Below are 50794 nucleotides of genomic sequence, written 5' to 3'. Positions count from 1 at the left end.
GTTGGCAGTGTGGAGTTGCTGGTCAGGCATTGTCGGGTGGTGGTGGGGCATGAGACCGTCATCCGGGTCTGATGAACCGCGCACACACGCTGCGGGAACGGCGCCCGCGCACCGGTGCGGATCGATAACGACGTGGACCGGGACGCGTTCTCTCCCCGTCGCCGCCCGCCTGCCCGGCGCCGCCGTTTCCCAGATCCGGGCGCGGAAAGAACCGGCGTGCCACGGCAGGCCGCGCCCCGGCAGGCGCGACGATTCCGCGCGACGCATTGACGGGAGTCGCCGGCCGGTTGATGTGCCGGGGCGGACGATCCGGGGGCGCGGAATGGTCGACCTTCGCGCCGGGAGGCGAATGGCGGCCTCGTGGGGGCACGCACCGATCGGTCAGGTGCGAATGGTGCCACGCCCGACCGCGGGGCTCGACACCGCGGTCGGGGAATCCGGGCCGGTCGGGATGCGCGGCGCGGGACGGGGCCTGCGCGGGCGGATGCCGTCGCCGGTGGGCGACGTCCGCCGGGCGCGACCCGGACGTGCTGGTGGAGCTACCGCACGGACGCGGTGGTGCGGCTGCCGCGTTCCGCGCCGGTCACCACCGCGTCCCACGGTCCGTCGTCGACGAGCTGGTCCCGTGCGTACGGGCCAGCTCGTCGACTTCCGGTCGGGCCGTCAGTTGCCGCTGTCGAGCACGTTCCCGTCGTGCGGGCGCAGGGCCCGGGAGCGCCGGAAGTCGCGGTGCACGAAGATCCGCTGGAGCCACCGGTCGTAGCCGTCGTAGCGGGGCGTGAACTCGGTCCGGCCGTGCAGGGCCAGCCGGTTGTCGACGAACGCGAGGTCGCCGGGTTCCAGGATGAACGTCCGGCGGACGGTGCGCAGCGCGTCGCCGAGCATCGACAGCGCCTGCGTGGCCTCCGGGTCGAGGGGGAACGAACTCTCGAAGTCGACCTGGACGTCCGGGTCCTCGGGGCTGCCGCTGAGGATGCCGTGCGGTTCCGGCGCGCTGCGCAGGTCGCCGAACGACGCCGGCGGTTCGGTGACGAACCGTGGCTCGTGCAGCACCTTGCGGACCTGCTCGGACAGCAGGGGCAGCGCGTTGCGGATCGACGTCACCCGCAACCCGGCCACGTTGTCGTGGTCGTTGCGCAGGCAGTGCAGCCCGACGTAGTCCGGACGGTAGACGTGGAAGGCGTTCTCCACGTGCATGGACAGCGTCACCGAGCCCGCGTTGCCCTGGAACTTCTCCATGCCCGGCACCGGCACGACGTCCTGCACCAGCGCGCCGCTCTTCTCCTCCTTGAAGGCGATGAGCTCCCCGAGTTGCAGCCCGAGCAGCACCTGCGCGGCGGCGGGCACGGTGGACTCGCGCTGCGCCGAGCCGGCCACGGTGGGCGTGCACGGCAGCTCGTCGGCGTCCACGGGCAGGTTCCGCACCAGCAGCACGGCGTCGGGCCCGGGATCCCAGGCGAAGCGCCGCACCATCTGGCGCAGGCGTACGGGCAGGTTGCTGGAGAGTTCGCGGGCCGTTTCGAGCCAGGCGGCCGAGTCCACCAGGCGCGGCGGTCGGCCCGCCAGGTAGCGGGCGATCGTGTCGACCTCGATGTTCTCCTCGCGGGTCAGGACGATCGAACGGTCTGTACTACGTGTGGGCTGGACGTCGACGGTCACGCCGAGCCTCCTCTGCTGAGGTCCGAGACGGTGTGGGGGTTGAGCGATCGGTCAGTCGTCGTCCTCGTCGTCGTCCCAGAACGCGTCCTGCAGGTGCTCCGCGAGCTGCCGTGGCGTCGGGTTGGCGAACAGGTCGGCGAGCTGGACCGGCATCGACAGTTCGGTCCGCACCCGCTGCACGAGCTGGGCGCCCAGCAGCGAGTGGCCACCGCTGGCGAAGAAGTTCGAGTCCGCGTGCAGGCCCGGCCGGTCGAGCATCTCGGTCCAGATCCCGACCAGGGCGGCGGTCGTCTCGTCCGGCGGGTCGACCTCGGCCGCCGCCCGCGCCGCCGCGAGCGCGACGAGGGCCGCGCGGTCCACGGTGCCCGCCACGGTGACCGGCAACTGGTTCAGCACGACCAGGTCGGGCGTGAGCGGCAGGGCGGCACGGGCGTGCTCGCGCAGCCGCTCCGCCACGTCGGGCTTGCGGGACTCGACGAACGCGACGACCGTGCCGTCCTGCGCGTCGCCGGTGGACCCGACGGCGGCGACCGCCTCCACGTCCGGGTGGGCGGCGAGGACGGACTCGATGTCGCGGAGGTGAATCCGCTGGCCGGCGACGCGTACGTGGGCCGACAGGGGGCCGACGACGTCGATCCGGCCGTCCGGCAGCAGTCGCGCGAGGTCCCCGGTGCGGTGGAACCGCCCGTGCGTGGGGTGCTCGCCGAACCGGGCGGCGGTCAGCTCCGGCCGGCCGTGGTAGCCGGCGGCCAGCGTGTCGCCCGCGACGCACAGCTCCCCGCGTACGCCGATGCCCAGCTCGTGATCGGTGCCGGGCTCGGTGACGAACACGCGGGTCGCCGGGAGGACACCCGTGCCGTCCCGTCCGCCGTCGAGCGCGGCGTACCCGGCGACGCCGGGCGTGGTGTAGCCGTGGTACGGCGTGCAGCCGGTGGCACGCAGCTGCGCGGCGAGCGGGCGGGGGAGCGGTTCGTGCGCCACCAGGACGGTGCGGCCCGCGAGCCGGGCACCCGCGTGCTCGACCACCTGGCGCCACACCGCCGGCGACGCCTGCACCACGGTCACGTCGTGCCGCTGGACCAGCTCGCCGAGCGCGTGGCCGTCGGCGCGGGCCTGGTCGGGGGCGACGACGACCCGGCCGCCGGTGGTCAGCGCGACCAGCAGTTCCGTCAGCGCCGCGTCGGTGGCGGCGCTGCCCAGCCAGGCGGTGACGGCCGGCCCGGTGGCGGCGACCCGCTCGGCGAGCCGCGCGACCGCACAGGCCAGGGCCCGGTGGGTGACGGTCACCGCGAGCGGGGCGGGCGCGTCGAGGTCGTACTCCAGGTAGGCCACCGCGTCGAGGTCGACACCGGACGGCGCGTCGGTGCGGACCGCGTCGCTGGCGGCGGGGACGGCGGGGATGCGTACCGCGCCGGGCACGGGGAGGCCCTCGGCCGCCAGTATCGGGGCGGCACCCGAGTCGGCCAGCCGCGCGGCGAGGTCGGGGATCGGCTGGGTCGGGTCGAGCAGGACGCAGCGCCTGCCCGCCAGCCACACGCCGAGCCACGCGGCGGCCAGCTCCGCGCCGCGCGGCGCCAGCACGGCGACCGTGTCCCCGTCCGAGGCGGCGACCAGGTCCCGGGTGGCGAGCGCCGCCGACCACAGCCGGCCGTACGACACGTCGTGGGCGCCGTCCCGCACCGCCACGAGGTCCGGGCTCGCGGCGACCGTCGCGTGCACGGCGTCCAGCACGGACGCCGTGGTGGCCGTCTCCGGCGACGCCGGCAGGGCGAGGTCGTCCGCGCCCCGGCGGGACAGCTGCGCCACCGGCCGGTCCAGGTCGTCGCCCAGCCGCACGAGCAGCGCGTCGTACCGTTGCAGCAGCAGCCCGACGTCGGCGGCGTCGAAGGCGTCGACGCAGAACGCCGCGCGGACGGTGGTCGCGTCCTCGCCCGGCATGATGAAGAATTCCAGGTCGAAGCGGCTGTAGCCGTTCTCCACCATGACGTGGCGCACCGGCATCCCGGTGAGGGTGGCGGAGGCGTCGACGGTGCCGGGCACGTAGTTGAACAGGTGCCGGAAGAACGAGCTGCGCCACGACGACGGCGCGTCGCCGAGCACGGCGGGGGAGACGTGCTCCAGCGGTACGTCGGCGTGGCTGATGGCCTCGAGGAAGGTGCTGCGCGTCTGCTTCACGACGGCGCGGAAGTCGGCGTCCGGGTCGACCCGCACCCGCAGCGGCACCAGGTTCGCGTGGTAGCCGATGGCGTTCATGCTGCGCTGGTCGCGCACGTTCACCGGGGTGCCGATGACCACGTCGGAGCCCGCGCCGTGCTGGGCGAGCAGCACCGAGTACGCCGCGAGCAGCACGACGGCCTCGGAGGCGCGCAGTTCGCGCTGGAAGCGGCGCACCACGGCGCGGGCCGGCGCGGAGAGCTCGTGGTGGACGGTGCGGGCGCGCAGGGACGGCGCCCCGACGGGCGGCAGGGCGCACCACAGGCCCGCCTCGGCGGCCCGCAGCCCGTCGAGGTTCTTGCGCCAGTACGCGACGCTGCGCTCGTTCGGGGCGCGCTCCGCGAGCGCGGCCATCGGGGCGCCGTCGGGCCGGCCGCCCGCCGCGAGCGCCTCGTAGCCGGCGAGCAGTTCGCGGAGCAGGATCGTGGTCGACATGGCGTCGAAGTTCAGGTGGTGCACGACGACGCAGCACACGTCGGCGTCCGCGCCCGCGCGGATCCCCGCCCGCAGCAGGGGGCGGCCGTCGATCTCGAAGGGCTCGGCGGCGAACGCGGTCAGGTCGGCGTCCATCCCGTCGTCGCCGGCCGGGACGTCCACCACGGGCACGTCGAGCTGGTCGGCGGCGAGCACCTCCCGGGTCAGCGTCGCGTCGTCGGAGCGGAACACGGTGCGCAACACCTCGTGCCGGGCCAGCACCGCCCGCAGCGCCGCCGTGAACAGCCCGCGGTCGATCCGGCCAGCCACCTCGAAGGCGACCGCCACGTTGTTGACCCCGGTGTCCGGCACCAGCCGCTCGAGCAGCCACATGGCTGCTTCCTTCCTGCTGGCCGCGATGCTCATGCTCACTCGTCCCCTCGGTCGGTGTCGGCGCAGACCTCGGCGAGCCGCGCCACGGTCCGGTTTTCCAGCACGTCGCGCAGCGACAGGGTGAGCCCCCGCCGGCGTGCCTCATTGACCAGTTGGGCGGCGCCGAGGCTGGTGCCGCCCCGGACGAAGAAGTCGTCGTCGACGCCGATCGAGGAGACGGCCGTGTAGGTGGCGAAGAGTTCGCAGAGCAGCGCCTGCAACTCGTCGGCCGGCGCCCGCCCGCCCGGGGTCGCCGCGACCTCCGGCGCCGGCAGGGCGGCCGTGTCGAGCTTGCGGTTCACGGTCAGCGGCAGCGCCGGGAGGCTCACCACGGCGCTCGGCACCATGTACTCCGGCAGCGTCTCGGCGAGGTCCTTGCGCAGCTGCTGCGCGTCGATCCGCGCGCCCTCCCCGGGCACGACGTACGCGACGAGCTGCTTGACCTCCGGCCTGTCGGTACGGATCACCGCCGCCGCGTGCCGCACCTCCGGACGGCGCAGCAGTGCCGCCTCGATCTCGCCCAGCTCGATGCGGTAGCCGCGGATCTTGGCCTGGTTGTCGACCCGCCCGCAGAACTCGTACTCGCCGTCCTCGGTGGGCCGGACCCGGTCCCCGGAGCGGTACATGCGCGAGCCGGGCGGGCCGAACGGGTCGGGCAGGAACCGCTCGGCGGTCAGGCTTGGCCGGTGCAGGTAGCCCCGGGCCAGCTGGCCGCCCGCGATGTGCAGCTCGCCGATCTGGCCGGGCGGCACCGGGCGCAGCTCGTCGTCCAGCACGTGGTAGCGCACGTCGGGCATGGGCTGGCCGATGGGCAGCGGCCCCGGCGGCACCGGCTGGTCGGGCTCGATGACCACGGTGCTGCACCCGACGGTCGTCTCCGTCGGGCCGTACTCGTTGACCACCCGCGCGCCGGGGTGCCGGCGGCGCCAGGCGTCGACGGTCTCGCCGAGCAGCAGTTCGCCGCCGGCCATCAGCTCCCCGGTCGGGGACGCCTGGGCCGGCAGCGCGGTGAGCAGCGGGATGTGCGAGGGCGTCACCTTGACGAAGGTGGGCCGCTGCTGCCCGGCGGGTCCGGCGGCGGGCGTGCCCATCTCCTCCAGGGCACCGATGTGCACGCAGCCGCCCGTCATCAGCGGCGCGCAGAACGCGGTGACCGTCAGGTCGAACGCGAACGAGGAGTGCAGCAGCGCCCGGCCGCGTACGCCCGGGTAGGACCGCACGACGTGGCGCAGGTACGTGCCGAGCTGGCGGTGCTCGATCACCACGCCCTTCGGGCTGCCGGTGGAGCCGGAGGTGTAGATGACGTACGCGACGTTGGCGGGCCGCAGCGGGGCGAGCCGGTCGGCGTCGGTGACGTCGGTGTCCGGCTCGCCGGCGTACGCGTCCGGGTCGTCGAGCAGGACCCGCGGCAGGTCGGCCGCCGGCACCGCGTGCTGGTCGTCGCCGGTGGTCAGCAGCAGCATGGGCCGCGCGTCGGTGAGCATGTGCTCCAGCCGCTGCGGCGGGTGGCTGAGGTCCAGCGGCAGGTAGGCCGCCCCGGCCTTGAGGGTGGCGAGGGCGGCGACCACCAGGTGCGCCGAGCGGATCCCGATCGCGACGAGCCGCTCCGGGCCCGCGCCGAGCGACACCAGCCGGTGCGCGAGGCGGTTCGCCTCGGCGTCCAGTTCGGCGTACGTCCTGCGGTGCTCGCCCCACACGACGGCGGTGGCGTCCGGGGTGCGCCGCACCTGTTCCGCGAACAGGTCGGTGAAGAGCGCGGGCTCGCCGCCCGCCGGGCCCGGTGCCACCGCGCTACCCCGCGATCCGCTGACCGGCGTCCGCACCGGTCATCAGGCCGGAGACCGTCGCGGCGACGTCGGGGTGGCGCAGCATCTGGTCGTGGTCGACGGCGAGCGGGATGGTGCGCCCGAAGCCCTGCCCGCGCTGGGTCGAGTGCGCGGAGGTGATCGCCGTCGCCGTCGCCCACTGCGGGGCCGGGTCGATCTCCGTCGCCGCCCGCAGGTAGCCGACGAACGAGGCGAAGCTGCCGCCCAGTTCGGCCCGGACGTCGTCGTCCAGGCCGAGCCGGCGGCCCGCCACGTCGATCGCGTCGGAGAAGATCCCGGCGAGCGCGGGACCGATGAGGGTGAGGTCCTCGAGCCCGTGCTTCTCCTGCACCGCCTGGCCGTCGGCGTGGAACGCGGCGATCTCCTCGGGGGTGAGGATGGTCCGCAGCGCGTCCGCGGCGGCGTGGAAGTCCCGGTACAGCCCGACGATGTTCGGCAGCTCGGGGTCCAGGAGGACCAGCCTCGGCGCCTCGTCCTGCGACTCGGCCAGCCGGGACGCGAGGGGGGCGGCGAACACCGCGCCCACGCAGTAGCCGATCACGGTGTCGACGGTGCGTTCCCGCCGGCGTACGCCCTTCGCCCACCGCTCGACGTAGTCGGCGCCGGACATGGTGTCCTCGGCGCCGGAGGCGGGTGCCACGGTCTCCCAGATCTCGCCGGGCGCGCTCAACAGGGGCACCAGGTCGCGGAAGCACGCCTGGGTACGACCGGTGCTGGTGAAGTCGACGGTGAGCGTGAGGCCGCCCGGCCCGCCCTTGCGCAGTATCTGCCAGGAGTTCTTCTTCACGTTGGGATCCCTCGTCGTAGCGGTGCGTACGTTCGTCGTTCAGGGGGTGCGGCCCGTGCGCTCCCGGTCGCGGGCGCTCAGACGCGGGCGCTGTCCTTCAGGTACCGCAGGAGCACGGCGCCGCCGAGCACGACGGTCCAGCCCGCGAGCACCGCGGCGGCGAGCCCGAGCCGGGCGCTGTCCTCGAACGGGCTGTGCCCGACCTCGGCCAGCCAGTGGCTCGGCATGATCGCGGACGCCGTCTGCATCCACTCGGGGAACGCGAGCGACGGGACCAGCGCGCCGCCGAGCACGCCGAGCAGCATGTGCGAGACGGAGGTGAGGACCTGCACGCTCTCGGCCGTGGCGACCTGGCCGATGAAGACGCCCAGCAGCGCGAACGGCAGCGTGCCGAGCCATACCCCGAGCACCAGTTGGAGCCAGCCGCCCACCGGCAGCCGGACGCCCTGCAACAGCGCGCCGGTGAGCGCCACCGCCGTGATCGCCGGCAGCGCCACCACCATCGCCGCGGCCAGCTTCGCCGCCAGGTAGGAGGTCGGCGACAGGGGGGTGATGCGCAGTTGGCGCTGCCATCCGGTGGACCGCTCGATCGCCACCCGCGTGCCGACGTTCAGCGCGACGAAGATCGCCCCGAAGGCGGCGAGACCGCCGAGCAGGTGCTCGCTGAAGTTGATGCCGGCGCCTCCGCCGGCCCCACCGCGGGAGAGGTTGACCTGCATCATGTCGAACAGGTTGGCCTGCATCAGGTAGAGCAGCGTCGGGAACAGGAACGCGACGATCCAGAACTTGCGGGCCCGGATCACCCGTTTCACTTCGAGCTTGAGGAAACCGGCGCTCATCAGGCTGCCCCGCCCTTCGTCGCGGTGAGGGCCAGGAACGCCTGTTCCAGGCCGAGGGCGCCGATCTCGACGTCGTACGCCTGGGGAAAGCGCGCGAACAACTCCCGGGCGGTGGCGTCGGAGTCGGAACTGACGATCTCGACGCGCTGGCCCCGGGCCTCGGCGGTCATCACGCCGGGCAGCGTGCGCAGCTGCTCCACCGTCGCGTCCGGGACGGTGGCCGACAGCGAACGCCCCGCCACCACGGAGCGGATCTCCGTGACCGTGCCGTCGGCGATGATCTTCCCGGCCTGGACGAGCACCACCCGGTCGGCGAACTCCTCGGCCTCCTCCATGTAGTGGGAGGCGAACACCACGGTGCGCCCGGAGTCGGTGAACTCCCGCATGGCGGCCCAGAACACGTGGCGGGACTCGACGTCCATCGCCACCGTCGGCTCGTCCAGCACCAGCAGCTTCGGGTCGGACACGAGGGTCATGGCCAGCCGCAGCCGCTGGCGCTGACCGCCGGAGAGCCGGCTGCGGCGGTCGGCGACGTCGGTGAGGTCGGTACGGCGCAGCACCTCGGCGATCGGCAACGGGGCGGTGTGCAGCGACGCCACCATCGTGAGCAGCTCGCGGATCGACACGTCGTCGAGCAGCGCGCCGTCCTGGAGCGTCGCCCCGATGACGCCCCGGGTGATGGCCTCCCGGGGGGTGTGCCCGAAGACGCGGATCTCGCCACGGTCGGGGCGGGTGAGCCCCAGGATCATGTCGACGAGCGTGGACTTCCCCGCACCGTTGGGCCCGAGCAACGCGACCACCTCGCCGGGAGCGATCCGCAGGTCGATGCCGTTGACGGCGCGCACGTCGCCGTAGCTCTTGTGCACGTCCGCCACGTCGATCGCCTGTGGGTCCACCGCACCGAGCGTGGGTGTGGCCACGAGGTTCGCGATTGCGTTGCTCATTGATTTCCCCATTTAGATCGGTGCGGGTATGCGAATAGTATTTAGCAGCGGTAGGGAGCGGGGAGCCAGGAATTCCGGGGCCGCCGCCGCGAGAATCGGCGTCCGAGGCGCCTTATTCCGGGGTGGTGAGGGGTGACCGTAGGGGTTACCCCGCGATGGCCGTACCCGCCATCGTCGGACCTGTCGTGGTCCTGGGCTGCGCATTCCGTGGCCCGTGCGGGGAGGTGTTCGTGACACGTCAGAGCTGGAACGGTGACGGTCATTCGTCGACCGTCGACGCGGGAACGGATGTCATGGGTCGTGACGACGCCACGGCCGAGTTGTTCGCCTTTCCACACACCGACTTCTTTCGGGAAACCGTGACGGGCATCGAACGGGAATTGGCCGGTAATCGGCCCGTCAATTCCGCCGCCCCGCGAACCGTCGCGACCGGCCGGCCCGGTCACCAGGTGGTGGGCTGACATGGACCGCCTCGCCGCCGCAGCCGAGCGGGCCGACCGGCTCGGGCCGATGCTCGGCACCTTCCTGCACCGCTTCCCGGTCGACGAGTCCGGCACGGACGGGCCGCTGCGCGGCACGCTGATCGGCGTCAAGGACGTCGTGGCCGTCGCCGGCGCGCCGAGCACCTGCCAGAGCGTCGTGCACGACGCGAGCTGGTGGGCCGACCGCGACGCGACCGTGGTGGCACGGCTGCGCGCGGCGGGCGCGGTGATCGTGGGCAAGACCACGATGGCCGAGCACGCGCTGTCCCGGCCGGACCCGGACGCGTCCTTCCCGGTGCCGCGCAACCCGTGGGACCCCCACCGGTGGACCGGCGGGTCGAGCTGCGGCAGCGCCAACGGCATCCCCGCCGGGTTCTTCGACGCGGGTGTCGGCACCGACAGCAACGGCAGCATCCGGATCCCGGCGGCGCTGTGCGGCGTGACCGGGCTGAAGCCGACGCAGGGTCTCCTGCCGGCGGCGGGCGTCCGCCCGCTGGCGCGCTCGGTCGAGACGGCGGGTCCGCTGGCCCGTACGGCCCGGGAGTGCGCGCGGCTGCTCGCCGTGATGGCGGACCGGCCCGCGGAGCTGTCCCGGCCGGCGCTCGCCGACCTCGCGGGCGTCCGCGTCGGCGTCCCGGGCGACCTCGTGCGGTACGCCGCCGCGCTGACCGACGACACCGCCGCCGCCTTCGACGCCGCGCTCGACGAGCTGCGGGCCGCCGGGGCGGAGGTCGTGGACGTGCCCCTCGACGAGGCGTTCCCGCTCTTCGCCGCGCAGCTCGTGACGATGCTGGTGGAGGCGTTCGAGGTGCACGGGGCGCAGTTCCGGGCGCGCTGGAACGACTACGGCCGGCCGTTCCGGTGGAACGTCGCGCTCGGCGGCGTGCTCCCGGCGGAGACGTACCTGCGGGCCCAGCGGGTGCGTGGGTGGGGCGCCGAGGCCCTGCGGGCGCGGTTGCGGGACGTGGACGTCATCGCCACGCCCGCCTGGCCGTCCGCCGCCCCCCGCTACGACGACCAGGCCAGCCTCCAGACGATCTCCTTCCTGCCCAGCATCTGGAGCGCGGTCGGCTTCCCCGCGCTGGCGCTGCCGATGGGGGCCGACGGCGACGGGCTGCCGCTGTCGCTGCAACTGGCCGCCGCCCCCGGCCGCGACTTCGAGCTGGCCGCCGTCGCCGACGTCTACCAGCGGCGTACGGGCTGGCACGAGCGCGAGCCGAAGCTGGAGGTCGTGACGGACCTCGCGGCGGTCTGCGCCCCGGAGACGCCCGCCGACGGTGTCGACCCCGTCCGGCGGGAGCGGCTGGCCCAGGCGTTCGGCGAGCTGGGCGTCCCGCTGGGGGAGGGGGACCTCGACCAGGTGACCATGACGTGGTCGAAGGTCCAGGCTCTCGCGGGGGTGCTGCCGGAACTCCCGGTGGACGTGCCGCCGTTCGCCGCCAGGCTCGACTGAGCGCCGGGGGCAGGCGTCGCGCACGTGGCGGACGCACGGGTGAGGCATGCGTACGACACGGTCGGAACGTGACGCGGCGGGGGTTGGTTCTGTCGCCGGTCGACGGCAGCCTGTGAAGCATGGATGACGTCGTGATCGAAGTGGACGGGCTGCGGCGCAGCTACGGGGAGTTCGAGGCGGTGCGGGGGATCTCGCTGCGGATCCGCCGGGGCGAGCTGTTCGCCCTGCTGGGCACCAACGGTGCCGGCAAGACCACCACCATCGAGGTCCTGGAGGGACTGCAACCGGCCACCTCCGGCCGGGTCCGGGTGCTCGGGCTGGATCCGGTGCGGGAGCGGGCCGCGCTGCGCCCCCGGACGGGGGTGATGCTCCAGCACGGCGGGTTCACCGGTGCGCTGACCGTCCGGGAGACGGTGGAGATCTGGCGCTCCCTCACCGTCCGGCCGCAGACCACCGCGGAGGTGCTGGACCTGGTCGACCTCGGCGACCGGATGAACGTGGCGGTCGAGCAGCTCTCCGGCGGCGAGGGCCGGCGGCTGGAGCTGGCGCTGGCCGTGCTCGGCCGGCCGGAGGTGCTCTTCCTCGACGAGCCCACCACCGGCATGGACCCGGCCTCCCGGCGCCGCACCTGGGACGTCGTCCGCGAGCTCCAGAAGGGTGGGACCACCGTCCTGCTCACCACGCACTACCTGGAGGAGGCGGAGGTCCTCGCCGACCGGGTGGCCATCATGCGGGGCGGGAGCATCGTCGCCACGGGCGCCCCGGAGGACGTCGTACGCACCCTGCCCGCCCGGATCAGCTTCCGGCTGCCGGCGACGGACGCCCTTCCCGACCTGCCGCACGCCGCCCGCATGGTCGACGGCGACCGGGTCACGTACGAGTCCCGCCAGCTCCAGAGCGACCTCACCCGGCTGCTCGAATGGGCCAACGCGGCCGACATCCGGCTGGCGTCCCTGTCGGCCCGACCGGCCACCCTGGAGGATGTCTTCCTGGACATCGCCGCCGACCACGACCTGACCGACCAGCACGCGGAACCGGAGGCCGCCCGATGAGCGGGACGATGACGACGCCGAGCCCCACCACCGCCACCCCGCGCGACCGGGCGACCCGGCCGATCTGGCAGATGGCCGCGATGCTCAAGATGGAACTGCTGGCGCTGCGTCGCAACTGGACGGCCACGGCCATGTCCGTGGTGACCCCGCTGATGATCGCCATCCTGCTCGTCAGCGAGTACGGGGGCGAGGCGGTGCCCGGCGTCCGCCGGGTCGTCAGCATCACCACCCTGATCATGGTCTTCCTGGTGCACCACCACCTGACCACCGTGTACGCGTCGCGCCGCCAGGAGCTGGTGCTCAAGCGGCTGCGGGCGGGGCTCGCCTCGGACCGCACCATCCTGCTCGGCACGGCCAGCAGCACCGTGGCGATCTTCCTCGGCCAGTTCGTCGTGCTGGTCGGTTACGCCCTCCTGGTACTGGGCCTGCCGATGCCGAAGAACCCGCTGGTCATGGCTCTGGCGCTGCTGATCGCGTCCGCGATCATGGCGGCCTTCTCGGCGGCGCTCTCCGCGATCACCCGCAGCTCCGAGGCGGCCATGCTGACCACCCTGCCGACCCTGGTGATCTTCCTGGCCACGCCGGGTGCGCTGCTGCCGCTCGGCGCGCTGCCGGAGTCGCTGGAACGGATCCTCTGGTTCCTGCCCATGGGGCCGTTCACCGAGATCATGCGCGTCGGCTGGCTCGCCCGCACCGACGAGGGCCAGGCCCTGAGCTTCGCCGGGACGCTGGTCGAGACGCTGCCCTCCTTCGGGGTGCTGCTGGTCTGGCTGGCGGTGTCGCTGTTCACGGCCGCCCGGTACTTCCGATGGGAGCCCCGGCACGGATGATCGACGTCATCGCGCCACCTGGCATCGGGAGCGTGAGCATGGAGCGGGCGCAGGTCGAGCGTGACGTCGGCCTGCGCCGCGCCCGTGCCGTCACGTTGAGCACCGTCGGCAGCGGCGTCCTGGGCACGCTGCTGCTGGCCGCCGTCGGAGTGTCGCGGGAGGAGGATCCCCGCTGGGCGGCGGCCGGGGCGGTGGGCGTCGTCCTGTTCGTCGCCGCGCAGAGCGGAGCGCTGTACGGGGCGATCACCCCGTGGCTGGCCGAGCCGACGCGGCGCCGCCTGCTCGCCGGGTTCGTCTGCGCCGCCGTGCTCTCCGTACCGCTGGTCGGGCCCGTGGGCGGGCCGGAGTGGGCGACCTGGGGATTCCTGGGCGCGTCGGTGATCGGCTCGGTGTCCCTGCTGCGGCAGTGGTGGGCCGCCGGACCGGCCGTGCTGCTGTCCGTGGCGACGGCCGCCGGGGTGGCAGCCTGGAACGGGGCCCCGGTCCGCGGCCAGGTCACCATCGTGCTGGTCGCCGGCCTCTCCATGGCCGCGTGGAACGCCCTCCAGCTCTGGCTGTGGGGGCTACTCGTCCAGGCGCAGCGGGGGCGGGCCGCCCAGGGGCGGCTCGCCGCCACCGAGGAGCGGCTGCGCTTCGCCCGCGACGTGCACGACCTGCTCGGGCACAGCCTCTCGGTCATCGCGCTCAAGGCCGAGCTGGCGTCCCGGCTGGCGGCGACGGACGCCGGACGCGCCAGCCGGGAGGCCGCCGAGGTGCAGCGGCTGGCCGCCTCGGCGCTGGTCGAGCTGCGCGAGGTGGTGCACGGGTACCGTGCGGTGGACCTCGGGGACCAGATCGCCGCGGTGGAGCAGGTGCTGCGTTCCTCCGGCATCCGCTGCGCGGTCGCGCTGCCGCCGGACGACGTACCGTCGGAGATCGCCCGGCAGCTCGTCGCGGTGCTGCGGGAGGCCAGCACCAACGTGTTGCGGCACAGCCGGGCCACCTGGTGCACCATCGAGATCAGCCAGGACGAGGACGAGGTACGGATGACCATGACGAACGACGGCGCCGAGGGGGCGTCGCCGGACCGGCACAGCTTCGGGCTGCGCGGGCTGGCCGAGCGGCTGGCCGAGGCCGGGGGGACCCTGCGCCACGGGATCGACGCCGGGGTGTTCCGCCTCGACGTGACGGTACGGACCCGCCCGTGATCAGGGTGCTGCTCGCCGACGACGAGGACCTGATCCGGGCGGCGCTGGCCGCCCTGCTCGGTCTGGAGTCCGATCTGGAGGTGGTGACCGAGGCGCCGGACGGACGGGCCGCCGTGACCGCCGCGCTCGCCCACCGGCCGGACGTCGCCGTGGTGGACCTCCAGATGCCGGCCCTGGACGGGCTGGAGGTGACGGCGGAGCTGGCGCGCGTCCTGCCCGCCTGCAGGGTGGTGATCCTGACCGGGCACGGCCGGCCGCCGCACCTGCAACGCGCGCTGGCGGCCGGGGCCAAGGGGTTCCTGCCCAAGGGCGCACCGGGCGGGACGCTCGCCGACGTCATCCGCCGCGTGCACGCCGGCGGCCGGTACGTCGACCCGGCGCTGGCCGCCGACGCGCTCACCGCGCCCGAGTGCCCGCTCACGCCGCGCGAGCTGGACGTGCTGCGGCTGGCCGAGTACGACACGCCGGTGGCGGAGGTGGCCCGGCGTACCCACCTGTCGGCGGGCACGGTCCGCAACCACCTCTCCGCGGCGGTCAACAAGCTCGGGGTGGCCAACCGGGCGGAGGCGTTCCGCACCGCCCGGGACAACGGCTGGCTCTGACGGGGCCGCTCAGATGAGCACGCTCCAGGTCACCGGGCCGACGAGACCGTCGACGACGAGGCCGTTGCGGCTCTGGAAGCTGCGTACCGCGCTGGTGGTGACCGCACCGAAGCCGCCGTCGACGAGGAGGCTCGCCCCCCGGGCGTTGAGCGCGGTCTGGAGGCCGCGCACCAGGTCACCGGAGTTGCCCTCCCGCAGGGGGAGCACGAGCGCGGTCCAGGTGATCGGGCCGACCATGCCGTCGGCGTAGAGGCCCCGGCCGCTCTGGAACGACCTGACCGAGGCGGCGCAGCCCGGCCCGTAGACCCCGTCCACCACGACGGAGACGCCGCGCGCCCGCACCAGGTACTGGATCACCCGGGGCACCCAGCCCGAGGCGCCCTGGCCGACGCTCGGGTAGCCGGTGCTGCCCACCGGGGCCGTGGAGCCGAGGGTGATGCCGCGGTTGGCCAGGAAGACCCGGGGGTCCATCGAGGTCAGCCGGGGGTTGTGGATCTCGAAGTGCAGGTGCGGGCCGGTCGAGTTGCCGGTGGTGCCCATCAGGCCGACCAACTGGCCGCAGCTGACCTGCTGGCCGGCGCTGACCAGCACCCGGTACAGGTGGCCGTAGTAGGAGAAGTAGCCGTCGGCGTGGTTGAGGTGGACGCTGTTGCCGGTGCGGCCGCCCAGCGGGCCGCTCGTCGTGTCACCCGGGTACGAGTTGGTCTTGATGTCCCGGACGGTGCCGGCGGCGGTGGCGTAGACCGGGGTGCCCTGGCTGTTGGCCACGTCCCAGCCCAGGTGACCGGGCCGGCTGGGGCTCTTGTAGCCGGAGGTCAGCGTGCCGCGGGTCGGGTTGCTCCAGCCGGCGACGGCGGCCATCGCGGGGCTGGGCAGGCCGACGACCCCGATCCCCACGCCGACGCCGAGCGCCGTGAGGAGGGTGCGGCGTCGGGCCGGTACGTGGCTCAGGCCGGCTGTCTCCGGTGCGTCACACATGTTGCCTCCGATGTTCGTCCCGAGGGGGCGGTTGGACGATGGAGACCGGATCGTAAATCTTCTATATCGCCGGGAGCAATGGTGAAACTTTCCTACGATCCGTCACGCACCGTCATCCGCCGGGGTCGCGGGCCCGGGGGCGCCACGGTCGATCACCGTCAACTTCGGGTTGACGGTCGTCCATCGTCAACCTATGGTTGACGCATGACGGAACCAGTGCAGATGAACAACCCGGTACGTCTGGACGACCTGATCCAGGCGATCAAGAAGGCGCACACCGACGCGCTCGACCAGCTCACCGACGCGGTCATCGCGGCCGACCACCTCGGCGACGTCGCCGACCACCTGATCGGCCACTTCGTCGACCAGGCCCGCCGCTCGGGCGCGTCCTGGACCGACATCGGCCGCAGCATGGGCGTCAGCAAGCAGGCGGCACAGAAGCGCTTCGTGCCGAAGGCCGACGAGACGCCGCTGGACCCGCAACAGGGCTTCGCCCGGTTCACTCCCCGGGCCCGCAACGTGGTGATGGCCGCGCAGAACGAGGCCCGCGCCACCGGGCACGCCGAGACCCGCCCCGAGCACCTGGTGCTGGGGCTGCTCAGCGAGCCGGAGGCGCTGGCCGCGAAGGCGATCGTCGCCCAGGGAGTGTCGCTGGAGCGGGTGCGTGAGGCCGCGACGGCCGCGCTGCCGCCCTCGACCGGCGAGGTGCCCGACCTGATCCCGTACGACGCCCAGGGCAAGAAGGCGCTGGAGCTGACCTTCCGGGAGGCTTTGCGGCTGGGGCACAACTACATCGGCACCGAGCACATCCTGCTCGCGCTCCTGGAGCACGAGAACGGTGCCGGCGCCCTCAGCGGGCTCGGCGTGACCAAGGCCGCGGTCGAGGCCTCGGTGGCGGCGGCGTTGCGGGCCGTCCAGGAGCGGGACTGACCCGGCTCAGGACGCGGTGGGGAAGCCGTAGCGGGCGGCGTGCTCGGGATCCGTCGGGTCGACCTGACGGATCCCGGCGTCGGCGAGCCGCTTGTTGACCTCGTCGAGCCGCTCGCGCACCAAGCGGGACTCCTCCTCGGTGACCCGGCCCCGGTGCGGCCGGCCGGCGTGCTCGATCGTGCCGTAGTCGATCCGTTCCGCGCCCTTGCGGGCCTTCGGCGGGCGGACCCGCTCGGCCGTCTTCAACAGCTGCGCCATCGGCACGTCGGTCGCCATCGCGTCGAACTCGCTCGCGGTGAGCACCACCCGGCGCGGCTCGCCGTCGCCGTGCCGGTCGTGGATCTCGACCACCGCGACGTCCAGCGCGGCGTCGTCGATGCCCTCCACCTCGACCGGGGTGGCGTCCAGCCGCACGGGCCCCGCGACCAGGTCAGGGTGCTCCAGGACGACGACGCGGACCACCTCGTCGTCGGGCTGGATGACCGTGCCGCTGAAGTCGGAGACGTGGATCGTCTTCTTGCCCATGCGCGGAGCTTCTCCTGTCGTAGGCCGGGATGCCGGACCAGAAGAAATTACCCGACAGGTGTGCGAAAGCCGCCGGTGGACCGTCCGGGTGTGTCGCGGAGCCGCCCCCGCCACGCGGGACGGTCAGCGGGTGTTCAGGCCGCCGCGCGAGGCGGCGCCGGCGGGCTGCTTGTCCACCTCGCTCCACGGCAGCGTCTCGGTCCCGGCGCGGTGACCCCGGTACGCCGACTGGGCCGGGAACCGCCCGGTGGCCTCGGTGGCCCGCCAGAGTCGCTCGGGGGCCTGGTGGTACCGGTCGTTCGGCTGATTCGGCATGACCATACCGTCCCAAACAAAGTTGTCCATGTATGAAAATGAATATGACGGACGGTCGATGCGTCTGGTTCCCGTGATCGGCCGCCGTCCCACGAACCTGCGGTCATCGGCGTACCGGTACGTCTACCCGCCCACCGCGCCGCCCAACCCTCGACGCCGGCCCGCGTGCCACGGCACCGGGCCCGCCGGGTCACGGGACGCCCGGCGGTCCGCCCCGTGACGGGTTCCGTGACGCGGTGCCGCCGTGCCCGCGTACGGTGATCGTCGGCGAGGCGGGCCGGGCGTCGGCGGCCCGGACGCCGAATGACCACCGACGGCCGCGGGGGAGGTGGGCGGCGATGCTCGACCGGCGGCTGCACCTGCACCTGGCGAGCTGGCTCGGCCAGTGGCCGGCGGGGCCCGGGCTGCACGTGGTCGGCTCGCACCGACGGGCCCGACCGGCCTGGGACGGCCGGCTCCGGCCCGCCGTCGCGGTGACCGCCGGCGCGAGCACCGTGCTCTCCGTGGCTCCCGACCGGGTCGCGGCGGTGCGCGAGCTGGCCCGGCTGCCGGGCGGGCCGCCGCTTCCGGCGCTGCCCGCCGCGGTCGGACGACCCGGCTGGGCGGTGCACGACGACGTGTTCCGGTGGAGCGTGGCGCCGGCCCCGCTGCCGGACGTGGGGGAGTGGACACCCCCGAGCGCCGCCGGGCTGCCGTCCTGGCTGCGCCTGTTCGACCGGCCGGTGCTGGTGGTGCGCGACGCCCGGGGGCGGTACCAGGCCGGGGTCGGGATCAAGCGGTACGACGCGTACGGCCACGAACTCGCCGTCGGCACCGTGCCGGCGGCCCGGGGGCGGGGGCTGGCCCGGCGGCTGGTCGCCCAGGCGGCGCGCCGGGTGCTCGACGAGGGGGCCGTCCCGACGTACCTGCACGACCCCGCCAACATTGCCTCCGCGCGGGTGGCGACCGCCGCCGGCTTCCCCGACCGGGGCTGGCGCTCGTTCGGCGTCTACCCGCTCTGAGCGCGCCCGGCCGCACCCCTGCTCGCGTGCCCCTCGCGGTGGGGCGCGGACCGTGGATCCCGGGCCGGATCCACGGTCCGCAGTCTCCCCCAGGGTCCCGCAGGTGACGTGCGCACCGATCACGCTACGTAACTGTGAGGGTGAAGGCAAGATGCCGAAGGTGCGATCCGGGTGTCGAATAGCGGACTTGACCTGCTGCTACTCGGGGGGTGGCGTCAGGGGGGTCAGTGACGCAGCGTACGAATGAGGTCGAGCACCTGCCGGGTCACCGGGCGCAGCACGCGCAACCGGGACAGCCCCACCAGCCGGTCGACCAACGGCACCGCACCGTCGATCAGCTGCCGGGTGCGGGTCTGGCCGGGCGAGCGGTCGTAGACCCAGTAGAGCACCACCCCCATGTACGCCAACCAGAGCAGCTCCGGCAGGTGCGGGCGCAACTCCGGGTCGACCCGGGCGGTGGAGCCCTCCAGCGCCTCGGCGAAGAGACCGACCGCCGCCTCGCGCGGGCCGGACGACTCCGCCGAGAAGGGACTCAGCGGGGAGGTCGGCTCCGCCGCCGTCTTGAAGAAGCTGGCGGCGAAGGAGTGCGACGGGGTGAGCACGTCGATCCCGGCGTGCATCACCCCGGCCAGCCGGGCGGCGAGGTCGGGTTCCCGGGCGAGCACCGGCCCGGCCGCCGCCCGGTGCTCCACCTGGGAACGGGCGTAGAACTCCTGGATCAGGTGTTCCTTGGAGCCGAAGTAGTAGTAGGCGTTGCCCACCGCCACCCCGGCCTCCTGGGCGATGGCGCGCATGGTGGTCCGGGCGTACCCGCGCTCGCGGAACAGCCGCATCGCGGTGTCCAGGATGAGCTGCCGGGTCTGCTCGCCGCGCGCGGTCGCCGGCTCACCCGCAGCGGTCGTCGGCGCAGTCTGCTCGGTCATCGGGGTCACCGTATCCCGCCAGGTCGTCGCCCGGCTCCGCCCACGGGTCGCGAACGCGTTCGCGGACCGAGGCGGCGGCGGCGACCACCCGCCGGGCCAGGGGGAGCAGGTGCGGTCGGGCCAGCCGCTCGGCGGCGCCCCGGTGGTCGGCCAGGGCCCAGAGGCAGGCGAACCAGGCGCCGTCCCCCGCGTACACCTCGCCGGTGTCCGCGACCACGGTCAGGTCGCGCAGCGTGGCGTCGTGGTCCAGGCCGGGGAAGCGCCGCCGGGCCTCGGCCGAGCCGGCCGGCACGAACTCCAGGGGTACGAGCTGGGCGCGGGACGCCAGCCAGCGTCGGGCGGACCGGCAGAGTGGGCAGTGCGCGTCGTAGAGGACGGTGAACCCCCGGACGCCATCGCCCCCGTGTGCGGTGGCGTCCGGGAATCCGCCCGACCTGACGGACCCGGCGGTCATCGGACGGGCGGGCCGCCGGCCGCCCCGGTCTCCGCCCCCGGGCCGGCGGGGTGCGGACCGGCCGGGTGCGGGCCGGCCGGGTGCGGGCCGGCCGGGTGCGGGCCGGCCGGGTGCGGGCCGGCCGGGTGCGGGCCGGCCGGGTGCGGACCGCGGGGTGCGGGCGGCATCGGCAGCCGGCCGACCGGGGCGAGCGGCGGATGGGTGGCGAACTGGCGCAGCCGGCCACGGCGGTACCGGCCGAGCGCGAAGACGTTGAAGAAGTGCAGCGCGCCGAGCACCAGCAGCACCAGGCCGATCTTGAGGGACAGCTCCTCCATGGCCTGGGCGGTGGAACCGACCGGGTCGGGGTGCTTCATGGCCACCGTGACGTAGCCGAGGTTGAGCAGGTAGAAGCCGACGACGAGCAGGCTGTTGACGGCCTTCGCCAGCCGTTCGTCGGCGAAGACCTCCTCCAGGAAGACCAGCCCGTTGCGCGACAGCGCCCGGGCCACCCAGACGGTCAGCCCGATGCTGATCGCCAGGTAGACCAGGTACATCCAGACCTTCGTGTCCATCGCCGACGCCCCTCTTGAACGTGTTCAAATGTTGTCGCCTCAGCGTAGGCGACTTCTTGAACACGTTCAAGTCGTCCCTCGTGGCCGTCGGCGTGGTCCGGTCGGGCGGGGGTCGGTAAGGTCGAGTCGCGCCGGAGCCGGCGCGACCTTCGACGGTGAGGCGGCCATGGACCGGGGTGAGTGGAACGCGGAGCCGGGCCAGGTGGTCCTGCGCCCGGTCGGTGAGATCGATATGGCCACCGCCGACGAGTTCGAGGCGACGCTCACCGAGGCGCTGCGCCGGCCCGGCGTCCGGGAGGTCGTCGTCGACCTCGCCGACCTGCGGTTCCTGGACTCCAGCGGCGTGCGCGTCCTGGTGCACGGCGTCTCCGTGGGCCGCGAGCGCGACGTGACGATGCGGGTGACCGGCCCGCAGCCGGGCGTGGCGCGGGTCCTTCGGATCACCGGGGTCGGCACCCTGCTCGGGCTCGCCGACTCCGACGCCGACCAACCCGTCGCGCGGGGATGGCGCGGGCTGGACTGACTCAGGGCTCCGAGTTCGCCGCCGCGGCGGCGGACCACTCGACCAGTAGCAGGGTCGCGTCGTCCTGGTGTGTCCCGCCCTGGTGTTCCGTCACCGCGTGACTGAGGCGGCGCAGCGTCTCCGCCGCCGGCCGCCCGGAACCGATGTGCCGCTCGGCGAGGTCCGCCAGGCGGGAGAGCCCGAACATCTCGCCCGCCGCGTCGCGCGCCTCGGTCACTCCGTCGGTGTGCAGCAGCAGCCGGTCACCGCGCTCCAACCGGGTCCGCGCCACCTCGACGCGGCCGTCGGGCAGGCCGAGCGGGAGCCGGCGGCCCCCGGCCAGCTCCTGCACGGCCCGTCCCCGGCGCAGCAGCACCGGCGGCGGGTGCCCCGCGTTGACGTACCGCAGCGTTCCGGAGCCGGTGTCGAACTCGGCGAGCACGGCGGTGACGAACCGCGCGTCGTTCCACTGGCCGGCGATCGCGGCGTCCACCGCCCGGACCAGGCCGGGCAGGTCCGAGCCGGTACGCCGGGCCGCCCGCAGCGCCGCCAGCGCCACCGAGGTGGTGAGCACCGCCGGCAGGCCGTGCCCGACCCCGTCGAGGATCGCCAGCGTCAGGGTCCCGCCGTGCACCGCGTAGTCGAAGGCGTCGCCGCCGACCTCGTAGCAGGGCTCGAGCAGGGCACTGACCACCGCCTCCGAGGTGGCGAAGGTCAGCGGCGGGAGCAGGTTCCAGAGCAGCTCGGCGGAGACCCCCATCGGCCGGCTGCGCCGCACCCGGTGCAGGGCGTCCCCGTAGTCCCTCTTGCTGGTGACCAGGTGGCCGACGAGCCCGGAGACGAGCCGGCAGCCGTCCCGCAGCGCCCCGTCGGCGAGGTCGGCGTCGGCCGGCGGAAACACCTCCAGCAGTCCCAGCCGGTCGGTGCCGTTGACGATCGGCACCCACAGCCGGGGCGGTGGCCCCTGCCCCGCGTGCACCTCGACCTGGGTGAATGCGCGCCCCGCGAGGCTGGTGTCGATCGGCAGCACCTCCGGCGCCGCCCGCCTCGTCCCGGGCAGCGGGCGCAGGCCGTGCTGCTCGGCGTCGACCAGGTACACCGTCGCCGTCACGCCCAACGGCCGGAGCGCGGCGTCGAGCGTGGCCGCGAGCTCGTCCGGGGGCAGCCGGTGGGACCGGGACACCAGGTCGGCCAGGGCCCGGTGCCATGGGTCGGTGGCGGTCATGCTGTCGCGTACCCCGGCCGGGCCCGGTCGAAGCCGGCCGAGCCCGCCCGGGAGCGACCGCCACCTGTCGGCGCGTACCCCCGGTGTCGGCGTCAGCCGGCCAGGCCGAGCACCTCGGCGGCCGCGCGGCCGCAGGCGTGGCTCGCGCCGTACGTGGTGACGAACGCCCGTACGCCGGCCGGACGCCACCGGGAGGGCCAGCCCATCTCGACCACGGTCACCGGGTGCTCGGCGGCCAGCGCGGTCACCAGGTCCGCGCCGCCCGGCAACCGGTGCAGATGGCGCCCGACCAGCACGATCGGCCGGTCCCCGGCGAGCTGGCGCAGGGCGGCCGGCCCGGTCTCGGTGGCGACCACCCGCAGCTCCTCCGTGCCGTCCAGATGCGGGCCGAGGCCCCACGGCACCCGCCCCTCGGCGATGGTCGAGGCGGCGTGCAGCTGGACGACCAGCGGGCGGTCCAGGCCGGTCAGCTCGCCCTCCACCCGCACGGCGCGCCGCGCCGCGGCGTACCCGAGTCCGTCGGGGGCGGCCGGCGTCGCGCCGGTGGTCCGGGTCCAGGCGGCGAGCGCGGCGGCGCGGCCGGCCGCCTCCTCCACCCGCGAGCGGTCCAGGCGGCCGTCGCCGAGCGCGCCGACGATCTCCGCGACCACCCGCTCGACCAGCTCGGCGTCGACCTGGGCGCCGATGCACAGCAGGTCGGCGCCGGCGGCGAGAGCCCGGACGGCGGCCGGGCCGACCCCGCCGGCCGCCACCGCGGCGCCCTTCATCTCCAGCGCGTCGGTGATGACCGTGCCGGTGAAGCCGTACTCGTTGCGGAGCAGGTCGACCAGGACCGCCCGGCTGAACGTGGCGGGGCCGTCGCCGGTCAGCGCCGGCACCCGGATGTGCGCGGTCATCACGGCCCGCGCGCCGGCCTCGACGACAGCGGCGAACGGCGGCAGGTCGCGCCGGCGCAGCACGTCGAGCGGCACGTCCACGGTGGGCAGCTCGTGGTGGGAGTCGGCGACCGTCGCGCCGTGGCCCGGGAAGTGCTTGGCGCAGGCGGCGACCCCGGCGGCCTGGAGGCCGGCCACCGCGGCGGCGGAGTGCGCGGCGACCCGGGCCGGGTCGGCGCCGAACGAGCGGGTGCCGATCACCGGGTTCTCGTCGGCGGTGTTCACGTCCACGGTCGGCGCGAGGTTGACGGTGACGCCGAGGGCGGCCAGCTCCGCGCCGATGGCCTCGTAGACGCGGCGGGTCAGCGCCACCTCGTCGATCGCGCCGAGCGCCGCGTTGCCCGGGTACGGGCTGCCGGTGGCGTGCGCCAGCCGGGTGACGTCGCCGCCCTCCTCGTCGATCGCGATCAGCACGTCCGGGCGGCCGGCCCGCAGGGCGGCGGTGCTCGCCGCCACCTGCCCCGGGTCGTGGACGTTGGTGCCGAACAGGGTGTGCCCCGCGAGCCCCTCGGCGACCAGGTCGACCGCCCAGCCCGGGGGAACCGGCCCCGGGTACGCGGCGAGCAGCGTGCCGAGCGCGAGCCGGCGCAGTCCTGGATCCAGCCCCACGTGATCTTCCCCTTTCGTCCCCGCGGCACGGAAGTCGTACCGGCGGGGGTCGGTGACGTACCGGGTCGGCCGACCACCCCGCTCCCGGGCGGCCGATACGCTGTCGGCTACCCGCTCGCAGGTCGGTTTACAGTTAGCAAGGTTTACCAAAACTAGAGGACGTGGCATGAGTGCGACCCGGCTGCCCGGCACCCCCCGCCTGTTGCGGGCGCTGAACGACCGCGCGGCGTTGGAGCTGCTGCTGGAGCGGGGGCCGCTGACCCGGGCCCGGCTCGGCGAGCTGACCGGGCTGTCCAAGGTCACCGCCTCCCAGCTCGTCGAGCGGCTGGAGGAGCGGGGCCTCGTCACGCGGGTCGGCGAGCAGGCCGGCGGGCGGGGGCCCAACGCCCAGCTCTACGCCGTACGGCCCGGCAGCGCGCACGTGGTCGGGGTGGACGTGGGCGCCGACCGGGTGGTCGCCGCCTGCGCGGACATCACCGGGGCGGTGATCGGCCGCGTCGAACAGTCGACCCGCGACACCGACGACCCCGTCGGGGTCGTGCACAACGCGGTCGTCCAGGCCGCGAGCAGCGCCGGGGCGCAGCTGTCGAGCGTACGGCGGATCGTGCTGGGCACCCCGGGCCTGGTCGACCCGGGCACGGGCGACATCACGTTCGCCTTCAACCTGCCCCGCTGGCACAGCGGTCTGCTCGCCGCGCTCCGGGACGACCTGCACACCCCGGTGGTCTTCGAGAACGACGTGAACCTGGCCGCCGTCGCCGAGGCGCAGTCGGGCGCGGCCCAGGGGCTGACGGACTTCGTGCTGGTCTGGGTCGGCGCCGGCGTCGGCCTGGCGATCGTGCTGGGCGGCCGGCTGCACCACGGCAGCAGCGGCGCCGCCGGCGAGATCGGCTACCTGCCGGTGCCCGGGGCGCCCATCCCGCGTGACGTGTCCCGCCGGGCGAAGCCGGCGTTCCAGCAGCTGATCGGCGCGGACGCGGTCCGCGACCTGGCCCGCGCGCACGGCTACCCGGACGACAGCGGCGCCACGGCGGTACGGGCGGCGGTGGCCGACGGCACGGCGGGCGGTCCCATGCTCGACGAGGTGGCCCGCCGGCTGGCGCTGGGCGTGGCGAGCACCTGCGTGGTGCTGGACCCGCCGCTGGTGGTGCTCGCCGGCGAGGTCGGCCAGGCCGGCGGGGCGGCGCTGGCCGAGCGGGTGCAGCACGAGGTCGCGGCGATCACACTGGTGCGTCCCCGGGTCGTGCCGACGGGGCTGACCGAGGAGCCGATCCTGCGGGGTGCGCTGCGTATCGCGCTGGACGCCGTCCGCGACGAGGTCTTCGGCTCGACCGTCGGCTGACCGGGGCCGGCCGCCCGGCGGCGCGGACCGCGCGCCGGACCCCGCCGACCAGGGTCGGCGAGGTCGGCGGCGGCCCGGCGTCATGTGAAGGAATATTTCATCGCGGGCCGTGATGCTGCAAGGTCCTGCCGCGCCCGCGGCCGCACCGTCGACGGCGGACCGGCGTCACATCAGGTCGCGGCGGCGGAACGCCACGAAGGCGGCGGCGACCAACGCGCCGGTCAGCCCGAGCAGCAACACCAGCGCCGGCTGCCAGGTCACCACGTAGAGGCCGTTGCAGGAGTTGGAGACCCCGTTGTCGCACGCCCGGTAGTCCCAGAACTCGACCCGGCCGTTGAGCAGGGCGGCGGCGTAGCTGGAGAGCATGTACCGGTCCACCTTGACGACCTCCAGGATCTCCATCACCAGCCGGGCGCCCAGCTCCCACACCACCAGGTAGCCGGCGATCGCGCCGAGCGCCGCCGAGGTGTGCCGGCCCAGGGTGGCGACGGCGAACCCGACCACGGTGAGCAGCAGCACCAGCAGCATGCCGCGGCCCCAGGTCGCGCCCAGCGAGCCCCAGAACTCCCCGTCGAGCCGCCCCGGCCGCCCGGCGACCTGCGCGATCAGCCAGAACGTCCCGAGGTACGCCGCCGAGGCCAGCACGGACAGCAGCGCCGTCCCGCCGAACAGCGTGCCCAACTTGGTGCCGAGCACTGTCATCCGCCGGGGACGCCAGAGCAGCAGGTTGACCACGCCACCGGAGTTCAGGTCGGCGCCGATGTAGGAGGCGCCGACGAGGAACCCGAAGAGGGCCAGGAATGCGATGAGGAAGTAGAGCAGCGGCTTGGCCTCCTCGGCGAAGGTGAACACCCCGGCGAGGTAGTCGGACGCCACGGGCGCCCGCTCCATCAGGGCCGGGTCGACCTCGCTGCAGTCGACGGGGACGTACTCCTGCACGTCGTCCGCCTGCACGACGCCGCGCTGTCGGTCCAGGCAGAGCTGGTGGGTGCGCTCCAGTTCGCTGCGCGCCGCGGCGGCGGCCTGCTGGGCGTCGAAGACCTCCTGGGCGGTGGGCCGGTGGGAACTCGCCAGGGTGGTCGCCGCCGTGACGCCGAACGCGAGCACCAGCAGGACGAGCATGAGCTGCACGAAGCGCCGGGCGCCGAGACGCTCCAGTTCGGCACGGACCAGGTTCACGCGTCCACTCCCCGCTCGTCGAGGTCGATCACCGGTTCGGAGGTCCCGCCGTCGGGCAGCACCGAGTCGTCCACCTGCCGGGGCAGCGTCGGGTGCGTCGTCGTGCCGGTCAGTTCGAGGAAGGCACTCTCCAGGTCGGGCCGCAGCGGGGTCAGCTCGCGCACCCAGAGGCCCGCCTCGCCGAGGGTGCGGCTGACCTGGGTGGCGTCGTCCACGTCGCCCACCACCAGGTGGTCGTCGTGCCCGGTCGCCGCCAGCCCGGCCGCCGTCAGCAGCTCCACGGCCCGCTGCGGATCGTCCACCCGCACCAGCAGCTCGTGCCGGTCGAAGCCGGCCAGCACCTCGTCGACGCGCCCGGCGGCCACCCGCCGGCCCCGCGAGATGATCGTCACGTGGTCGCAGATCAGTTGGATCTCGGCCAGGATGTGGCTGGAGACCAGCACGGTCACGCCGGCCTCCGCCAGCGAGCGCATCAGGTCCCGCATCTCCCGGATGCCGGCCGGGTCCAGGCCGTTCGCCGGCTCGTCCAGGATCAGCAGCTCCGGGTCCTTGAGCAGGGCGGACGCCACCGCCAGCCGCTGCTTCATGCCCAGCGAGTAGCCCTTGACCCGCTCGTCGCCCCGGTCCCGCAGGCCCACCTGCTCCAGCACCTCGTCGACCCGGGCGACCGGCACCCCGCCGGCCCGGGCGAGCAGGCGCAGGGTGCGGTGGCCGGTGAAGTTGCCGAAGAACTGCGGGCTCTCCACGATCGCGCCGACCCGCCCGGCCACCAGAGGCAGCCCGTCCGGCGAGGGGGCGCCCAGCACCGTCATCCGACCCGCGTCGGCCCGCACCAGCCCGAGCAGGGCGCGCAGCGTGGTGGTCTTGCCCGACCCGTTGGGGCCGAGGAAACCGTGGATCTGGCCGGCCTCCACCAGCAGGTCGAAGCCGTCGACCGCCACCCGGCGGCCCTGCCGCACGCTGTGGAAGGTCTTACGCAGCCCCTCGATCTCGATGACCGCGCTCATCCGCGCGGCTCCCTGCTCCGACCGGGCATGGACCGTCCTCCGGTTGTGGTGACCAACGACACGGCGCCCCACCCTATGGCCGGGGCGCCGCCCGTGGGGGGCGCCCCGCATTGCGTGGTTGGATGGTCGGGTGACTGGGGACGAGGATCTGGTGGTCAGCCTCGACGGCGTCGGCGTACGCCGGGCTGGCACGGCACTGCTGCACGACGTCGACTGGCGGGTCGAGCTGGACGAGCGCTGGGTGGTGCTCGGGCCGAACGGCGCGGGAAAGACGACCCTGCTCAACCTCGCCGCCGGTCGGCTGCACCCGACCACCGGCACCGCCCACGTGCTTGGCGAGCGGATCGGCCGCACCGACGTCAACGAGCTGCGGACCCGCATCGGGCTCTCCACCGCCGCCCTCGCCGAGCGGGTGCCCGCCGACGAGCGGGTCAGCGACGTCGTCGTCACGGCCGCCTGGTCGGTCGTCGGTCGCTGGCGGGAGAGCTACGACAGCAGCGACGAGGCCCGGGCCCGCGCCCTGCTGGGGCAGCTCGGCATCGGCGGCCTCGCCGAACGCGCCTACGGCACCCTCTCCGAGGGCGAACGCAAGCGGGTGCAGATCGCCCGCGCGCTGATGACGGACCCGGAGCTGCTGCTGCTCGACGAGCCCGCCGCCGGGCTCGACCTGGGCGGGCGCGAGGACCTGGTCGCCCGGCTGGCCGAGCTGGCGTACGACCCGGACGCCCCGGCGCTGGTGCTGGTGACCCACCACGTGGAGGAGATCCCGCCCGGCTTCACCCACGCGCTGCTGCTGCGCGAGGGCGGCGTGGTGGCGCAGGGGCTCCTCGACGACACGCTGACCGGGGACAACCTCTCCAAGACCTTCGGGCTGCCGCTGGTGGTCGAGCGCTCCGGCGACCGGTTCACCGCCCGCGCCGCCTGATGCGCCAGACCCGGGTCGTCGTGGTGGGCAGCGCCAACATGGACCTGGTGGGCACCGCCCCCGCACTGCCCCGGCCGGGGGAGACCCTGCTCGGCACCGACTTCGTCATGGTGCCCGGTGGCAAGGGCGCCAATCAGGCCGTCGCCGCCGCCCGGGCCGGTGCCTCCTGCGCCTTCCTCGGGGCGATCGGCTCCGACTCGTTCGGCGTCACCCTGCGGGCGCGGATCACCGCCGCCGGGGTCGACACCGGGCAGCTCCGCACGACGTACGGCACGTCGGGCGTGGCGCTGGTGATGGTCAACGCCGAGGGCGAGAACGCGATCCTGGTCAGCCCGGGCGCCAACGCCTCGATGACCGGCCTGACCGAGCCCGAGCTGACCGCCGTACGCGGGGCGGACGTGCTGCTCGCGCAGCTGGAGATCCCGGTCGCGACGGTGACCGAGGCGGCCGTCGTCGCCCGGGCGGCCGGCACCCGGGTGGTGCTCAACGCCGCCCCGGCCGTGCCGGTGCCGCCGGAGCTGCTGGCGGCGACCGACCTGCTGGTGGTCAACGAGACCGAGGCGCAGGCGCTCACCGGGCGTGGCCGGGACGAGCCGTCGGCCCTGCTCGACCTGGCACCCCGGGCGGTGCTCACCCTCGGCGCGGACGGCGCCTGGTACGGGGACCGGGACGGCACCGCCGTGCACGTGCCGGCGGTCAAGGTCGACGTGGTGGACTCCACGGCCGCCGGGGACGCCTTCACCGCCGCGCTCGCCGTGGCCTGGGGCGAGGGCCGCGACGTCGTCGACGCGGTGCGCTGGGCGGCGGCGGCCGGGGCGGCCTGCGCCCGCCGGCTCGGCGCCTCCGTGGCGCTGCCCACCCGGGCCGAGATCGACGAGCTGTACGTCCCTGGCTGATCCGGTCGACCCGCCATCCGGGGGAGTCCGTCCGACAGGACCATCGCGACGGTGCGCGGCGGTCACGCCTCGGCGTCGTCGGTGAGCTTCTCGCCCCGGCGGCGGAGCATGCCCAGCCCGGGGATGCCGGCGACGGCGAGCTTCAGGTCGCGGGTGACGTCGAGCAGGTCGTGCAGGTCCGGGCCGACCCGGTCCAGGGTGGCCAGGATCGGCAGGATGTCCGCGGTCAGGTGCTGCTTGAGCTTCGGCAGCTCGTCGACGAGCCGGATCGCGGCGTTCACCTCCTCGTGGCTGAGCTGCTCGACGAAGCGGTTCGCCATCGGGGCGCCCCGGCGCAGCGCCGGCTCGTACGCCGTCAGCAGCTCGGCGGCGGTGGCCGCCGCCTCCGCCGCGGTGCCCACGGTGCCGGCGGCCCGTACGGCCACCGCGTCGGCCTCGGCGACCACCGCGCCGGCCGTACGCGACACCTTCTCCGCCTCGCCCACCACGACGGCCGCGGCGGCGGCCACCCCGGTGGCCGTCTCGATCGCGGTGGTCGCGGCGGCGCTGATGACGGCCACCTCCCGTACCGCGCCCTCGGCGTCGGTGAGCACCCGGTCGGTGCGGTCGAGGGTCTGCTCGATCCGGTCCACCACGCCGTCGATGCGGTCCACCACGCCGTCGACCCGCTTCAGCAGGGCCTCCACCGAGTCCAGCACGGCGAACGCGCGGGCCGGCACGGCGGCGAACGAGGCCGCCGAGCCGAGGGCCTGGTCGAGGGCGGAACGGGTCAGACCGACGACCGCGGCGGGCCGGGGGAGGGGAATCACCATGGCACCAAGTGTGCGTCGCCCGCGCCCGCACCGCCGGACAGGGCGGCGGGAGCGGGGTCAGGAGTCGGTGTACTGCTCGACCGCGCGCTGCACCGCCCGGTAGATCTGCCCGAACCGCAGCGCGTCCGGGGTGCGCAGCAGCAGCACCTCCCGGCCGTGGTGCTGGACCCAGAGTTCGTGCACCTTGCTGCCCCGCTCGTAGGAGCGGTCGAGCCAGCCGAGCGGGATCTCCAGGAAGGGGGCCAGGGCCAGCGCGCCGACCACGCACGCGGCGAGGATGAGCAGCGCCAGCTGCCACTCGCCCCGGTCCTGCGCCGACCAGGCCAGCGAGAGCACGCAGACCACCGCGACCAGGGGAGGCAGCGAGAGGAGCAGGACCAGGACGCCGCGTCCCAGCACCCGCCCCCGTACCGCCAGCGTCTTCGGCCCCTGCGCGTGCCAGACGTACGTCACGTCGGCGATCGCCACGGCGTGGCCCCCGGCCCGGATCGACTCCGACGTCACCTGCACCGCGTCGTCCCGGTAATAGATGGTCATCACTAAGCCTAACCACTGCGGGGCGGGCCGCGCCGCTCGCGCCGTCCGCTCCGGCGGGGGTGGCGTCGGGCGGGTTGCGCCGGGTGGGTTGCGCCGGCTGGGTTGCGCCGCTCGCTTCGTCCGCTCCGGCGGGGGTGTCGCCGGGCGGGGCGCTGCAGGGCCGGGCGGAGGTGTTGTCGCGTGGAGCTTGTGGCCGGGCGGGGGCCGTGCCGGGCGAGGCGGTGTCAGGCCTGGGCCGTGTCGGGCGAAGGCGGTGTCAGGCGTGGGCCGTGTCGGGCGGAGGTGGGGTCAGGCGGAGCCGTGTCGGGCGGAGGTGGCGTCAGGCGTGGGCGCCGTGTCGGGCGGAGATGATGTCACGTCGGCCCTATGGAGCTGAATCGTCTATGACATCACCCTGTGGGTCGCTGGCGCTCGTCTGCAGGCTGGACCGGCTGAGTCGTTTACGTCATCAGCTCGAAAGGGCGCGAGAGGCGTACCCATCCCTGCCGTGCGACGGGTGCGCCTGGATCCGCCACCGCGCCCGACGAGGGGTCTCGCGGCCCGCGTCACCAGGGCGTCGTCCAGGGCGGTCCAGGGTGGCCCGGGCGGGCCCGGACGGCCACCGGCGGTTCGGGCGGCCCGGGCGGCACAGGGCGACACCGGGCGGCCCGGCGGCACCGGGCGGCCAGGGCGGTCCCGGGCAGTCCAGGGCGGTACCGTGACCGGTCATGACGGAGCAGGAGCGCAACGTCGAGGTGGTCCGCCGATACCTGCGGACCTTCGTCACCAAGGACCTGGCGGAGCTGCGCGCGGTGGTCGACGAGGACGTGCTCATCTACGGCTCGGGCACGCCGGTCCGGGGGCGGCACTTCGTCGAGGGGGCCGTCGCCTCGCCGGGGCTGACGGTGCTCGACCAGGAGATCGTCGAGATCTTCGCGGCCGGCGACCGCGTGGTGGTGTCGCTGGCGCAGACCTACCGGCGGGACGCGACCGGCGCGACGGCGGTGCAGAGCGCCTGCAAGATGTACCGGCTGGCCGGTGGCCGGATCGTGCAGTTCTGGGGCGAGCAGGACCTGTTCGGACTGCTGCGTGGCCTGGGCATGCTGCCGGACGGTCCGATCAGGTTCTAGCGGCGGCGGGGCGACACGGGCTGGCCCGCCTCGACGGCCCGCTGCACCGCCCGGTAGATCTGGCCGAAGCGCAGCGCGTCGCCGGTGCACAGCAGGCGCACCGGCTGGCCGCGCCAGCGGGCCCAGATCTCCAGCTGCCGGCTGCCCCGGGCGTACGAGCGGTCGAGGTGCTCGAAGAGGAAGTCGGCGACCGGGCCGACCGCGAGCCCGATCAGCACCGAGGCGCCGACGATGGCGATGGTGACGGTGAGGGAGCGGTCCAGCCAGAGCGCCAGCGCGATGCCCAGGGCGGCGGCGACCAGGGGGCCGGCGAGCGCCGCGCCGATCGCGCCGCGTCCGACGAGCACCCGCCAGGACCGGCTGCCGCGTTGGTGCCAGACCATGCTGATGTCGGCCAGCCGGAAGGTCCGGCCGTCCACCCGGACGGCGGTCGAGGTGACCTGCACGGACCTGTCGTCGTAGTACGTGATCATGGCGGTACTCCCGGTGGCGGGCCTGAGACCACAGTACTTACCCCAACGATCCGGGCCGTAAGGTTGGCACGCGACTTCGACGAGGAAGTGAGGGCCAGCGTGGGCGAGTTCGTGCGGTTGGAGACCAAGGACGGCATCGGCACCATCCGGCTGGAGCGGCCGCCGATGAACGCCCTGAACACCCAGGTGCAGGAGGAGTTGCGCGCCGCCGCCGCGGCGGCCACCACCGACCCGGGCGTCCGCGCCGTCATCGTGTACGGCGGGGAGAAGGTCTTCGCGGCCGGCGCGGACATCAAGGAGATGGCCGACATGTCCTACGTGGACATGGCGGACCGGGCGGCCGACCTGTCCAGCGCGCTCGGCGCGATCTCCCGGATCCCCAAGCCGGTCGTCGCCGCGATCACCGGCTACGCCCTCGGCGGCGGCTGCGAGCTGGCGCTGGCGTGCGACTGGCGGGTGGTGGCCGAGGACGCCAAGCTCGGGCAGCCGGAGATCAAGCTCGGCATCATCCCCGGCGCGGGCGGCACCCAGCGGCTGGCCCGTCTGGTCGGCCCGGCCCGTGCCAAGGACCTGATCATGTCCGGCCGGATGGTCGACGCCCAGGAGGCCCTGCGGATCGGCCTGGCCGACCGGGTCGCCCCGGCGGCCGAGGTCTACGACACCGCGGTCGAGCTGGTCCGCCCGTACCTCACCGGTCCGGCGCAGGCCCTGCGCGCCGCCAAGCTCGCCGTCGACGCCGGTCTGGACATGGACCTGAACTCCGGCCTGGCCTGGGAGAGCCAGCTCTTCGCGGCGCTGTTCGCCACCGACGACCGGCGCGAGGGCATGGCGGCGTTCGTGGCGAAGCGCAAGCCGGACTTCACCGGTCGTTGATCGGCCCGGGCCGGCGGGGTGACCCGCCGGCCCAGGCATCGAGTCGAGAACTGTTCACATTCCGCCTACCGGTGAGTAGCGTGTGACTCCGGCCAGGCGGACGAAGGGAAGAGCGGCGATGACGGAGCGGATCGAAGGTCACGGCGGGGAGCTCGCGCTCGCGGCGCTGCGTGCGTACGGGGTGCGGGAGATGTTCACCCTCTCCGGCGGGCACGTCTTTCCGCTCTACGACGCCGCGCACAAGGCCGGCTTCCCCCTCTACGACGTACGGCACGAGCAGTCGGCGGTCTTCGCCGCCGAGGCGGTGGCGAAGCTCCAGCGCCGACCCGGCCTCGCCGTGCTCACCGCCGGCCCCGGCGTCACCAACGGCATCTCCGGGCTGACGAGCGCGTACTTCAACGCCTCCCCGGTGCTGGTGCTGGGCGGCCGGGCCCCGCAGTTCCGCTGGGGCTCGGGCAGCCTCCAGGAGATGGACCACCTGCCGCTGGTCGCCCCCGTCACCAAGCACGCCGAGACGGTGTTCAGCCCCGACGACATCCCGCGCGCGGTGACCGCGGCGCTGACCACGGCGCTCACCCCGCACCGGGGCCCGGTCTTCCTCGACTTCCCCCTGGAGGCGGTCTTCTCGGTCTCCGACGTCGAGCTGCCCGCGCTGCCGGGCATCGCGCCGGTCGAGCCCGACCCCGACGAGGTGGCGAAGGCGGCCGGCCTGGTCGCCGCCGCGAGCCGCCCGGTGATCATCGCCGGCTCCGACGTCTACGCCGGGGACGCGGTCGACGCCCTGCGGGCCGCCGCCGAGTCGCTCCAGGTGCCGGTCTTCACCAACGGGATGGGCCGGGGCGCGCTGCCGCCGGAGCACCCGCTCGCCTTCGCCAAGGCCCGTCGCGTGGCGTTGCGGGGGGCCGACGTGGTCGTGGTGATCGGCACCCCGCTCGACTTCCGGCTCAGCTTCGGCGACTTCGGCGACGCCCAGGTGGTGCACATCGTCGACGCGCCCAGCCAGCGGGCCGCGCACGTGCAGCCGGCCGCCGCCCCCGCCGGCGACCTCCGGCTGATCCTCACCGCCCTGGCCGACCACCCGGGCGACCGGGCCGACCACGCCGACTGGATCGCCGAGCTGCGTACCGCCGAGGACGCCGCGAAGGCCCGCGACGCCGAGGAGATGTCCGCCGAGACGGACCCGATCCGGCCCGCCCGGGTCTACGGCGAGCTGCGCAAGGTCCTCGCCCGCGACGCCATCACCATCGGCGACGGCGGCGACTTCGTCTCGTACGCCGGCCGCTACCTGGAGCCCGCGCAGCCCGGCACCTGGCTCGACCCCGGCCCGTACGGCTGCCTGGGCACCGGCATGGGCTACGCGATGGGCGCCCGGGTCAGCCACCCCGACCGGCAGATCTGCGTCCTCATGGGCGACGGCGCGGCCGGCTTCTCGCTCATGGACGTGGAGTCCCTCGCCCGGCAGAAGCTGCCGGTGGTGATCGTGGTCGGCAACAACGGCATCTGGGGCCTGGAGAAGCACCCCATGCGCGCCATGTACGGCTACGACGTCGCCGCCGACCTCCAGCCGGAGCTGCGCTACGACCATGTCGTGAGCGCCCTCGGCGGGGCCGGCGAGACGGTGGCGAAGGCGGGCGACCTCGGCCCGGCTCTGCGGCGGGCGTTCGACGCCGGCGTGCCGTACCTGGTCAACGTGCTCACCGACCCGGCCGACGCGTACCCCCGCTCGTCGAACCTGGCCTGAGAAGGCCCGCTGCCGTCGCCGGGAGGCCGGCGACGGCGGCGGGCTCAGGACGTGGGCGTGGACCCCTCGGGCCGGTCCTCCTCGCGCGGCGGCTCGCCGTCGCGCCGGCGCATCTCGTCCTCGCGGCGGCGCAGGTCCTCCTCCCAGCGGCGGAACAGCTCCCCGTCCTCGCGCCGGGAGCGCTCGCCGAGCGAGCGGAGGAACTCGGGGTCGTCGTCGGGGGCGACCGGGCGGGGCCGCTCCCGGGGCGGCAGGATCCGGCCCTTCGGCGTTCCGCCGGCGGGCCGCCCGGGGACGCGCTCGCGCCCGGCGGCGAACCAGGCGAGGGAGCCGAGCAGCGGGAAGAACAGGATGATCAGCACCCAGACGATCCGGGGCAGGGCTTTGATCTCGCCCTCCTCGGCGGAGAGGCAGCTGATCAGCGCGCAGACGGCGAGGACGATCTGCACGACGAAGAGGAGGACGTAGAGCCGGGGCATGCGTCAATCATGGCGCACCGGCTCCCGTCAACCCAGGCCGCGCGCCGCCAGGAGGGTGCCGAGCAGCGCGAAGCCGGCCGTGGCGAGGGCGACCAGGGGCAGCGACCGCCCGTAGCCGGGGAGCGGACCGGTGCCGGTGGCCCGCCGCCAGCAGACCGCCAGCGCCGCGCCCCAACCCAGCACGGCGACCCCGGCGACCAGCGCGTCGAGCGTCCCGCCGGCGCCCGGGCCGGTGAACGCGAGCCGCACGGTCAGCACCATGATCACGGTGAGCGCCAGCGCCGTACGCCGCCAGGCCAGCCGGGTCCGCTCGGGTTGCAGCCCGGGGTCGCGCGCCGGCCGGTCCCGCCGTGGCGGCTCCGTCCGGTGGTTCACGGGCCGCCGACCGCCCGGGCCAGCACGGCCGCCACCAGCAGCAACGCGCCGAGGCCGACGGCGAGGGCGAGCACCGCCGGGAAACGCGAGGCGGGCAGTTCCTCGCCGAGGCGGATGGCCCGCTCCGTACGCGCCCAGTGGTCGACCGCCCGGACGGCGACCGTGCCGCCGAGCAGCAGCAGTGCGACGGCGATCGCCTCGCGCAGGTGCGCCAGCGGCAGCGGCGGCAGGAACTGCGCGGCGGCCAGTCCACCCGCGACCAGCGCCAACCCGGTACGCAGCCAGGCCAGGAAGGTCCGCTCGTTGGCCAGCGAGAACCGGTAGTCGGGGGTGCTGCCGACCGCGCGCAGTTCGCGCGGGTCGAACCATCGCCTGATCGCCGGCCACACGTGGCTATTATCCGCTTCCGTCCGGTCGTAGCCTGGGGCGGTGACGGATCTTGACGTGACGACGCTGCGGAAGACCTACGACGACCAGTTGCGGGCGCTGGTGCCCGACCCGCTGCCGGCCGGGGTGGCGGTGGAACGGGACGGCCCGCTGATCCGCGTCCTCGGCCTCGACCACGGCGGCTTCCTCACCTACCGTGACCTCGGCGGGCTCAGCGGCGCGGCGCTGGACGAGCTGATCGCCCGGCAGGTGGAGTTCTTCCGGGCGCGCGGCGAGTCGGTCGAGTGGAAGCTGCACGGTCACGACGAGCCGGCGGACCTGCCGGACCGGCTGCGCGCGGCGGGATTCGTGCCGGAGGAGCGGGAGACCGTGGTGATCGGGCCGGTCGCGCCGCTCGCCGCCGCGCTCCCGGTCGTCCCCGAGGGCGTACGCCTGCGCGAGGTGACCGCCCGGGCGGACCTGGACCGGATCGTGGCGATGGAGGAGGCGGTCTGGAACTCCGACCGCAGTCACCTGGCGACCGGCCTGGAGAAGGAGATCGCCGCCGACCCGCACTCGATCACGGTGGTGGTGGCGGAGGCGGGCGACGAGGTGGTGAGCGCGGGTTGGGTGCGGTACGTGCCGGGAACAGGGTTCGCCACCCTCTGGGGCGGTTCGACGCTGACGCCGTGGCGCCGCCGGGGCATCTACCGCGCGCTGGTCAACCACCGGGCCCGGCTGGCGGCCCAGCGCGGCCGGACGCTGCTGCAGGTGGACGCGTCCGACGACAGCCGGCCGATCCTGGAGCGGCTCGGTCTCGTCCCGGTCACGACCACCACCCCGTACGTCTACACTCCGTGATCATGGAGCAGCGGTTGACGGCCGAGGAGCGGCTGACCCTCAAGACGGGCGCGTTCGGGGCGGTGTTCCTGGTGGCCAATGCGGACCCGGGGATGCTCGCCCTGTTCCGGGAGAGCTTCGCCGCCTCCGGTGCGATGGCCGACAGCAGCGGGGTGGTGAAGGAGGCGCTGACCAGCGGTCCGCTGCCGAAGCTGCCCCGGGACTCGGCGCTGGAGATCGAGGCGGTGGTGCTGCCGGCGCTGGGCAGTTCCGTGCGGATCCTGCGGGAGAAGTCGCCCGGGGACGTGGCGGGCTACCGCGAGGTCGTGCTGTCCGCGGCCGAGCGGGTGGCCGCCGCGCACCGGGGGGTGGCCCCGGCCGAGGCGGCGGTCATCGAGCGGATCCGGGACGCGCTCGATCAGCCGGCGTGAGCCGGGTCGGTGACCAGAGCGCCCGGACGGTAACCCGGACGCAGCGGTCGCGGAGCCGGCCGCAGGCGCACCGGTACGCCTCGGGCCGCGTCCGGCGGCAGCGGTGCCGCGGAACGTCGGGATGGCTTTCGCTGGCGTTTTCTGACATTTAGTGACACCTCCCGATTCGTCAGATTACCCGCCCGCAGGGTCGTTCGTGAGCTGTGTCACCCTGAGGTCGCCGGAGGCGGATGCTACTGGCAGGTAACATTGCGCCGTGGGCAACTGCACAGCACCGCGCGGTTGACCGGCGTCAACGGACGCGCGAGGCTGCGCCCCAGACCGGGCGAGCGATCGCAACACCAACAGGAGGGTCGTCGAAGCGCGATGAACATCGTCGTACTCGTCAAGCAGGTGCCCGATTCGGGCGCGGACCGCAACCTGCGCACTGACGACAACACCGTCGACCGCGGTTCGGCGAACAACGTCATCAACGAGATGGACGAGTACGCCATCGAGGAGGCGTTGAAGATCAAGGAGGCGCACGGGGGCGAGGTGACCGTCCTGACCATGGGTCCGGACCGGGCGACCGAGTCGATCCGCAAGGCGCTCTCCATGGGGCCGGACAAGGCCGTGCACGTGGTGGACGACGCCCTGCACGGGTCCTGCGCCGTCGCCACCTCGAAGGTGCTCGCCGCCGCGCTCGGTCAGTTGAACGCCGACCTGGTGCTCTGCGGCAGCGAGTCGACCGACGGCCGGGTGCAGGTCCTGCCGCACATGATCGCCGAGCGGCTGGGCATCGCGGCGCTGACCGGCGCCCGCAAGCTCACCGTCGACGGCTCGACGCTGACCGTCGAGCGGCAGACCGAGGAGGGCTACGAGGTGGTCACCGCCACCGCCCCCGCTGTGGTCTCCGTCTGGGACACCATCAACGAGCCGCGCTACCCGTCCTTCAAGGGCATCATGGCCGCGAAGAAGAAGCCGGTGCAGACGTTCTCCCTGGGTGACCTCGGCGTCGCCCCGGCCGAGGTGGGCTTCGAGGGCGCGACCAGCACCGTGCTGGAGCACACCAAGCGCCCGCCGCGCTCCGGCGGCGCGAAGATCACCGACGAGGGCGACGGCGGCGTCAAGCTGGTCGAGTTCCTCGCCACCGAGAAGTTCGTGTGAGAGGTCTGAACATGTCTGAGGTTCTCGTCGTCGTCGAAGCCACCCGGGAATTCGGCGTCAAGAAGGTCACCCTGGAGATGCTCACCCTCGCCCGCGAGCTGGGCACCCCGAGCGCGGTCGTGCTCGGTGGCCCCGGCGCCGCCGAGGCACTGAGCGCCAAGCTGGGCGAGTACGGCGCGGAGAAGATCTACGCGGCCGAGAGCGAGGAGATCGACGGCTACCTGGTGGCCCCCAAGGCGACCGTCGTGGCCGAGCTGGTCTCCCGGACGCAGCCGGCCGCCGTGCTGCTGGCGTCGTCCCAGGAGGGCAAGGAGATCGCCGCCCGGCTGGCCGTCAAGCTGGACAACGGCATCCTGACCGACGTGGTCGGCCTGGCCGCCGACGGCACCGCCACCCAGGTGGCCTTCGCCGGCTCCACGATCGTCAAGTCCAAGGTCACCCGCGGCCTGCCGCTGGTCACCGTCCGGCCGAACTCGGTCAACCCGACCCCGGCGGCGGCCACCCCGGCTGTCGAGCAGCTCACGGTCGCGGTCACGGACACCGACAAGCTGGCCCGGGTCGTCGACCGGGTCGCCGAGCAGAAGGGCTCCCGCCCGGAGCTCACCGAGGCCGGCGTGGTCGTCTCCGGCGGTCGCGGCGTCGGCAACGCCGACAACTTCAAGCTGGTCGAGGAGCTGGCCGACCTGCTCGGCGGCGCCGTCGGCGCGTCCCGCGCGGCCGTCGACTCCGGCTACTACCCGCACCAGTTCCAGGTGGGCCAGACCGGCAAGACGGTCTCCCCGCAGCTCTACGTCGCCCTGGGCATCTCCGGCGCCATCCAGCACCGGGCGGGCATGCAGACCTCGAAGACGATCGTCGCGGTCAACAAGGACGGCGAGGCGCCGATCTTCGAGCTGGCCGACTTCGGAGTGGTGGGCGACCTGTTCAAGATCGTCCCGCAGGCCGCGGACGAGATCCGCAAGCGCAAGTGAGCTGACGTCCGTCCGCGCGAGGGCCGGGAACCGTGACACGGTTCCCGGCCCTCGCCGTTCCTCCGGCCGCGCCCGAACGACCCGCGTGCCCCGTGCCGGCCTGCGACGATGGAGACGCTCTCCCCGGGGTACCCGGCCCCGGCCGTCCCCGTGCGGAACAGGAGTGTGCCGATGCCGGCCAGGACGTCCGAGGGCGATCACCACGCGCTCGCCGTGCACGAGGTCGTGCTGTTGCTCGGGACCGACACCGAGCACGGGCTGACCGACGAGGAGGCGGCGGCCCGGCTCCAGCGGTACGGGCCCAACGTGCTGCCCCGCGCGGCCGAGGGCGGAGCGCTCCGCCGCCTGCTGCGGCAGTTCCACAACCCGCTGATCTACGTGCTGGTCGCCGCCGGCGTGGTCACCCTGCTGCTCGCCGAGTACGTCGACTCGGCGGTGATCTTCGCGGTGGTGCTCGTCAACGCCGTCGTCGGCTTCCTCCAGGAGTCCCGTGCGGAGGCGGCCCTCGACGCGCTGCGGGCGATGGTGCGTACGCAGGCCCGGGTGCTGCGCGGCGGCCGGCAGCGCCACGTGCCGTCGGACGTCGTGGTACCCGGGGACCTGGTGCTCCTGGAGGCGGGGGAGAAGGTGCCCGCCGACCTGCGGCTGGTCCGCGCCGCCGAACTGCGGGCCGACGAGTCGGCGCTGACCGGCGAGTCGCTGCCCGTACGCAAGGACGAGCTGGTCGTACCGGCCGAGACGCCGGTGGCCGACCGCCGCAACCTGCTCTACTCCGGCACCCTGCTCACCGGCGGCACGGCGGTCGGCGTCGCGGTCGCCACCGGGGCGGAGACGGAGCTGGGCCGGATCCATCGCCTGGTCGGCGGCGCGGAGGTGCTGGACACGCCGCTGACGGTCAAGCTCGCCCGGTTCAGCCGGCTGCTCACCGTGGCGATCCTGTTCCTCGCCGCGGTGACCTTCGGCATCGGCGTGGCACGGGGGCAGGACGCCGGCGAGACGTTCACCGCCGCTGTGGCGCTGGCCGTCGGCGCGATCCCGGAGGGGCTGCCCGCCGCCGTGACGATCACCCTGGCGATCGGCGTGTCCCGGATGGCCCGCCGGCGGGCGGTGATCCGGCGGCTGCCGGCGGTGGAGACGCTGGGCAGCACCACGGTGATCTGCACCGACAAGACCGGCACCCTCACGGAGAACCAGATGACGGTCCAGGTGCTCTGGACGCCGCAGGGTCGCTACGAGGTCGGCGGCACCGGCTACGCCCCGACCGGCGAGATCCGGGACCCCGGGGGCGGCCCGGCCCCGACCGGGGAGGGCGCGCTGCGCTGGTCGCTGCTGGCCGGCGTGGGCTGCAACGACGCCCGGCTGGACGAGCAGGACGGCCGGTGGGTCGTGCTGGGCGACCCCACCGAGGGGGCGATGCTGGTGGCGGGCGCCAAGGTGGGGCTGCACGCGCACGAGGTCGCCGCCGAGCTGCCCCGGGTGGCGGCCGTCCCGTTCACCTCGGAGCGGCAGTTCATGGCGACCCTGCACGAGCGTCCCGACGGCGGGCGGACGGTGCTGGTCAAGGGGGCCGTGGAGCGGGTGGTCGAGTGGTCCGGCTCGGCGGCGCGTCCCGACGGCTCGACGGGGCCGCTCGACGCCCCGGCCGTGCTGGCCGCTGCCCACGAGTTGGCCGCCGAGGGGCTGCGGGTGCTCGCTACCGCGATGCGGCCGATCGGCCCGACGGACGGGCTCGTGGAGGAGGAACTGGCCGGCACCCTGGTCTTCACCGGGCTGCACGCGATGCTCGACCCGCCCCGGGCCGCCGCCGCGGCGGCCGTCAGGTCCTGCCACCGCGCCGGGATCGACGTGAAGATGATCACCGGGGACCACCTGGCCACCGCCAGCGCCATCGCGCGCCGGATCGGGCTGCTGCGTACCGAGCCCGGCCCGGGCGACGTGCTGACCGGCGCCGACCTGGCGGCGCTGCCAGCCGGGGAACTGCCCGCGGCGGTACGGCGGGCGTCGGTGTTCGCCCGGGTCTCGCCCGAGCAGAAGCTGCGGCTGGTGGAGGCGTTGCAGGCCGACGGCCAGGTGGTGGCGATGACCGGTGACGGGGTCAACGACGCCCCCGCGTTGCGCCAGGCCAACATCGGCGTGGCCATGGGCCGCAGCGGCACCGAGGTGGCCAAGGAGGCCGCCGACGTCGTGCTGACCGACGACGACTTCGCCACCATCGAGACGGCCGTCGCGGAGGGGCGCGGCGTCTTCGCCAACCTGACCAAGTTCATCACCTGGACGCTGCCCACCAACGCGGCGGAGGGGCTGGTCATCCTCGTCGCGATCGTGCTCGGCTCGGCGCTGCCGATCCTGCCGAGCCAGATCCTCTGGATCAACATGACCACGGCGGTGTTCCTCGGCCTGACGCTCGCCTTCGAGCCGAGGGAGCCCGGGATCATGGAACGACCGCCCCGCGACCCCGGTCAGCCCCTGCTGACCGTCGCGCTGGTGGTCCGGGTCCTGCTGGTCTCCGCGTTGCTGGTGGTGGGCGCCTGGTGGCTGTTCGAGTGGGAACGATCCGGCGGAGCCGGCCTGGCGCAGGCGCGCACCGCCGCGGTGAACCTCTTCGTCACCGTGATGGCGTTCTACCTGTTCAGCTGCCGCTCCCTGACCCGCTCGCCCTGGCGCCTGGGCCTGTTCAGCAACCGCTGGTTGATCGTCGGCGTGCTGGTGCAGGCCCTCGGCCAACTCGCCCTGACCTACCTGCCGGTGATGAACGACCTGTTCCGCACGGCGCCCATCGGCGGGCAGGCGTGGCTGCGGATCCTGGGCATCGCCGTCGTGGTCTCCGCCATCGTCGCGCTCGACAAGCGGTTCGGCCGCTTCGGCCGCCGGCTCGGCTGAGCCTGCGGGACCCGCCGGCCGGGGCCGGCGATGGGAGCTGATCGGCGGGCCGGGGAGCTGAGCCGGCCCGCCGATCAGCCCGTCAGGGTGCCCCTCACCAGGCTCTTGCCGGAGTGGGCGGTGTTGTTGTCGTACGTCTCGGCGGAGACGTCGACAACCGAGTATGCCTCAAGATCCACGTTCGGCGGCAACGGCAGCAACTCGTCCGTCGCGTCGCCGAGCACGCCGACCGAGAACATCTTCATGGTCCGCGGGTCGATGAGCCATACCTCGTAGTACCCCGGGACGTCCGGGAGATTCGCCACGTGCAGATGCAGCCGGCCGTCGTCGAAGACCCGGGCCTCGCCGTTGGCGTCCGGCGGCGTCTTGCCGTACGCCTTCAGCGGCGCGCTGGCCAGCAGAACCCGCCGTGGGGTGGGCTCCGGCGTCGGCCCGGTCGCGTCGAGCACGGCGACGGTGCCGACGACCCCGATCGCGGCGGCGGCCACCGCCGTCGCGGCGGTCACGGCCCAGCGCGACCAGCGCCCACGCCGCGGCGCGAGGAGCACCCCGCCCGACCGGTCGGACGGCTGGCCGCCCGAGGGGCGCTCGTCGGGCGACCGCTCGGCGCGCGGCCCGGGCAGCGCCGGGAGGGTCTGCGCCGCGCGGATCTCCGTGACGATGCCCTGCCAGACGTGCTCCGGCGGATCGGGCAGGTCGTGCAGGCCCTGGGCGCCGGCGCCGAGTCCGGCCACGTGCTGGAGGGTCTCCATCTCGGCCCGGCAGTGCGCGCAGGTGTCGAGGTGGGTGTTCTCTCCGGCGTCCGCCTCGGTCTCACCGAGCGCCAGGAAGACCAGCCGGTCGTGGTCCAGGTGCGGCACCGTCCACCTCCCATCTGCGTTTCAAGCTCGCCATGCCGCGCCGGATGTGACTCTTGACCGTGCCAAGCGGCACCCCGGTCACCGTCGCGATCTGCTGGTGGGTCAGGTCGTCGAAGAACGCCAACTCCAGCATCCGCCGCTGGTCGTCGGGCAGTCGGGCCAGCTCGTCGGCGACCACCAGCCGGTCGACCACCGTGTCCGGATCCGGGCCGGTCGGTGCCGACTCCGGCAGCTGCCGGACCGTCTCCACCACCCGGGTCTCCCGCGCGGAGGCCCGCAGCCGGTCGATCACCTTGCGGCGGCCGATGCCGAGCAGCCAGCCGACCAGCGAGCCCTTGGCCGGGTCGAAGGTGTCCCGCCCCAGCCAGGCGGCGACGAAGGTGGTCTGGGTCACGTCCTCCGCGTCGCTGCGGTTGGCCAACGTGCTGGTGGCCAGGTGCAGGACCGCCCGGCCGTACCGGTCGTACGCCTCCCGCAGTGCCCGTTCGTCGCCCGCACGGAAGCGCGCGGCGAGGTCGTCCTCGGGTGGGTACGGCTCCTGCCGTGCCGCTGTCACAGGGCGGCTCGCCTTCCAGGGGGCATGCCCGACTGTAGCTCCCACAGCCATCGCCCCCACTCCGGTCGGTCTGGTCTCAGCAGCTCTTCGCTCTGCGGGCGGCTCTCGGATGCGGCTCCGCCGGACGAAAAGAAGTTGTCTCCGGTCGCATCCGGCGGCGGTGGACCGGGCGTAACTCGTTTTGCAACCAGGCCTGACGAACCAGCACCAATCACCAGGAGGCAGACATGCAGCTCTCGTACTTCCGTCGGGTCGCCGCGGGCGGCGCGGTCGCCGCGCTGACGTTCGCCGGAGCCGGCGCCCTCACCGCCACTCCCGCGTACGCCGCCTCGTCCAAGGTCTCCGTCGTGCACGGCATCCCGGACACCCCGGTCGACGTGTACGTCAACGGCGAGAAGACGCTGGACAACTTCAAGCCCGGCGACGTGGCCGGCCCGCTGAACCTCGAGGAGGGCGCGTACGACATCGCCCTCACCAAGCCCGGCGAGCCGATCGCCCAGGCCATCCTCAGCGTCGACGACGCCGCGGTGCCGGGCGGCGCCAACATCAGCATCGCCGCCCACCTCGACGCCGCCGGCAAGCCGAAGATCACGCCGTTCGTCAACGACACCGGCAAGGTCGCCGCCGGCAAGGCCCGGCTGATCGTCCGGCACACCGCCGCCGCCCCGGCGGTGGACGTGCGTGCCGGCGGCACCCCCGTCTTCGAGGACCTCACCAACCCGAACGAGGCCAAGGGCGACGTCGACGCGGGCGCCGTCAAGGCCGACGTGGTGCTCGCCGGCACCGACACCGTGGCGATCGGGCCGGCGGACCTCGACCTCAAGGAGGGCACCGCGACGATCGTGTACGCCATCGGCTCGGCCGAGGCGAAGAACCTCGGCGTCGTGGCGCAGACCATCACGGGCCTGCACTCGGCCCCGGCCGGGGTGCCCAGCGGCGACGGCGGCCGGGCCGGCACCGGCGTCGACACCTGGTGGTACGTGCTGACCGGCGCTGGCGTGCTGCTCCTGGTCGGCGGCGGGGCGCGGGTGGCCACCGCCCGGACCGGTCGCCGGTGAAGGTGCGCCACCGCGGGGCGCTGGCGGCCGTGGCCGCCGGCGTCGCCGCGCTCACCGTCGCGACCGTGGTCGCCTGCGGCTCCCGGCCGGCCGGGAACGTCGGCGCGACCGAGGCCGCCGACCTGGCCGGCGCCGCCGCGAGCCCGCCGGCCGCCGGCCCGTCGGTGCCGGTGACCCGGGGCGGACTGCCCGGCGGTACGCGGACCGTCCCGCCCGTACGGCTGGTCATCCCGGCCATCGACGTCACCGCCACGGTCGACGCGGTGGGCGTCAACGGCGCGACCGGCGAGTTCGAGGTGCCGCCCAGCGTGGACCGGATCGGCTGGTACCGCCACGGCCCCGGGCTGGAGGCGCAGGCCGGGTCGGTGGTCGTCGCTGGGCACGTGGACAGCGCCACCCAGGGCGAGGGCGCCTTCTTCCGGCTCCGGGAACTGGACCGCGGCGACACCCTCACCGCCACCGGCGGCGACGGCGTCCGCAGGGAGTACCGGGTCGTCGCCCGGGAGGAGTACCGGAAGACGAAGATCCCCCTCGACCGCTACTTCGCCCGGGACGGCAAGCCCCGGCTGACCCTGATCACCTGCGGCGGGCCGTTCGACGCCGAGGCACGCCGGTACCGCGACAACATCGTGGTCACCGCCGTGCCGGCCTGACCGGATCGCCGGGTCGACGCGGGCGCGGGCCGGGGACGGGGGCGCACGCCTCCCGCCCCCGGCCCCCGCACGGCGTACTCCGGCCTCCGCCGGGTCCGGCTCCGGTCGTAGGCTGAACCGTGATGGCTTACCTGGATCACGCGGCGACCACTCCGATGCTCGACGAGGCACTGGAGGCGTACGTCGCCACCGCCCGCGAGGTCGGCAACGCGTCCTCACTGCACGCGGCGGGCCGCCGTGCCCGGCGGCGGGTGGAGGAGTCGCGGGAGCGGGTGGCCGCCGCGCTGGGCGCCCGGCCCTCCGAGGTCGTCTTCACCGGCGGCGGGACCGAGAGCGACAACCTCGCGGTGAAGGGCATCTTCTGGGCCCGCCGGTCCGTCGACCCCCGGCGGGACCGGGTGGTCTCCAGCGCCGTCGAGCACCACGCCGTGCTCGACGTGGTGGACTGGCTCGTCGACCACGAGGGGGCCGGCGTGGGCTGGCTCTCCGCCGACGCCGACGGCCGGCTCAGCCCCGACGAGCTGCGCGCCGAGCTGACCGCCCACGGCGACCGGGTCGCGGTGGTGACCGCGATGTGGGCCAACAACGAGGTCGGCACCGTGCAGCCGGTCGCCGAGCTGGCCGCGGTCGCCGCCGAGCACGGGGTGCCGTTCCACACCGACGCGATCCAGGCGGTCGGGCAGGTGCCGGTCGACTTCTCCGCCGCCGGGGTCGCCGCGCTGACCGTCACCGGGCACAAGCTCGGCGGTCCCGCCGGGGTCGGCGCCCTGCTGCTCGCCCGCGACGTGTCGGCCACCCCGCTGCTGCACGGCGGCGGCCAGGAGCGCGACGTACGCTCCGGCACCCTCGACACCGCCGGCATCGTGGCCTTCGCGGTCGCCGTGGAGGCGGCGGTCAAGGGCCAGCAGGAGTACGCGGCCCGCGTCGCCGCGCTCCGCGACGACCTGGTGGAGCGGGTCCGGCACGCGGTGCCCGAGGTCGTCTTCAACGGCGACCCGAACGACCGGCTGCCGGGCAACGCGCACTTCTCCTTCCCGGGCTGCGAGGGCGACGCCCTGCTGCTCCTGCTCGACGCGCAGGGCATCGCCTGTTCGACCGGCTCCGCCTGCTCCGCCGGGGTGGCCCAGCCCTCACACGTGCTGCTCGCCATGGGCGCCGACGACGACCGCGCCCGCTCCTCGCTGCGCTTCACCCTCGGCCACACCAGCACCCCCGCCGACGTCGACGCCCTCATCGCCGCCCTCCCGGCCGCCGTCGAGCGCGCCCGCCGCGCCGCCGCCCTCCGCACCCCCCGCTGACGCCCCTCAGCGTGGCGGGAGGACGGGGTGGGCGGGGTGGGTGGGGGTGGGGCGGGGATAGGGTCGGTGGGGTGAAGGGAGTGAGCCGGTGAGGGTGTTGGCGGCGATGTCGGGCGGGGTCGACTCGGCGGTCGCGGCGGCGCGGGCCGTCGAGGCGGGACACGACGTGACCGGCGTGCACCTGGCGCTGGCCCGCAACCCGCAGACCTACCGCACGGGCGCGCGCGGCTGCTGCACCCTGGAGGACTCCCGGGACGCCCGACGGGCCGCGGACGTCATCGGCATCCCGTTCTACGTCTGGGACCTGGCCGACCGCTTCCACGCCGAGGTGGTGGACGACTTCGTCGCCGAGTACGCGGCCGGCCGTACGCCCAATCCCTGCCTGCGCTGCAATGAGAAGATCAAGTTCGCCGCGGTGCTGGACCGGGCCGTGGCCCTGGGCTTCGACGCCGTGGTCACCGGCCACCATGCCCGGCTCGGCGCGGACGGCCTGCTGCGTCGCAGCGTCGACCTGCCCAAGGACCAGTCGTACGTGCTGGCGGTGCTCACCCGCGAGCAGCTGGACCGGTCGATCTTCCCGCTCGGGGACTCGACGAAGGCGCAGGTCCGCGAGGAGGCCGCGCGGCGGGGGCTGGCGGTGGCCGACAAGCCGGACTCGCACGACATCTGTTTCATCGCCGACGGGGACACCCGCGGCTTCCTCGCCGAGCGGCTCGGCGAGGCGCCCGGCGAGGTGGTGGACGCCGCCACCGGCGCCGTGGTCGGCAGCCATACCGGCGCGTACGCGTACACGGTCGGGCAGCGACGCGGCCTGCACCTGGACCGCCCGGCGCCGGACGGCCGGCCCCGCTACGTGCTCTCCATCACGCCGAAGACCAACACCGTGACCGTGGGCCCGGCCGAGGCGCTGGAGGTCTCCCGGGTACGCGCCGAGCGTCCGGTGTGGACGGGCGGCCCGCGCCCCGACGCGCCGCTGGAGTGCGAGGTGCAGCTGCGGGCGCACGGGGACGTGGTGCCGGCGACGGTCGAGCTGACCGCCGACGGGCTGCGCGCCGAGCTGCGCCGCCCCGTCCGTGGGGTCGCCGCCGGCCAGGCCGTCGTGGCGTACCGGCCGGACCCGGCCGGCGACGTCGTGCTCGGCTCCGCCACCATCGCCGGCTGACCCGGGACCGGGTGCGTCCGGCGCGGGCGTCGGCAGGGCGCCCCGGTCCGGTCCCGAGCGGCCGCGCGGTGGGCGTCCGCGTACCGGATAGTCTTCGGCCGTGACAGATCAGGTGTGGCCCTGGCCGGCCGGCGCGGCGACCGGCATCGGTTCGCTTCCCGGCACCGACATCGCCGAGGCGCAGCGGATCGTCCTCGGGGAGCTTCCCGCCCTGCCCCACCTGCCGGAGCTGCCGGGCCGGGGCCCCGGCGCCGACCTCATCGGCCGGACCGCCGGCCTGCTGGTCGAGCTGCCGGTGGAGTTGTACGCCGCCCGCTGGCGGATCGCGCCGCGCCCGGGACGGGACGTGCGCCGCGCCCGCGACCTGATGGAACGCGACCTCGACCAGCTCGCCGAGCAGGCCGAGGAGTACGCGGGGCCGGTCAAGATCCAGGTCGGCGGCCCGTTGACCCTGGCCGCGTCCCTGGAACTGCCGATCGGCGGTCGGATGCTGCGCGATCCCGGCGCGGTGCGCGATCTCACCAACTCGCTCGCCGAGGGGCTGCGCGGGCACGTGGCGGCGGTCGCCCACCGGCTGCCGCGCGCCACCGTGCTGCTCCAGCTCGACGAGCCGTCGCTGCCGACGGTGCTCGCCGGGCGGGTGCCCACCGAGAGCGGGCTCGGCGCGTACCGGGCCGTGGATCCGATCGTCGCCGCGTCGCTGCTGCGTACGGTCGTCGAGGCGGCCGGGGTGCCGACCGTGGTGCACTGCTGCGCGCCGGACGTGCCGCTGGAGCTGATCCGCTCGACGGGCGCCGTCGGCGTGGCCCTCGACCTCGGCCTCGTCACCGACCTGGATCCGCTGGGCGAGGCGATCGACGCGGGGCTCGGGCTGCTGGCCGGCGCCGTGCCCACCAGGCCGTCGGCCGCCGGTCGCGCGCCGACCTCGGCGCAGGTCGCCGATCGCGTACGCCAGCTCTGGGACCGCCTCGGGTTCCCCCGCCGCCAGCTCGCCGAGCAGGTCGTGGTGACCCCGGCCTGCGGCCTCGCCAGCGCCACCGGGCAGTACGCGCGCGCGGTGCTCGCCGCCTGCCGGGACGCGGGTCGGCGGCTCGCCGAGGACTGACGTTTGCCGTCGGCCGGTCACCCTTCTGCCTGGTCTTCTCCGACTGAACCGGACCCGTCACGCGGGTGCCGGTGACGGCGCCGAGTGGTGCGGGTTGCGGGCGGGCGGCATGATCGCGGGAATGATCGACACCTCGCTCCGGCGGGCCGCCGGCTCCCTCTTCGGCCTCGCCTACGGTGACGCGCTGGGCAAGCCGACCGAGTTCCTGACCGTCGCCGAGATCGTTCGCCGCTACGGGCCAGCCGGCCCGCGCGACCTCGCCGGTGACCCGGCGCTGGTGACCGACGACACGCAGATGGCGCTGGCGGTCGGCTGGGCGCTGCACGACGCGCCGGCGCCGACCCCGGAGGCGGTCGAGCCGCTGCTGCGGAGGCGTTTCCTCGACTGGGCGGCCAGCCCGGAGAACAACCGGGCGCCGGGCATGACCTGCCTGCGCGCCTGCGCCGAACTGGAGCGCGGGGTGCGCTGGCAGGAGGCGACGGTGGCCGGCTCGAAGGGCTGCGGGGCCAACATGCGGGTCACCCCGGTCGGCCTGGTCGACGTCGACCTCGACACCCTCGCCGGGCTGGCCCAGCTCCAGGCGGGGCTGACCCACGGCCACCCGACCGGCCTCGCGGCCAGCGAGCTGACCGCGTACGCGGTGCGGCTGCTGCGCGACGGCGCGGCGCTGGCGGAGCTGCCCCGGCTGCTCGTCGACCGGGCCAGCGACCAGCGGCGGGTCTACCGCGCCGACTGGCTCGGCGACCTGTGGCAGCGCCCCGGCGTGGACGCGCCGGAGGACTTCATCGCCCGGGGCTGGGACGAGTGCCTCGCGGTCCTCGGCCGCCTCGACGCCGCGCTCGCCGGCCCGGACGACGGCGGCGACCCGTGCCGGCACACCGGCGAGGGCTGGATCGCCGAGGAGGCGCTGGCCACGGCCCTGTTCTGCGCGATCAGGCACGCCGACGACCCGGTGGCGGCGCTGGCCCGGGGCGCCACCACCGCCGGCGACTCCGACTCGATCGCCGCGCTGGCCGGCGCCTTCGTCGGCACCGCGCTGGGCATGGCGGCCTGGCCCGCCCCGTGGGCCGCCCGCATCGAGTACGCCGACCAGCTGACCACCCTGGCCCGGGCCTGGGACTGACCCGCGAAGTCCCGGGCGGGTGGCACCGGCGGTGCGGCCGGCCCGGGACGGCGGGCCGCCACCGTCGCGGCGGCCACGCCCCAACGCGGGTCAGGCACCCGGCACGGTCGCCCGCTCCCACGCGGTCAGGCACCCGGCACGGCGGTCCGCTCGGCGCGGGTCAGGCGCCCGGCAGGTGGGGGAGGCGGCGGATGCGCCGCCACAGGGCGGGGTCGCAGTCGCCGGCACGGCGGGAGAAGTCGGCGAGCGGGACGTGCGCCGGCTCGGCCAGGTCGACGAAGCTGTCGTGGTCGGCGTCGGGGTCCCACTCGCGGGTCGGGATGCGGACGTGGTCGTCCCGGGTGCTCTTGTCCTGACTGGTGATCTTCAGGACGTCGGCACCCCCGCCGTCGGTCCGCAGCACCAGGCAGGGCCGCACCTTCGAGCCGGTGCCGTCGGCGTACGGCACGTCGGCCCACCAGATTTCGCCGGCACGCGGCGCCCCGGCGGAAGACCGTTCGGCGGTACGCGGTCGGGGCGGCGCGGTGGACCGGCCGGGACCGCCCGACGGCGTCCGGCGGCCGGGCCGGGTGCCCGATCGGCGGGGCGGACGCGGAGCGGCGTCACGGCCGCCCCGCCGTCGCTCGTTCCACGCCCAGCCGGCGGCCACGGCCAGCACGATCGCCGCCGCCCAGAGCAGCCATTCCGGCATCCCTACCCCCGCCTGGTCAGTGGGCGCGGCGCGGACGCCGCGGGTTCGACGGCGGAGCGGATCCGCCCCCGCGGCCCCGCCGTCCGGCGATCCTCGCACGGCCGGGGCCCCCGCGCCGATCGGGCGCGACGGGTGGCCGGCGGATTGTCCCACCGGACCGATACGGTGCCGAGGTAGCGGAATCACGGGAGGTCGCACGGTGTCCGAGGAAACCATTGCCCAGCAGGTCACTCC

At 74.5% G+C, this 50794-nt stretch carries 52 protein-coding genes (1 of these 52 only partly in view); 27 read left to right on the top strand and 25 right to left on the bottom strand.

From position 1 onward, the window contains the following. Positions 1 to 663: 663 nt before the first annotated feature. The 6 genes from ACPXCB_RS03540 to ACPXCB_RS03515 form a co-directional block, all read right to left on the bottom strand. Positions 664 to 1659: a TauD/TfdA family dioxygenase gene (locus tag ACPXCB_RS03540; protein ID WP_425872080.1), complete on the bottom strand. Its 996-nt coding sequence runs from the start codon at positions 1657 to 1659 to the stop codon at positions 664 to 666. Between the two features lie 51 nt (positions 1660 to 1710). Continuing rightward, positions 1711 to 4713, bottom strand: coding sequence for a condensation domain-containing protein (locus ACPXCB_RS03535; RefSeq protein WP_425872078.1), 3003 nt, complete (start codon positions 4711 to 4713; stop codon positions 1711 to 1713). Positions 4714 to 4715: 2 nt separating this feature from the next. Next, positions 4716 to 6506, bottom strand: a complete 1791-nt coding sequence (locus tag ACPXCB_RS03530; protein ID WP_425872076.1) for a non-ribosomal peptide synthetase — start codon at positions 6504 to 6506, stop codon at positions 4716 to 4718. 4 nt (positions 6507 to 6510) lie between these two features. Continuing rightward, positions 6511 to 7332 (bottom strand): hypothetical protein, encoded by an 822-nt coding sequence (locus ACPXCB_RS03525; RefSeq protein WP_151455670.1) that lies wholly within the window; start codon positions 7330 to 7332, stop codon positions 6511 to 6513. Between the two features lie 77 nt (positions 7333 to 7409). Further along, a complete protein-coding gene (locus tag ACPXCB_RS03520) occupies positions 7410 to 8171 on the bottom strand; it encodes an ABC transporter permease (RefSeq protein WP_425872074.1) in 762 nt (253 codons plus the stop codon). Then, positions 8171 to 9115 carry an ABC transporter ATP-binding protein gene (locus ACPXCB_RS03515; RefSeq protein ID WP_425872073.1) on the bottom strand — a complete coding sequence of 315 codons (945 nt, stop codon included), beginning with the start codon at positions 9113 to 9115 and terminating at the stop codon, positions 8171 to 8173. The genes ACPXCB_RS03520 and ACPXCB_RS03515 overlap by 1 nt, the downstream gene beginning before the upstream one ends. Before the next feature lie 230 nt (positions 9116 to 9345). On the opposite strand from ACPXCB_RS03515, the gene ACPXCB_RS03510 reads away from it, so the two are divergent. From ACPXCB_RS03510 to ACPXCB_RS03485, 6 genes are all read left to right on the top strand, one after another. Continuing rightward, on the top strand, positions 9346 to 9576 hold the full coding sequence (locus tag ACPXCB_RS03510; protein WP_425872071.1) for a hypothetical protein: 231 nt from the start codon (positions 9346 to 9348) through the stop codon (positions 9574 to 9576). A gap of 1 nt (position 9577) precedes the next feature. Further along, positions 9578 to 11050, top strand: coding sequence for an amidase (locus ACPXCB_RS03505; RefSeq protein WP_425872069.1), 1473 nt, complete (start codon positions 9578 to 9580; stop codon positions 11048 to 11050). 119 nt (positions 11051 to 11169) lie between these two features. After that, positions 11170 to 12102, top strand: coding sequence for an ABC transporter ATP-binding protein (locus tag ACPXCB_RS03500; RefSeq protein WP_425872067.1), 933 nt, complete (start codon positions 11170 to 11172; stop codon positions 12100 to 12102). An 8-nt stretch (positions 12103 to 12110) separates the two neighbouring features. Next, complete coding sequence (locus ACPXCB_RS03495) at positions 12111 to 12932, top strand: ABC transporter permease (protein WP_425872065.1); 822 nt, start codon at positions 12111 to 12113, stop codon at positions 12930 to 12932. Further along, positions 12929 to 14119, top strand: coding sequence for a sensor histidine kinase (locus ACPXCB_RS03490; protein ID WP_425872063.1), 1191 nt, complete (start codon positions 12929 to 12931; stop codon positions 14117 to 14119). Before ACPXCB_RS03495 ends, ACPXCB_RS03490 begins: the two co-directional genes overlap by 4 nt. Next, entirely contained in the window at positions 14116 to 14721 is a 606-nt protein-coding gene (locus tag ACPXCB_RS03485; RefSeq protein ID WP_425872061.1) for a response regulator transcription factor, read from the top strand. Before ACPXCB_RS03490 ends, ACPXCB_RS03485 begins: the two co-directional genes overlap by 4 nt. Positions 14722 to 14730: 9 nt before the next feature. Here the strand turns inward: ACPXCB_RS03485 and ACPXCB_RS03480 are convergent, their stop codons facing one another. Then, complete coding sequence (locus tag ACPXCB_RS03480; RefSeq protein WP_425872059.1) at positions 14731 to 15699, bottom strand: peptidoglycan DD-metalloendopeptidase family protein; 969 nt, start codon at positions 15697 to 15699, stop codon at positions 14731 to 14733. A gap of 204 nt (positions 15700 to 15903) precedes the next feature. Between ACPXCB_RS03480 and ACPXCB_RS03475 the strand changes: the two genes are divergently transcribed. Next, the gene (locus ACPXCB_RS03475; protein WP_425872057.1) at positions 15904 to 16629 is read left to right on the top strand and encodes a Clp protease N-terminal domain-containing protein; all 726 of its coding nucleotides are present in this window, start codon (positions 15904 to 15906) and stop codon (positions 16627 to 16629) included. 6 nt (positions 16630 to 16635) lie between these two features. Here ACPXCB_RS03475 and ACPXCB_RS03470 read toward each other — a convergent pair whose 3' ends face one another. Next, positions 16636 to 17154, bottom strand: a complete 519-nt coding sequence (locus tag ACPXCB_RS03470) for a hypothetical protein (RefSeq protein WP_425872056.1) — start codon at positions 17152 to 17154, stop codon at positions 16636 to 16638. Between the two features lie 123 nt (positions 17155 to 17277). Continuing rightward, positions 17278 to 17469 carry a DNA repair protein gene (locus ACPXCB_RS03465; RefSeq protein WP_425872054.1) on the bottom strand — a complete coding sequence of 64 codons (192 nt, stop codon included), beginning with the start codon at positions 17467 to 17469 and terminating at the stop codon, positions 17278 to 17280. Between the two features lie 338 nt (positions 17470 to 17807). Here ACPXCB_RS03465 and ACPXCB_RS03460 point away from each other — a divergent pair, with 338 nt between their 5' ends. Then, positions 17808 to 18470: a GNAT family N-acetyltransferase gene (locus ACPXCB_RS03460; protein ID WP_425872052.1), complete on the top strand. Its 663-nt coding sequence runs from the start codon at positions 17808 to 17810 to the stop codon at positions 18468 to 18470. A gap of 224 nt (positions 18471 to 18694) precedes the next feature. On the opposite strand, the gene ACPXCB_RS03455 is transcribed toward ACPXCB_RS03460, so the two are convergent. From ACPXCB_RS03455 to ACPXCB_RS03445, 3 genes are read right to left on the bottom strand one after another with little or no spacing between them, the layout of a single operon-like run. Beyond that, positions 18695 to 19393 carry a TetR family transcriptional regulator gene (locus ACPXCB_RS03455; protein ID WP_357578094.1) on the bottom strand — a complete coding sequence of 233 codons (699 nt, stop codon included), beginning with the start codon at positions 19391 to 19393 and terminating at the stop codon, positions 18695 to 18697. Further along, positions 19356 to 19847 carry a thiol-disulfide oxidoreductase DCC family protein gene (locus ACPXCB_RS03450; RefSeq protein ID WP_425872050.1) on the bottom strand — a complete coding sequence of 164 codons (492 nt, stop codon included), beginning with the start codon at positions 19845 to 19847 and terminating at the stop codon, positions 19356 to 19358. The genes ACPXCB_RS03455 and ACPXCB_RS03450 overlap by 38 nt, the downstream gene beginning before the upstream one ends. After that, positions 19844 to 20401, bottom strand: coding sequence for a hypothetical protein (locus tag ACPXCB_RS03445; protein ID WP_425872048.1), 558 nt, complete (start codon positions 20399 to 20401; stop codon positions 19844 to 19846). Before ACPXCB_RS03445 ends, ACPXCB_RS03450 begins: the two co-directional genes overlap by 4 nt. A gap of 166 nt (positions 20402 to 20567) precedes the next feature. Here ACPXCB_RS03445 and ACPXCB_RS03440 point away from each other — a divergent pair, with 166 nt between their 5' ends. Further along, positions 20568 to 20924: an STAS domain-containing protein gene (locus tag ACPXCB_RS03440; protein ID WP_425872046.1), complete on the top strand. Its 357-nt coding sequence runs from the start codon at positions 20568 to 20570 to the stop codon at positions 20922 to 20924. Between the two features lies 1 nt (position 20925). Here the strand turns inward: ACPXCB_RS03440 and ACPXCB_RS03435 are convergent, their stop codons facing one another. Both ACPXCB_RS03435 and ACPXCB_RS03430 read right to left on the bottom strand, forming a co-directional pair. Beyond that, on the bottom strand, positions 20926 to 22128 hold the full coding sequence (locus ACPXCB_RS03435) for a PP2C family protein-serine/threonine phosphatase (protein ID WP_425872044.1): 1203 nt from the start codon (positions 22126 to 22128) through the stop codon (positions 20926 to 20928). Positions 22129 to 22220: 92 nt separating this feature from the next. Continuing rightward, positions 22221 to 23672, bottom strand: a complete 1452-nt coding sequence (locus ACPXCB_RS03430; protein ID WP_425872042.1) for a glycoside hydrolase family 3 N-terminal domain-containing protein — start codon at positions 23670 to 23672, stop codon at positions 22221 to 22223. Between the two features lie 166 nt (positions 23673 to 23838). Here ACPXCB_RS03430 and ACPXCB_RS03425 point away from each other — a divergent pair, with 166 nt between their 5' ends. Then, positions 23839 to 25014: an ROK family transcriptional regulator gene (locus ACPXCB_RS03425; protein ID WP_425872040.1), complete on the top strand. Its 1176-nt coding sequence runs from the start codon at positions 23839 to 23841 to the stop codon at positions 25012 to 25014. 165 nt (positions 25015 to 25179) lie between these two features. On the opposite strand, the gene ACPXCB_RS03420 is transcribed toward ACPXCB_RS03425, so the two are convergent. Continuing rightward, positions 25180 to 26193, bottom strand: coding sequence for an ABC transporter permease subunit (locus tag ACPXCB_RS03420; RefSeq protein WP_425872038.1), 1014 nt, complete (start codon positions 26191 to 26193; stop codon positions 25180 to 25182). Beyond that, positions 26190 to 27200, bottom strand: coding sequence for an ABC transporter ATP-binding protein (locus tag ACPXCB_RS03415; RefSeq protein ID WP_425872036.1), 1011 nt, complete (start codon positions 27198 to 27200; stop codon positions 26190 to 26192). Before ACPXCB_RS03415 ends, ACPXCB_RS03420 begins: the two co-directional genes overlap by 4 nt. A 109-nt stretch (positions 27201 to 27309) precedes the next feature. Between ACPXCB_RS03415 and ACPXCB_RS03410 the strand changes: the two genes are divergently transcribed. Next, entirely contained in the window at positions 27310 to 28125 is an 816-nt protein-coding gene (locus tag ACPXCB_RS03410; protein ID WP_425872151.1) for an ABC transporter ATP-binding protein, read from the top strand. Next, on the top strand, positions 28125 to 29021 hold the full coding sequence (locus ACPXCB_RS03405; protein WP_425872035.1) for a ribokinase: 897 nt from the start codon (positions 28125 to 28127) through the stop codon (positions 29019 to 29021). The genes ACPXCB_RS03410 and ACPXCB_RS03405 overlap by 1 nt, the downstream gene beginning before the upstream one ends. A gap of 62 nt (positions 29022 to 29083) precedes the next feature. Here the strand turns inward: ACPXCB_RS03405 and ACPXCB_RS03400 are convergent, their stop codons facing one another. Continuing rightward, positions 29084 to 29833 carry a hypothetical protein gene (locus ACPXCB_RS03400; protein ID WP_425872033.1) on the bottom strand — a complete coding sequence of 250 codons (750 nt, stop codon included), beginning with the start codon at positions 29831 to 29833 and terminating at the stop codon, positions 29084 to 29086. Between the two features lie 57 nt (positions 29834 to 29890). Further along, positions 29891 to 30370 carry a DUF6232 family protein gene (locus tag ACPXCB_RS03395; RefSeq protein ID WP_425872031.1) on the bottom strand — a complete coding sequence of 160 codons (480 nt, stop codon included), beginning with the start codon at positions 30368 to 30370 and terminating at the stop codon, positions 29891 to 29893. A gap of 707 nt (positions 30371 to 31077) precedes the next feature. Between ACPXCB_RS03395 and ACPXCB_RS03390 the strand changes: the two genes are divergently transcribed. Continuing rightward, positions 31078 to 31479, top strand: a complete 402-nt coding sequence (locus tag ACPXCB_RS03390) for a nuclear transport factor 2 family protein (protein ID WP_425872030.1) — start codon at positions 31078 to 31080, stop codon at positions 31477 to 31479. On the opposite strand, the gene ACPXCB_RS03385 is transcribed toward ACPXCB_RS03390, so the two are convergent. Beyond that, complete coding sequence (locus ACPXCB_RS03385; protein WP_421457679.1) at positions 31476 to 31952, bottom strand: DUF6232 family protein; 477 nt, start codon at positions 31950 to 31952, stop codon at positions 31476 to 31478. The genes ACPXCB_RS03390 and ACPXCB_RS03385 overlap by 4 nt on opposite strands. Positions 31953 to 32051: 99 nt before the next feature. Between ACPXCB_RS03385 and ACPXCB_RS03380 the strand changes: the two genes are divergently transcribed. Next, positions 32052 to 32825 carry an enoyl-CoA hydratase/isomerase family protein gene (locus tag ACPXCB_RS03380; RefSeq protein WP_425872028.1) on the top strand — a complete coding sequence of 258 codons (774 nt, stop codon included), beginning with the start codon at positions 32052 to 32054 and terminating at the stop codon, positions 32823 to 32825. A gap of 118 nt (positions 32826 to 32943) precedes the next feature. Next, a complete protein-coding gene (locus ACPXCB_RS03375) occupies positions 32944 to 34566 on the top strand; it encodes an acetolactate synthase (RefSeq protein WP_425872026.1) in 1623 nt (540 codons plus the stop codon). 44 nt (positions 34567 to 34610) lie between these two features. Here the strand turns inward: ACPXCB_RS03375 and ACPXCB_RS03370 are convergent, their stop codons facing one another. From ACPXCB_RS03370 to ACPXCB_RS03360, 3 genes are read right to left on the bottom strand one after another with little or no spacing between them, the layout of a single operon-like run. Then, positions 34611 to 35045, bottom strand: a complete 435-nt coding sequence (locus tag ACPXCB_RS03370) for a PLD nuclease N-terminal domain-containing protein (protein WP_425872024.1) — start codon at positions 35043 to 35045, stop codon at positions 34611 to 34613. Positions 35046 to 35072: 27 nt separating this feature from the next. After that, on the bottom strand, positions 35073 to 35420 hold the full coding sequence (locus tag ACPXCB_RS03365) for a DUF202 domain-containing protein (protein ID WP_425872022.1): 348 nt from the start codon (positions 35418 to 35420) through the stop codon (positions 35073 to 35075). Next, positions 35417 to 35809, bottom strand: a complete 393-nt coding sequence (locus ACPXCB_RS03360; protein ID WP_425872021.1) for a YidH family protein — start codon at positions 35807 to 35809, stop codon at positions 35417 to 35419. The genes ACPXCB_RS03365 and ACPXCB_RS03360 overlap by 4 nt, the downstream gene beginning before the upstream one ends. A 40-nt stretch (positions 35810 to 35849) precedes the next feature. On the opposite strand from ACPXCB_RS03360, the gene ACPXCB_RS03355 reads away from it, so the two are divergent. The 5 genes from ACPXCB_RS03355 (at position 35850) to ACPXCB_RS03335 (ending at position 42054) form a co-directional block, all read left to right on the top strand. Then, the gene (locus ACPXCB_RS03355) at positions 35850 to 36647 is read left to right on the top strand and encodes a GNAT family N-acetyltransferase (RefSeq protein ID WP_425872019.1); all 798 of its coding nucleotides are present in this window, start codon (positions 35850 to 35852) and stop codon (positions 36645 to 36647) included. Positions 36648 to 36649: 2 nt separating this feature from the next. After that, on the top strand, positions 36650 to 37057 hold the full coding sequence (locus tag ACPXCB_RS03350; protein WP_151455617.1) for a hypothetical protein: 408 nt from the start codon (positions 36650 to 36652) through the stop codon (positions 37055 to 37057). Positions 37058 to 37423: 366 nt separating this feature from the next. After that, positions 37424 to 38203, top strand: a complete 780-nt coding sequence (locus ACPXCB_RS03345; protein WP_425872018.1) for an electron transfer flavoprotein subunit beta/FixA family protein — start codon at positions 37424 to 37426, stop codon at positions 38201 to 38203. 11 nt (positions 38204 to 38214) lie between these two features. Next, entirely contained in the window at positions 38215 to 39174 is a 960-nt protein-coding gene (locus tag ACPXCB_RS03340; RefSeq protein WP_425872016.1) for an electron transfer flavoprotein subunit alpha/FixB family protein, read from the top strand. 171 nt (positions 39175 to 39345) lie between these two features. After that, on the top strand, positions 39346 to 42054 hold the full coding sequence (locus ACPXCB_RS03335) for an HAD-IC family P-type ATPase (RefSeq protein WP_425872014.1): 2709 nt from the start codon (positions 39346 to 39348) through the stop codon (positions 42052 to 42054). A 74-nt stretch (positions 42055 to 42128) separates the two neighbouring features. Here the strand turns inward: ACPXCB_RS03335 and ACPXCB_RS03330 are convergent, their stop codons facing one another. Both ACPXCB_RS03330 and ACPXCB_RS03325 read right to left on the bottom strand, forming a co-directional pair. Next, positions 42129 to 42914 (bottom strand): anti-sigma factor, encoded by a 786-nt coding sequence (locus ACPXCB_RS03330; RefSeq protein WP_425872012.1) that lies wholly within the window; start codon positions 42912 to 42914, stop codon positions 42129 to 42131. Further along, positions 42868 to 43470 carry an RNA polymerase sigma factor gene (locus ACPXCB_RS03325; RefSeq protein WP_425872011.1) on the bottom strand — a complete coding sequence of 201 codons (603 nt, stop codon included), beginning with the start codon at positions 43468 to 43470 and terminating at the stop codon, positions 42868 to 42870. The genes ACPXCB_RS03330 and ACPXCB_RS03325 overlap by 47 nt, the downstream gene beginning before the upstream one ends. Positions 43471 to 43697: 227 nt before the next feature. On the opposite strand from ACPXCB_RS03325, the gene ACPXCB_RS03320 reads away from it, so the two are divergent. From ACPXCB_RS03320 to ACPXCB_RS03295, 6 genes are all read left to right on the top strand, one after another. After that, positions 43698 to 44528 (top strand): DUF4397 domain-containing protein, encoded by an 831-nt coding sequence (locus ACPXCB_RS03320; protein WP_425872009.1) that lies wholly within the window; start codon positions 43698 to 43700, stop codon positions 44526 to 44528. Continuing rightward, positions 44525 to 45181 carry a class F sortase gene (locus ACPXCB_RS03315; protein ID WP_425872007.1) on the top strand — a complete coding sequence of 219 codons (657 nt, stop codon included), beginning with the start codon at positions 44525 to 44527 and terminating at the stop codon, positions 45179 to 45181. The genes ACPXCB_RS03320 and ACPXCB_RS03315 overlap by 4 nt, the downstream gene beginning before the upstream one ends. Positions 45182 to 45303: 122 nt before the next feature. Then, a complete protein-coding gene (locus ACPXCB_RS03310; RefSeq protein ID WP_425872005.1) occupies positions 45304 to 46479 on the top strand; it encodes a cysteine desulfurase family protein in 1176 nt (391 codons plus the stop codon). An 88-nt stretch (positions 46480 to 46567) separates the two neighbouring features. Beyond that, entirely contained in the window at positions 46568 to 47641 is a 1074-nt protein-coding gene (gene mnmA, locus ACPXCB_RS03305; protein ID WP_425872003.1) for a tRNA 2-thiouridine(34) synthase MnmA, read from the top strand. Positions 47642 to 47741: 100 nt separating this feature from the next. Beyond that, positions 47742 to 48746 carry a methionine synthase gene (locus ACPXCB_RS03300; RefSeq protein ID WP_425872001.1) on the top strand — a complete coding sequence of 335 codons (1005 nt, stop codon included), beginning with the start codon at positions 47742 to 47744 and terminating at the stop codon, positions 48744 to 48746. Positions 48747 to 48867: 121 nt separating this feature from the next. Further along, positions 48868 to 49869: an ADP-ribosylglycohydrolase family protein gene (locus ACPXCB_RS03295; protein ID WP_425872000.1), complete on the top strand. Its 1002-nt coding sequence runs from the start codon at positions 48868 to 48870 to the stop codon at positions 49867 to 49869. A 160-nt stretch (positions 49870 to 50029) separates the two neighbouring features. Here the strand turns inward: ACPXCB_RS03295 and ACPXCB_RS03290 are convergent, their stop codons facing one another. After that, on the bottom strand, positions 50030 to 50560 hold the full coding sequence (locus tag ACPXCB_RS03290) for a type II toxin-antitoxin system PemK/MazF family toxin (RefSeq protein ID WP_425871998.1): 531 nt from the start codon (positions 50558 to 50560) through the stop codon (positions 50030 to 50032). A 199-nt stretch (positions 50561 to 50759) separates the two neighbouring features. Here ACPXCB_RS03290 and ligA point away from each other — a divergent pair, with 199 nt between their 5' ends. Further along, positions 50760 to 50794 carry the start of an NAD-dependent DNA ligase LigA gene (gene ligA / locus ACPXCB_RS03285; protein ID WP_425871997.1) on the top strand. 2101 nt of this gene lie beyond the right edge of the window, so 35 of the gene's 2136 nt are visible here — the first part of the coding sequence; the start codon lies at positions 50760 to 50762; its stop codon lies off the right edge, out of view.

The sequence above is a fragment of the Micromonospora sp. DT62 genome (genome assembly GCF_049847285.1).
Taxonomy (GTDB): Bacteria; Actinomycetota; Actinomycetes; order Mycobacteriales; family Micromonosporaceae; genus Micromonospora; species Micromonospora reichwaldensis.
Note: the sequence above shows the minus strand (reverse complement) of the source record. Positions and strands in the feature narration are given on the sequence as shown.

Coding starts and splice junctions, on each gene's coding strand:
- ACPXCB_RS03535 (WP_425872078.1), bottom strand. CDS start 4,713: ATGAGCATCGCGGCCAGCAGGAAGGAAGCAGCCATGTGGCTGCTCGAG.
- ACPXCB_RS03520 (WP_425872074.1), bottom strand. CDS start 8,171: ATGAGCGCCGGTTTCCTCAAGCTCGAAGTGAAACGGGTGATCCGGGCC.
- ACPXCB_RS03515 (WP_425872073.1), bottom strand. CDS start 9,115: ATGAGCAACGCAATCGCGAACCTCGTGGCCACACCCACGCTCGGTGCG.
- ACPXCB_RS03505 (WP_425872069.1), top strand. CDS start 9,578: ATGGACCGCCTCGCCGCCGCAGCCGAGCGGGCCGACCGGCTCGGGCCG.
- ACPXCB_RS03500 (WP_425872067.1), top strand. CDS start 11,170: ATGGATGACGTCGTGATCGAAGTGGACGGGCTGCGGCGCAGCTACGGG.
- ACPXCB_RS03495 (WP_425872065.1), top strand. CDS start 12,111: ATGACGACGCCGAGCCCCACCACCGCCACCCCGCGCGACCGGGCGACC.
- ACPXCB_RS03490 (WP_425872063.1), top strand. CDS start 12,929: ATGATCGACGTCATCGCGCCACCTGGCATCGGGAGCGTGAGCATGGAG.
- ACPXCB_RS03480 (WP_425872059.1), bottom strand. CDS start 15,699: ATGTGTGACGCACCGGAGACAGCCGGCCTGAGCCACGTACCGGCCCGA.
- ACPXCB_RS03475 (WP_425872057.1), top strand. CDS start 15,904: ATGACGGAACCAGTGCAGATGAACAACCCGGTACGTCTGGACGACCTG.
- ACPXCB_RS03470 (WP_425872056.1), bottom strand. CDS start 17,154: ATGGGCAAGAAGACGATCCACGTCTCCGACTTCAGCGGCACGGTCATC.
- ACPXCB_RS03465 (WP_425872054.1), bottom strand. CDS start 17,469: ATGCCGAATCAGCCGAACGACCGGTACCACCAGGCCCCCGAGCGACTC.
- ACPXCB_RS03460 (WP_425872052.1), top strand. CDS start 17,808: ATGCTCGACCGGCGGCTGCACCTGCACCTGGCGAGCTGGCTCGGCCAG.
- ACPXCB_RS03455 (WP_357578094.1), bottom strand. CDS start 19,393: ATGACCGAGCAGACTGCGCCGACGACCGCTGCGGGTGAGCCGGCGACC.
- ACPXCB_RS03450 (WP_425872050.1), bottom strand. CDS start 19,847: ATGACCGCCGGGTCCGTCAGGTCGGGCGGATTCCCGGACGCCACCGCA.
- ACPXCB_RS03445 (WP_425872048.1), bottom strand. CDS start 20,401: ATGGACACGAAGGTCTGGATGTACCTGGTCTACCTGGCGATCAGCATC.
- ACPXCB_RS03440 (WP_425872046.1), top strand. CDS start 20,568: ATGGACCGGGGTGAGTGGAACGCGGAGCCGGGCCAGGTGGTCCTGCGC.
- ACPXCB_RS03435 (WP_425872044.1), bottom strand. CDS start 22,128: ATGACCGCCACCGACCCATGGCACCGGGCCCTGGCCGACCTGGTGTCC.
- ACPXCB_RS03425 (WP_425872040.1), top strand. CDS start 23,839: ATGAGTGCGACCCGGCTGCCCGGCACCCCCCGCCTGTTGCGGGCGCTG.
- ACPXCB_RS03415 (WP_425872036.1), bottom strand. CDS start 27,200: ATGAGCGCGGTCATCGAGATCGAGGGGCTGCGTAAGACCTTCCACAGC.
- ACPXCB_RS03405 (WP_425872035.1), top strand. CDS start 28,125: ATGCGCCAGACCCGGGTCGTCGTGGTGGGCAGCGCCAACATGGACCTG.
- ACPXCB_RS03400 (WP_425872033.1), bottom strand. CDS start 29,833: ATGGTGATTCCCCTCCCCCGGCCCGCCGCGGTCGTCGGTCTGACCCGT.
- ACPXCB_RS03395 (WP_425872031.1), bottom strand. CDS start 30,370: ATGACCATCTATTACCGGGACGACGCGGTGCAGGTGACGTCGGAGTCG.
- ACPXCB_RS03390 (WP_425872030.1), top strand. CDS start 31,078: ATGACGGAGCAGGAGCGCAACGTCGAGGTGGTCCGCCGATACCTGCGG.
- ACPXCB_RS03385 (WP_421457679.1), bottom strand. CDS start 31,952: ATGATCACGTACTACGACGACAGGTCCGTGCAGGTCACCTCGACCGCC.
- ACPXCB_RS03375 (WP_425872026.1), top strand. CDS start 32,944: ATGACGGAGCGGATCGAAGGTCACGGCGGGGAGCTCGCGCTCGCGGCG.
- ACPXCB_RS03370 (WP_425872024.1), bottom strand. CDS start 35,045: ATGCCCCGGCTCTACGTCCTCCTCTTCGTCGTGCAGATCGTCCTCGCC.
- ACPXCB_RS03350 (WP_151455617.1), top strand. CDS start 36,650: ATGGAGCAGCGGTTGACGGCCGAGGAGCGGCTGACCCTCAAGACGGGC.
- ACPXCB_RS03345 (WP_425872018.1), top strand. CDS start 37,424: ATGAACATCGTCGTACTCGTCAAGCAGGTGCCCGATTCGGGCGCGGAC.
- ACPXCB_RS03340 (WP_425872016.1), top strand. CDS start 38,215: ATGTCTGAGGTTCTCGTCGTCGTCGAAGCCACCCGGGAATTCGGCGTC.
- ACPXCB_RS03335 (WP_425872014.1), top strand. CDS start 39,346: ATGCCGGCCAGGACGTCCGAGGGCGATCACCACGCGCTCGCCGTGCAC.
- ACPXCB_RS03320 (WP_425872009.1), top strand. CDS start 43,698: ATGCAGCTCTCGTACTTCCGTCGGGTCGCCGCGGGCGGCGCGGTCGCC.
- ACPXCB_RS03310 (WP_425872005.1), top strand. CDS start 45,304: ATGGCTTACCTGGATCACGCGGCGACCACTCCGATGCTCGACGAGGCA.
- ACPXCB_RS03295 (WP_425872000.1), top strand. CDS start 48,868: ATGATCGACACCTCGCTCCGGCGGGCCGCCGGCTCCCTCTTCGGCCTC.
- ACPXCB_RS03290 (WP_425871998.1), bottom strand. CDS start 50,560: ATGCCGGAATGGCTGCTCTGGGCGGCGGCGATCGTGCTGGCCGTGGCC.